General features: G+C 67.3%; 45 protein-coding genes and 1 pseudogene (2 of these 46 running past the window's edge). 13 read left to right on the forward strand and 33 right to left on the reverse strand.

From position 1 onward, the window contains the following. Positions 1-58 carry the 5' portion of a vitamin K epoxide reductase family protein gene (locus ACIQ7H_RS01430; RefSeq protein WP_395787626.1) on the reverse strand. The gene continues 815 nt to the left of window position 1, outside the view, so 58 of the gene's 873 nt are visible here — the first part of the coding sequence; it begins with the start codon at positions 56-58; its stop codon lies off the left edge, out of view. 219 nt (positions 59-277) lie between these two features. Here ACIQ7H_RS01430 and ACIQ7H_RS01435 point away from each other — a divergent pair, with 219 nt between their 5' ends. Beyond that, positions 278-2986, forward strand: coding sequence for a WD40/YVTN/BNR-like repeat-containing protein (locus ACIQ7H_RS01435; protein WP_395787628.1), 2709 nt, complete (start codon positions 278-280; stop codon positions 2984-2986). An 842-nt stretch (positions 2987-3828) separates the two neighbouring features. On the opposite strand, the gene ACIQ7H_RS01440 is transcribed toward ACIQ7H_RS01435, so the two are convergent. After that, a complete protein-coding gene (locus ACIQ7H_RS01440) occupies positions 3829-5805 on the reverse strand; it encodes a carbohydrate-binding protein (RefSeq protein ID WP_395787630.1) in 1977 nt (658 codons plus the stop codon). A 698-nt stretch (positions 5806-6503) separates the two neighbouring features. Further along, on the reverse strand, positions 6504-7541 hold the full coding sequence (gene pyrC, locus ACIQ7H_RS01445) for a dihydroorotase (RefSeq protein WP_395787632.1): 1038 nt from the start codon (positions 7539-7541) through the stop codon (positions 6504-6506). 209 nt (positions 7542-7750) lie between these two features. Here pyrC and ACIQ7H_RS01450 point away from each other — a divergent pair, with 209 nt between their 5' ends. Further along, the gene (locus tag ACIQ7H_RS01450; RefSeq protein ID WP_395787634.1) at positions 7751-9964 is read left to right on the forward strand and encodes a putative bifunctional diguanylate cyclase/phosphodiesterase; all 2214 of its coding nucleotides are present in this window, start codon (positions 7751-7753) and stop codon (positions 9962-9964) included. A gap of 82 nt (positions 9965-10046) precedes the next feature. Here ACIQ7H_RS01450 and ACIQ7H_RS01455 read toward each other — a convergent pair whose 3' ends face one another. Next, a complete protein-coding gene (locus tag ACIQ7H_RS01455) occupies positions 10047-11927 on the reverse strand; it encodes a hypothetical protein (RefSeq protein WP_395787636.1) in 1881 nt (626 codons plus the stop codon). 427 nt (positions 11928-12354) lie between these two features. On the opposite strand from ACIQ7H_RS01455, the gene ACIQ7H_RS01460 reads away from it, so the two are divergent. Then, complete coding sequence (locus ACIQ7H_RS01460) at positions 12355-15090, forward strand: protein kinase (protein WP_395787638.1); 2736 nt, start codon at positions 12355-12357, stop codon at positions 15088-15090. A gap of 120 nt (positions 15091-15210) precedes the next feature. Further along, positions 15211-15498: a hypothetical protein gene (locus tag ACIQ7H_RS01465; RefSeq protein WP_395787640.1), complete on the forward strand. Its 288-nt coding sequence runs from the start codon at positions 15211-15213 to the stop codon at positions 15496-15498. 103 nt (positions 15499-15601) lie between these two features. On the opposite strand, the gene ACIQ7H_RS01470 is transcribed toward ACIQ7H_RS01465, so the two are convergent. From ACIQ7H_RS01470 to rmuC, 6 genes are all read right to left on the reverse strand, one after another. After that, a complete protein-coding gene (locus ACIQ7H_RS01470) occupies positions 15602-17014 on the reverse strand; it encodes a choice-of-anchor D domain-containing protein (RefSeq protein WP_395787642.1) in 1413 nt (470 codons plus the stop codon). 456 nt (positions 17015-17470) lie between these two features. Beyond that, the gene (locus ACIQ7H_RS01475) at positions 17471-18922 is read right to left on the reverse strand and encodes a hypothetical protein (RefSeq protein ID WP_395787644.1); all 1452 of its coding nucleotides are present in this window, start codon (positions 18920-18922) and stop codon (positions 17471-17473) included. Further along, positions 18919-20256, reverse strand: coding sequence for a KGGVGR-motif variant AAA ATPase (locus ACIQ7H_RS01480; protein ID WP_395787646.1), 1338 nt, complete (start codon positions 20254-20256; stop codon positions 18919-18921). Before ACIQ7H_RS01480 ends, ACIQ7H_RS01475 begins: the two co-directional genes overlap by 4 nt. Next, positions 20253-20678 (reverse strand): hypothetical protein, encoded by a 426-nt coding sequence (locus ACIQ7H_RS01485; RefSeq protein WP_395787648.1) that lies wholly within the window; start codon positions 20676-20678, stop codon positions 20253-20255. The genes ACIQ7H_RS01480 and ACIQ7H_RS01485 overlap by 4 nt, the downstream gene beginning before the upstream one ends. A 341-nt stretch (positions 20679-21019) precedes the next feature. Continuing rightward, positions 21020-21688, reverse strand: a complete 669-nt coding sequence (locus ACIQ7H_RS01490) for an MBL fold metallo-hydrolase (protein WP_395787650.1) — start codon at positions 21686-21688, stop codon at positions 21020-21022. A gap of 3 nt (positions 21689-21691) precedes the next feature. Next, the gene (gene rmuC / locus ACIQ7H_RS01495) at positions 21692-23182 is read right to left on the reverse strand and encodes a DNA recombination protein RmuC (protein WP_395787652.1); all 1491 of its coding nucleotides are present in this window, start codon (positions 23180-23182) and stop codon (positions 21692-21694) included. 146 nt (positions 23183-23328) lie between these two features. Between rmuC and ACIQ7H_RS01500 the strand changes: the two genes are divergently transcribed. Then, positions 23329-23628, forward strand: coding sequence for a DUF6916 family protein (locus tag ACIQ7H_RS01500; RefSeq protein ID WP_395787654.1), 300 nt, complete (start codon positions 23329-23331; stop codon positions 23626-23628). Positions 23629-23776: 148 nt separating this feature from the next. On the opposite strand, the gene ACIQ7H_RS01505 is transcribed toward ACIQ7H_RS01500, so the two are convergent. Beyond that, complete coding sequence (locus ACIQ7H_RS01505; RefSeq protein ID WP_395787656.1) at positions 23777-23905, reverse strand: hypothetical protein; 129 nt, start codon at positions 23903-23905, stop codon at positions 23777-23779. 99 nt (positions 23906-24004) lie between these two features. Here ACIQ7H_RS01505 and ACIQ7H_RS01510 point away from each other — a divergent pair, with 99 nt between their 5' ends. Next, positions 24005-25822 (forward strand): monovalent cation:proton antiporter-2 (CPA2) family protein, encoded by a 1818-nt coding sequence (locus ACIQ7H_RS01510; protein ID WP_395787658.1) that lies wholly within the window; start codon positions 24005-24007, stop codon positions 25820-25822. 103 nt (positions 25823-25925) lie between these two features. Continuing rightward, positions 25926-26945 (forward strand): DUF4344 domain-containing metallopeptidase, encoded by a 1020-nt coding sequence (locus ACIQ7H_RS01515; protein ID WP_395787660.1) that lies wholly within the window; start codon positions 25926-25928, stop codon positions 26943-26945. Positions 26946-27276: 331 nt separating this feature from the next. On the opposite strand, the gene ACIQ7H_RS01520 is transcribed toward ACIQ7H_RS01515, so the two are convergent. The 8 genes and pseudogenes from ACIQ7H_RS01520 to ACIQ7H_RS01555 form a co-directional block, all read right to left on the reverse strand. After that, a complete protein-coding gene (locus ACIQ7H_RS01520) occupies positions 27277-30729 on the reverse strand; it encodes an ankyrin repeat domain-containing protein (RefSeq protein ID WP_395787662.1) in 3453 nt (1150 codons plus the stop codon). Beyond that, complete coding sequence (locus tag ACIQ7H_RS01525; protein WP_395787664.1) at positions 30719-30988, reverse strand: YcgL domain-containing protein; 270 nt, start codon at positions 30986-30988, stop codon at positions 30719-30721. Before ACIQ7H_RS01525 ends, ACIQ7H_RS01520 begins: the two co-directional genes overlap by 11 nt. A 165-nt stretch (positions 30989-31153) precedes the next feature. Further along, positions 31154-34405, reverse strand: coding sequence for a PDZ domain-containing protein (locus ACIQ7H_RS01530; protein WP_395787666.1), 3252 nt, complete (start codon positions 34403-34405; stop codon positions 31154-31156). A gap of 935 nt (positions 34406-35340) precedes the next feature. Further along, the gene (locus ACIQ7H_RS01535; RefSeq protein ID WP_395787667.1) at positions 35341-35580 is read right to left on the reverse strand and encodes a hypothetical protein; all 240 of its coding nucleotides are present in this window, start codon (positions 35578-35580) and stop codon (positions 35341-35343) included. Next, the gene (locus ACIQ7H_RS01540; protein ID WP_395787669.1) at positions 35558-35728 is read right to left on the reverse strand and encodes a hypothetical protein; all 171 of its coding nucleotides are present in this window, start codon (positions 35726-35728) and stop codon (positions 35558-35560) included. Before ACIQ7H_RS01540 ends, ACIQ7H_RS01535 begins: the two co-directional genes overlap by 23 nt. Further along, complete coding sequence (locus ACIQ7H_RS01545) at positions 35725-36432, reverse strand: ABC transporter ATP-binding protein (protein ID WP_395787775.1); 708 nt, start codon at positions 36430-36432, stop codon at positions 35725-35727. The genes ACIQ7H_RS01540 and ACIQ7H_RS01545 overlap by 4 nt, the downstream gene beginning before the upstream one ends. 14 nt (positions 36433-36446) lie before the next feature. After that, entirely contained in the window at positions 36447-36554 is a 108-nt protein-coding gene (locus tag ACIQ7H_RS01550) for a hypothetical protein (RefSeq protein ID WP_395787777.1), read from the reverse strand. Between the two features lie 564 nt (positions 36555-37118). Continuing rightward, positions 37119-42110 (reverse strand): annotated as a pseudogene (locus tag ACIQ7H_RS01555) (beta strand repeat-containing protein); the annotation flags it as partial. A 477-nt stretch (positions 42111-42587) separates the two neighbouring features. On the opposite strand from ACIQ7H_RS01555, the gene ACIQ7H_RS01560 reads away from it, so the two are divergent. The 4 genes from ACIQ7H_RS01560 (at position 42588) to ACIQ7H_RS01575 (ending at position 45005) form a co-directional block, all read left to right on the forward strand. Continuing rightward, positions 42588-43133 carry a phage tail protein gene (locus ACIQ7H_RS01560; RefSeq protein WP_395787671.1) on the forward strand — a complete coding sequence of 182 codons (546 nt, stop codon included), beginning with the start codon at positions 42588-42590 and terminating at the stop codon, positions 43131-43133. A gap of 79 nt (positions 43134-43212) precedes the next feature. After that, the gene (locus ACIQ7H_RS01565) at positions 43213-43749 is read left to right on the forward strand and encodes a phage tail protein (protein WP_395787673.1); all 537 of its coding nucleotides are present in this window, start codon (positions 43213-43215) and stop codon (positions 43747-43749) included. Between the two features lie 106 nt (positions 43750-43855). Continuing rightward, the gene (locus tag ACIQ7H_RS01570; protein ID WP_395787675.1) at positions 43856-44395 is read left to right on the forward strand and encodes a phage tail protein; all 540 of its coding nucleotides are present in this window, start codon (positions 43856-43858) and stop codon (positions 44393-44395) included. A 13-nt stretch (positions 44396-44408) separates the two neighbouring features. Then, on the forward strand, positions 44409-45005 hold the full coding sequence (locus tag ACIQ7H_RS01575) for a GNAT family N-acetyltransferase (protein ID WP_395787677.1): 597 nt from the start codon (positions 44409-44411) through the stop codon (positions 45003-45005). 1 nt (position 45006) lies between these two features. Here ACIQ7H_RS01575 and ACIQ7H_RS01580 read toward each other — a convergent pair whose 3' ends face one another. The 9 genes from ACIQ7H_RS01580 to ACIQ7H_RS01620 all read right to left on the reverse strand — a co-directional run bounded on the left by ACIQ7H_RS01580 (position 45007) and on the right by ACIQ7H_RS01620 (position 51040). Beyond that, complete coding sequence (locus ACIQ7H_RS01580) at positions 45007-45312, reverse strand: DUF6916 family protein (protein WP_395787679.1); 306 nt, start codon at positions 45310-45312, stop codon at positions 45007-45009. A 63-nt stretch (positions 45313-45375) separates the two neighbouring features. Further along, entirely contained in the window at positions 45376-45996 is a 621-nt protein-coding gene (locus ACIQ7H_RS01585; protein ID WP_395787681.1) for a hypothetical protein, read from the reverse strand. 528 nt (positions 45997-46524) lie between these two features. Continuing rightward, positions 46525-47124, reverse strand: coding sequence for a pyridoxamine 5'-phosphate oxidase family protein (locus ACIQ7H_RS01590; RefSeq protein ID WP_395787683.1), 600 nt, complete (start codon positions 47122-47124; stop codon positions 46525-46527). Position 47125: 1 nt separating this feature from the next. Beyond that, on the reverse strand, positions 47126-48013 hold the full coding sequence (locus ACIQ7H_RS01595; protein ID WP_395787686.1) for a VacJ family lipoprotein: 888 nt from the start codon (positions 48011-48013) through the stop codon (positions 47126-47128). Then, the gene (locus ACIQ7H_RS01600) at positions 48010-48327 is read right to left on the reverse strand and encodes a lipid asymmetry maintenance protein MlaB (protein ID WP_395787688.1); all 318 of its coding nucleotides are present in this window, start codon (positions 48325-48327) and stop codon (positions 48010-48012) included. The genes ACIQ7H_RS01595 and ACIQ7H_RS01600 overlap by 4 nt, the downstream gene beginning before the upstream one ends. Further along, on the reverse strand, positions 48314-48937 hold the full coding sequence (locus ACIQ7H_RS01605) for a phospholipid-binding protein MlaC (RefSeq protein WP_395787690.1): 624 nt from the start codon (positions 48935-48937) through the stop codon (positions 48314-48316). Before ACIQ7H_RS01605 ends, ACIQ7H_RS01600 begins: the two co-directional genes overlap by 14 nt. 10 nt (positions 48938-48947) lie before the next feature. Further along, on the reverse strand, positions 48948-49445 hold the full coding sequence (gene mlaD, locus ACIQ7H_RS01610) for an outer membrane lipid asymmetry maintenance protein MlaD (protein ID WP_395787692.1): 498 nt from the start codon (positions 49443-49445) through the stop codon (positions 48948-48950). A gap of 7 nt (positions 49446-49452) precedes the next feature. Then, positions 49453-50193: an MlaE family lipid ABC transporter permease subunit gene (locus ACIQ7H_RS01615; protein WP_395787694.1), complete on the reverse strand. Its 741-nt coding sequence runs from the start codon at positions 50191-50193 to the stop codon at positions 49453-49455. Further along, the gene (locus tag ACIQ7H_RS01620) at positions 50186-51040 is read right to left on the reverse strand and encodes an ABC transporter ATP-binding protein (protein WP_395787696.1); all 855 of its coding nucleotides are present in this window, start codon (positions 51038-51040) and stop codon (positions 50186-50188) included. The genes ACIQ7H_RS01615 and ACIQ7H_RS01620 overlap by 8 nt, the downstream gene beginning before the upstream one ends. Positions 51041-51323: 283 nt before the next feature. Between ACIQ7H_RS01620 and ACIQ7H_RS01625 the strand changes: the two genes are divergently transcribed. Further along, complete coding sequence (locus ACIQ7H_RS01625; protein WP_395787698.1) at positions 51324-52208, forward strand: rhomboid family intramembrane serine protease; 885 nt, start codon at positions 51324-51326, stop codon at positions 52206-52208. Here the strand turns inward: ACIQ7H_RS01625 and ACIQ7H_RS01630 are convergent. The 4 genes from ACIQ7H_RS01630 to ACIQ7H_RS01645 all read right to left on the reverse strand — a co-directional run bounded on the left by ACIQ7H_RS01630 (position 52185) and on the right by ACIQ7H_RS01645 (position 55149). After that, positions 52185-52976, reverse strand: coding sequence for a polysaccharide deacetylase family protein (locus ACIQ7H_RS01630; protein ID WP_395787700.1), 792 nt, complete (start codon positions 52974-52976; stop codon positions 52185-52187). The two genes, ACIQ7H_RS01625 and ACIQ7H_RS01630, sit on opposite strands and share 24 nt — an antisense overlap. A gap of 1 nt (position 52977) precedes the next feature. Then, complete coding sequence (locus ACIQ7H_RS01635; protein WP_395787702.1) at positions 52978-53901, reverse strand: hypothetical protein; 924 nt, start codon at positions 53899-53901, stop codon at positions 52978-52980. A 4-nt stretch (positions 53902-53905) separates the two neighbouring features. Beyond that, positions 53906-54454 (reverse strand): class I SAM-dependent methyltransferase, encoded by a 549-nt coding sequence (locus ACIQ7H_RS01640; protein WP_395787704.1) that lies wholly within the window; start codon positions 54452-54454, stop codon positions 53906-53908. 65 nt (positions 54455-54519) lie between these two features. Further along, positions 54520-55149 carry a DUF2238 domain-containing protein gene (locus tag ACIQ7H_RS01645; RefSeq protein WP_395787706.1) on the reverse strand — a complete coding sequence of 210 codons (630 nt, stop codon included), beginning with the start codon at positions 55147-55149 and terminating at the stop codon, positions 54520-54522. 102 nt (positions 55150-55251) lie between these two features. On the opposite strand from ACIQ7H_RS01645, the gene ACIQ7H_RS01650 reads away from it, so the two are divergent. After that, positions 55252-55794 (forward strand): deoxyribodipyrimidine photo-lyase, encoded by a 543-nt coding sequence (locus ACIQ7H_RS01650; RefSeq protein WP_395787708.1) that lies wholly within the window; start codon positions 55252-55254, stop codon positions 55792-55794. Positions 55795-56001: 207 nt separating this feature from the next. On the opposite strand, the gene ACIQ7H_RS01655 is transcribed toward ACIQ7H_RS01650, so the two are convergent. Then, positions 56002-57671: the 3' portion of a VWA domain-containing protein gene (locus ACIQ7H_RS01655; RefSeq protein WP_395787710.1), read on the reverse strand. It continues 43 nt past the right edge of the window; the window shows 1670 of its 1713 coding nt (coding positions 44-1713); the start codon falls outside the window, past its right edge — the gene reads right to left on this strand; it ends in the stop codon at positions 56002-56004.

The raw sequence follows: 57671 nt of genomic DNA on the forward strand, positions 1-57671 counted from the left end.
CAACCGGTTTCGCGGCGGCGGGGCGTGCGGGGTGTGGGTGGCGTTGCTTGCGCGTCATCGGGGTGCGGCCCTGTGGTTCATGAAGACCGTCATTTGAGGGTCTGCGGACGCGCGGCGCAAGCCGTGTCTGTGCGGGCCCGGCGGCCCTGTCTTCCGGGTGGTGTCAACAGGTGGGCGATACCGGTACGCTCCACCCCGCTGCACGGGGGTGCACTACACGGCTGCCGCGGCCCGCGGGCGCGGTCGGCAGGGCGATCTTGTTTCGGGGGTTATCGACATGCGTACCAAAATCATCGCGGCCGCGATCGGCTGCAGCGTGCTCACGGCAACGGTCTGGTGGCTGGATCAGCCTGAGCCTCGGCTCAACATGAAGCCGCTCAGCGGCGACTACTGGGCCCATCGGGTCGCCTATCCGACCATGCACTTCAGCCCAAGCTGGTTCGTCGATGCCAAGGCAGAAGATGCGCGGGTGCAGTCGGGCGTGCCGGCCGGCGAGCAATCGGCCTACCTGGCGCGTCGCGCGGCGTCGCCGATCCCGCTCGACACCGGCGCCTGGACCTTTCTCGGCCCGCAGCCGAAAGTGTTCAACAACTGGAATCAGGTCAGCGGCCGGGTCAATGTGATCGCGGTTGATCCCAGCGGGCCGGATGCCGGCGGCATGCACACGGTGTTCTCGGCGGCCGACGGTGGCGGGGTGTGGAAGAGCACCAACTGCTGCGGCGCCGGCACCACCTGGACCAATGTCACCGACCAGCCCGACATCAACAGCATCGCCATCGGTGATCTGCACATCGATCCCAATGACAGCAACATCGTTTACGCCGGCACCGGCGATCTTCGCTATGGCTCGTTCTCTTTCGGCACCGCCGGCCTGCTGAAGAGCACCGACAAGGGCGAGACCTGGCAGGTGCTGGGCGAGGACGTGTTCACGCCGTTCTACCCGCCCTCGGCCGGGCTCGGGTTCCCGCAGTACCAGGCCATCGGCAAGGTCGTCACCGACCCGAACAACTCCAGCACCGTGGTGGTGGGCACCAAGACCGGGCTGTACTTCAGCTACAACGGCGGTACAGCCTGGACTGGCCCCTGCGTCAGCAACCCGCACAGCAGCCAGCGCCAGGACATCACCGGCCTCGAGGCCGTGCCGCGCACCGGCGGTGGCACCTGGCTGTATGCGGCAGTGGGTACGCGCGGCAATCCGACGCCGGTGCAGCCCGACCTCGCCAATCTCGGCGCCAATGGCGTGTATCGCGCGGTGATGCCGGCCAGTGGCTGCCCGGCGCCCGGCGACTGGACCCTGTTGGCCAATGGCTGGCCCGCAGGCACGGGCGACGGCAACCCGAGTGGCAAGGTGCTGGGCCGCATCGAACTTGCGGTGGCGCCGAGCAATCCGCAGGTGATCTACGCGATGGGCTCGCATGCCACCGCCAGCAATGTGCTCGGCGTCTGGCGCAGCAATGACGGTGGCGACAGCTGGGCCCAGACCGCGGTGACCGCCGATGTACAGGCCGGTGGGTGCTCCTTTGCAGCCGGGGGAGGCAGTCAGATGTGGTACGACGCCAACCTGACGGTTGATCCCAACAGCACCGAGAACGTGATGCTCAGCGGTGTGGATCTGTACCGCAGCACCAACGGTGGCGACACCTTCCAGAACATCACCTGCGGCTACGGCAACGGCAATGTACATGTCGACCACCATGCCACCGCCTACCTGCCGACCGCGTCAGGCTACGACAGCAATGCCCTGCTCGTCGGCACCGATGGCGGGGTGTATGTCACCGGCAATGCGCTGTTCGGGACGGGCGGCAGCAACAGCGACAACCGTCCAACCTATATATCGCTGAACGAGACCATCGGCTCGATCGAGTTCTATTCGGGCGACATCAGCGGCAACTTCGCGACCAGCCCGCAGCCCGGCGCCAGCGGCGGTGCACAGGACAACGGCAGTTCATTCGCGCGCTGGACCGGCCCAGTTGGGCAGCCGGCGGTATGGACGGTTCGCAACGCCGGCGACGGCATCTACACCCGCATCGAGCCGGTCAACGAGCAGCGCTGGTACTGGTCCAGCCAGAACGGAAACATCTTTGTGTCGCCGAACGGGCCGAACTCCGGCACCCAGCCGGCGACGCCGCAAACCAGCCCGGCCTGGGGCGGCGATGTGCTGAGCTTCGTGATGCCCTTCGAGATCTACCGCTACGGCGCCCTGGATGCGGCCGGCAGCGGCTGCACAACGGCGACCGGCTGCACCTATTTGATCGCCGGCACCAACCGCGTGTGGGAAACCCTGCAGGGCGGCATCCCGCGGACCAGCTGGTATCCGAACAGCCCGGTACTGACCAAGAACACCCTGGGCAACCGCAGCTTCATCAACCAGCTGGCGCATGCGGTGAAGACGCCGACTGCGGCGATCGCAGGCACCAATGACGGCAACGTCTGGTACGGCCACGGGCTGAATGTGGGCACCGCCGACAGCGCGAGCTGGGTCAACGTCACCGCCGCCAATGCGGTGCTGCCGAACCGCCCGGTGATGGATGTCACCCTGGACGTGCCGGACGCGGCCAACCCCGGTGCCGCTGCCATCGGCTATGCGGCGCTTGGCGGCTTCGATCAGAACACGCCCAATCAACCCGGCCACATCTATCAGCTGGTCTGCGAGAACCATTGCGCCACGGCGACCTGGCGCAACATCAGCGGCAACCTGCCCAACATCCCCGCCAACTCGGTGGCCTTCAACCCGAAGATTCCGAAGCAGGTGTTTGCCGGCACCGACTGGGGCCTGTACTACACCGATGACGCGTTCGCCGCCGAGGTGATCTGGCAGCGTTTCGACAAGGGCCTGCCCAAGGTGATGGTGTGGGACATGGCGATCGACCGCGGCTTCAGCACCCTGGCGGTGTTCACCCGCGGCCGCGGCGCCTGGGCCTGGCCGCTGCCCGCTGCCCCATCCACCGAGCTGTTCAAAGACGGCTTTGAGCAGCCGGTGTTCTGAGCACTGACCCAGCCTGCGACCGTGCCGGGTGCGCACTGCGCCTGGCGCGGTCGCGGCCTGGACGGTCACGGAAGTTTGTCCGCAAGCAGGCAGAAGTGCCGGTGCATGCCTCGGCATCACCTCAGTGACCGGGCGCAAGCGCAGCGTGCTTGAGTGGTGCCCGCCGTCAGCGTGGAATTGCCACCACTTCAGCCCGCTCGCACCTGGACGAAGCTACTGGCGCGGGTGCGGTGTTCAATCCGCTCGCGGTTCACGCGGGCCGGCCCACGGGCTGATCGGTCGCGGCCATGCGCTTGGTACGCGCGCTGCCTGCAGCGCTTGAGCGCGCCGCCGGTACCTGACTGAACGTACCGGGTTCTTTGGTGGATAGTTCGCCGAAAGCACGTGGCCGAAGCGACCTGCTGAGGCCACTCATGCGGCTGCCAGGCGGTGGGCTGTCACACCTTGAAAGCAGCAGCCAGCGATCTGGCCCGGTGCGGCAGCGCGGGCGCAGGGTGTTGCTGGGTCTGCGAGAGCGATCGGCCACTTCACGCAGGCGCACTCGACGCTCAGTTCTTGGCGCGAGGGTGTTTGGCGGGACGCATCCTGCACGGTGCGTATGCGAGATGACCTGCGCAGCGCACAGGCGCGGACGTGATTCGTGTGCCCGGGTCCAGGCACCGGCTCGCGGGGTGTTCGAGTCGAGCCGGCCGGCTGGGTGCGCGGGCGGGTCGCGAGTGGTCAAGCGCCCTGTGCGCGGCGAGTTCCGTCAGCTGCGCAGGCGAGGCCGCTGGCAGGCAGACGTCCAAGCCCCGTAGCGCAGTCATCGGCCTTCCCTGGCCGATGACACGCAGGTGACTCAGTTAGCGATAGACGCGGATGTAGTCCACGTGCAGGCGCTGCGGGAAGACACTGTTGGCGTTCGGGCTGCCCGGCCAGCCGCCGCCGACCGCGACGTTCAGCAGCAGGAAGAACGGCTGGTCAAAGGTCCACGGTCCGCGTGCCAGCACTTGCGCGCGGGTGACGCTGTGGAACTGCTGGCCGTCGACGAACCAGCGGATTCCGTTGGCATCCCACTCCACCGCAAACACCCGGTAGCGCGCGCTGACAATCTCGCCTGCGTTATAGGTACCGATGATCGGATTGCCACCCGAGTAGCCAGGGCCGTGGATCGCGCCGTGCGTCAGGGTGGGCTCGAAACCGACGTGCTCCATGATGTCGATCTCGCCGCTTTGTGGCCAACCAACCTGGGTCAGGTTGTTGCCCAGCATCCAGAACGCAGGCCAGATGCCCTGGGTGCTCGGCAATCTGAGTCGTGCTTCGACCCGCCCGTACTGGAACGAGCGCTTGCCGCGCGTGATCATGCGCGCCGAGGTGTAGGTGCAGCGGCCGTACCAGCAGCCGTAGTTGTTGGGATTCTCGCGACGCGCCTCGATCACCAGCACATTGCTGTTGACCGCAGAGTCGAACTGGATCGAGGCGTTCTGGCCGATGGTGTAGTACTGCAGCTCGTTGTTGCCACCGCCGTCGCCGTTGGTCTCGAAGGTCCAGTTGCTGGAGTCGATGGTGTTGAACTCATCCGCCCAGACCAGCTCGCGGGCCGGCGCGTCGGACACCCGCGTGATCCGGAACCAGTTGAAGTTCCAGCCGCCTTGCGCCGCGAATACGCCCAGGCTGTAAGTGCCGGAATTCAGGTCCACCGTCTGCGACACCGTAGTCCAGTTCTGCCAGCCGCCGGTCGCGGGGATGGCGACTTCGCCAAGGGTGATGTTGCCGGCATTGAGGTCCAGCGACAGCCGCGAGCCGCTGGGGCTGGCCACGCGGTAGTCGACCCGATAGCGGCCTGTTGCCGGAATGGTGATGCCCGCATAGGCCATCCAGTCGCCCGCATCGATCCAGCCGACGTTTCGCCCGCCGTTGGTGTCGCTTGAGTCCTGCAGGCCTACGCCGGACATGCTTGCGTACGCCTCGGCTTCACGGAACAGGCTGAAGGCGGCGGACGAGCTGCTGGACGAGCTCGAAGAACTGCTGGATGAGCTCGAAGAGCTGCTGGATGAACTGGACGAGCTGCTGGAAGAGCTGCTTGAAGAACTGCCCGACAGGCTTCCGAGGGTGTAGTTCTGCCAGGGCGTGGTCTGGCCAACACCGCTGCTGTTGATGATGGTGTAGCTGATGCTGACCGGGGTGCTGGCGTTCAGGCCGCCGATGTCGAACGACCACTGGCCGCCGCTGTTGTTCATCCGATGGTTCTGCTGGGCACCATTGTTGATGCGGTAGTGGATGTCCACCACGCTGCCCTGCGACACCGTGGCGCGCATCGTGCTGCTGTTCAGCGCTGTCACACACCCTTGATTGCAGCCACCCACCGGGGTCGACTGTGGCCCGAACACACTCGCTTCCCAGATCGAGTAACCCCAGCTGTTGCCGGCGCTGCGCTGGATCGCATTGATCCTGACCCAGCGATAGCTGCCGCTGAGCGCCAGAGTGTCAGTGCGCGCGCCGAAGCTGCCGCCGGTGCGCTCCGCCATCTGCGTCCACACGCTGTTGTCGTTGGAGCCAAGCACGGTGTAGTGCGCGGCGTTGGCGGCCTCCCAATCGATCACGATCTGCGAGAGCGCCTGCTGCCTGCCGAGGTCGAGCGTCAGGCTGCTGGGGGAAACCCCATAGTTGGATTCCCAGCGCGAGGCCGGATTGCTGTCGATAGCGTTTGCGGCCGGTTGCAGATTGGTGCTGCCGCTCGCAGCAGCAGGCGTGATCTTGACGGTCTGGGCGTGCACGCCGGCGCTCAACAGGAGCGCCAGCACACCAAGGGCGCAGATGCCCGGGCAAAAGGTTCTCATCGTGTGTTTCCTTTGAGCGGTGGCAGTGCCGGCGAGCCTCATGACACCCCACGAAAGCCCGGCTGACAGCGATGTCAAAAGTCGACCGAAGTTTGGCGCAACGATGCGAGTGCTCAGCATTGACTGGATCACGGATAGTTTGGAAAGCGACCCGAACAGCGGGAACGAGTGGGGTGTCGAGGTCGCAACCGCAAGAGACGCAGCGCCGGGGCGGTATGGGCGCTTGTGGCCCCCACAACTTCACACCACCTTCGGCTTCGACTGCTGCGCCAACGGTGGCACATTACCTATGTGACGTTTTGTGTCAACGGCCTGATGCGCGAAATGTGCGCTCGGGCTAGGTTCGGTTGAGGCAGAACAAGGCCACGTCTCGTTACGCGCTGATCCGCGGCAACTCGGCCGGGCCGACCTGCCCTTCCCTGCCAGCCCCAGTCCCAGTCCCGCGCCGCCACGCTACTACCTTAACGTGTGCGACGCATCCACGGCGCATGCATCGCTTCTTGCGCGAGCAATCCGCGGTCAAGCCGGCTGAGTCGCCTGACGGTCTTCAGGTGCCCGCCTGAATGCTTCGGACGGATCGCCTCACACCCTGTCGGGAACCCGGCCCGCTGCGCTGGTTATGGCGAATGTCAATCCGGGAGCGCGAACTGCGCCTGGGACGGCGGGCCGCCGTCAATCTCTGCCGCGGGTGTGTCGGGCTAACTGGCGGCGTCGACCAACCGCCAACGCATCGATTCGCCCGCGCGCATCGGCACAACCGTGTGTTCGCCGAGCGGGTACTCGGTCGGCACCTGCCAGGGCTCGCGGCGCAGGGTGATGCGGTCAGGGTTGCGCGGCAGGCCGTAGAAGTCCGGGCCGAAGTGGCTGGCGAAATCTTCCAGGCGGTCGAGCGCGCCGGCGTCTTCGAAGGCTTCGGCGTAAAGCTCGATCGCCGCATGCGCGGTGTACAGGCCGGCGCAGCCGCAGCTGGTTTCCTTGGTGTGGCGGGCGTGCGGGGCACTGTCGGTGCCGAGGAAGAACTTCGGATTGCCGGAGATCGCGGCCTCGACCAGGGCCTGGCGATGGCTTTCGCGCTTGAGCACCGGCAGGCAATAGGCATGCGGGCGAATGCCGCCGGCGAAGAGCGCGTTGCGGTTGAGCAGCAGATGGTGCGCGGTAAGGGTGGCGGCGACGCCCGCGCGGGCCTCGCGCACGAACTCGATGCCCTGGCGGGTGGTGACGTGTTCCAGCACCACCTTGAGCTGCGGAAATTCATCCACTACGCGCTGCAGGTGGCGCTCGATGAACACCGCTTCGCGGTCGAAGATGTCGATCTCGTTGTCGGTGACCTCGCCATGCATCAGCAGCGGCAGCCCGGTCGCTTGCAGCGCCGCGAATGCCGGCGCGCAGCGCGCGATATCGGTGACGCCCGAATCGCTGTTGGTGGTGGCACCGGCCGGGTAGTACTTCACCGCCTTCACGAAGCCGCTCGCCGCGGCGGCGTAGATGTCGTCCGGCGAGGTGTTGTCGGTCAGGTACAGGGTCATCAGCGGTTCGAAGTTCAACCCGGCCGGCAGGGCCGCCAGAATGCGTTCGCGGTAGGCGGCGGCATCGCCCACGCTGCGCACCGGCGGCCGCAGGTTCGGCATCACGATGGCGCGCGCGAACTGCTGCGCGGTGTGGGGCAGCACGGCAGCCAAGGCCTCACCGTCGCGCAGATGCAGGTGCCAGTCGTCGGGTCGGGTGATCTGGAGCATGGTGCAACCTCGGCACAGTCGGTGGGTATCGGGCGGACGGCAAAGCGCGCGGATGGTAGCAGCCGCTGCCGGTGAACCGGCGGCGCGGGACTTGCAAACCGTTGCCGACGCGCGCCGAATCGGTGTACATCGCCTAGCGTCCCGACACCGATCCATTCGCTCGGCGGGACACTCGCAGTGCTCAATCCCAAGGGGACTCAAGCCAAGCCATGAATCCGCTGCGCAAGCTCCTGCCGGCAGCGCTGATTGCTCTTGGTCTCTATCTGGCCGGCGCGTGGCTGAGCAAAGAGTTCATGCGCAGCGCCGACGACGTCGCCTTGATCTGGCTGTCGGCCGGGGTGGGCTTTGCGATCGCGATCATTGCTGGCCGCTGGGGCTTGGTCGTGGTCGCGCTGTCGGCACTGCTTGTTCATCTGCTGATCGCGCCGGTGCAGCCGCTGTTCCTGCTGTACTCGGTGGCCGCCAACACGCTGGGTGCAGCGGCAGCGATGCTGGCCTTCAGGCTGATGGGCGGCAGTGCCCTCAGTCGGCTGACCGTGCGCACCGGTTTCGTGATCCTGATCGGCGGCATCGCGCTCGCCGGCACCAGCGCGGCCGTCGGTACGCTTGGCCTGGTGCACGTCACGATGGTGCCGGCCTCGAACTGGCCGAGCGTATTCATGGCCTGGGCGCTGGGCAATCTGTTCGGCGTGATCGCCCTCACCGCCACCCTGCTGCTGATCAGCACGGCGCTGCGGCGGCGCCTGGGGCTGCAGGATGCAGCCACGGTGCCGGAGCCGCGTCGGCACCCGGCCGAGTATCTGGCATGGGTGCTGTCGAGCCTGGGCGTGCTGGGCCTGGTGATGCTGGCCGGCGCCGCCAGCGGATCGCAGGCGCTGGGCTTGGCCGGCTTGCCGATGGCCATGCTGCTGTGGAGCGCGATCCGGTTTCCGGCCCTGCTGACCTTCATCGCCACCACCGTGATGGCCCTGGTGGTGACGATGCTGACCGGGCTTGGCATCGCCGGTTTCAGGATCCCCAGCGGCGCGATCGAAAGCGCGGTATTGGTGGCCTTCCTGTGCATCAGCATGGTGGTGCCGCAGGTGCTGGCCGGCGCCATTCACGAGAACCGAGTGGCGGCGCTGCGCCTGTTGCGCCGCGCCCTGCGCGACCCGCTGACCGGCCTGCCCAACCGAGCCGCCTTCGATGAGGACCTGCGCCGCACTTTGGCCAATCCCGCAGGACGGCCGCTGCTGGTGGCCTACCTCGATCTCGACCAGTTCAAGATCATCAACGACGCCCTGAGCCACGCCGCCGGCGACGCACTGCTGCGCGAGCTGGCCGGGCTGATGCGTGCCCTGCTGCCGGCGGATGCCGAGTTGTATCGGCTCGGTGGCGACGAATTCGCGGTGCTGCAGCCCTGCGTGCAGGACGCTGAAGCGAGCAGCCTGCTCGACTCGCTGTGCGAGCGCGTGGCCGACTTCCGTTTCGCCTGGGAGGCTGGCCTGATCTCGACCCAGGTCAGCATCGGCTATGCCTTGAGCGAGCGGCCCGCTGCCGACTACGGCGAACTGCTGGCCCAGGTCGATGCCGCCTGCTTCACCGCCAAGGAGCTTGGTGGCAATCGCGTGCAGCACGCCGCGCCCGGTGAACAGGCGGTGCGCGAGCGCACCTCGGCGATGCACTGGGTGCTGCGCATCAACGAGGCGCTGGAGCACGATCGCTTCGAACTGTTCTGCCAGGAAATCACCCCGCTCGATGGCGAGCAGGACGGGCGCCATCTGGAGATCCTGCTGCGCAAGCGCGAAGCCAGTACCGGCGCGCTGCTGCCACCGGCCGAGTTCAGCGCCGCCGCCGAGCGCTTCGGGCTCTCCGCGCGGCTCGACACCTGGGTGGTCGACCGCACCCTGAGCTGGCTGGAGGACCATCCGCAGGCCGCGGCCAGCGTGCGGCTGTGCTCGATCAATCTGTCGACCGCCTCGCTGGTGGACGCGAGCTTCGCCCGCTTCCTGCGCCAGCGCCTGGCCCGCAGCAGCTTCCCGCTGACCCGCCTGTGCTTCGAGATCACCGAAACCGGCGCGGTGCGCGACCTGGCCCGCGCGGTCGAGTTCATCAGCGGATTGCGCGCGTTGGGCTGCCGCTTCGCGCTGGACGACTTCGGCACCGGGTTCTGCTCGTTCTCCTACCTGCCCAAGCTCGATGTCGACCTGCTCAAGATCGACGGCAGCTTCGTGCGCGACGCCGGCACCTCGCCGCTGGCCTTGGCGATCGTGCAGGCGATCGTACGCATCGCCCAGGTCACCGGCCGCAAGACCGTGGCCGAATGGGTCGAAACCCCCGCCCTGGTCGAGCGCATGCGCGAACTCGGCGTGGAGTACGTGCAGGGCTACGCCTTCAGCCGGCCGCAGCCGATTGCGGAGTTTTTTGCTGTGGGCAGGGAATAGGGAATCGGGAATCGGTGGCACCGGCCGAGCTGGCTGGATTGTGTTGATCGGCCATTGATCGCGCGGTCGTCCTGGCAATCGCTCACTCGAAGCCGTTGGCGAACAGCGCGTCCCCGGCCGGCGCGAACACCGCGGCGACCTCGGTGTCGCCATCGATGCGCAGGCGGCAGGTCGTGCCCGTGCAAGCGCCGGCCCAGCGATCAAAGCGGAAGCCGGGTGCGGCGGTCGCGGTGAGGGTGACCTCGGTGTCACCGGCGAACGGCGCCACGCACGTCGGCGAACACGCAATGCCGGCCGGGCTGCTGCTGACCGAGCCGGTGCCGCCGCTACGCAGCACCGTGAGATTCCCCGGCGCCCCGCGCAGGCGGATGCGCGTCACGAACCAGTCGTAGTCGGCAGGATCGGCGATGCCTGCGCCGCGGAAATCTCCGACCACGATCAGATGCTGGGCGCCCTGATTGTCTGATTCCAGTACCGCGCCATCGAAGGCCCAGGCGCGCGGCGCCGGGCCGCCGTTCGCTCCGCCGCTGGGCACGCGGTACTGCTGTGAGCCCTCGAAGCCGAAGGCCAGATTCGGAGGAAAGGCGAGGTTGTCCGGAGGCCCGCCACTCATCGCGACAAAGAAGCTGTCCTGCTCGCCTGTGCATTGATTGGACTCGGTGCACAGGCGCAGAGCACCGAGCAACACGTGTTTGCCATCCCAGCGCAACCCCTTCTGCACGTTCACGCTGCGTGTGGAGAGGATGCCGTTGAGGAACAGCCAGCGTGGAGACAGAAACTGCGTGCCGTTGTCGAAAGCGATGATCGGCTGGTGCTGATTGCCGCCGGCGAAGAAGGCCTGTTCCGCGGAGCCATAAAGAAACAGGTTCGGCAGCGACGGCTCCCAGCGCATCGAAGCAAAGCGGGTCTGACGCGAATCGGGCGACCAGTAGCCGGTCGGCGTGACCCACGCCGTGCCCGCGTTGGCGAAGCTGCCGTTGAACAGCGCTTGGTAGCTGCCGTAGGACGGGCCGTAGGCGGAAGTCGGCGACGGCCGATCGCGCAGGCTGCCGGCGAGGCGCAGGTCGGCGCTGGTGAGGTAAGTCGCGGCGGCAGGCAGGAATTCCGCGGCCGGGACGCCGGCCGAGTTGATCGCCGGCAGCTGGATGCCGCCGCTGTTGCCGCAGCCCAGCGCATAGTTCGATTCCGGTACTCGTCGATAGACGCTGGCGCCGGCGTCCCAAGCCATGCGCGCCATCACCACCATCGGCGCGCGCGTGGTCGGCGCGCCGATGGAAGAGAAGGTCTGCTGGCCCACGATCGTCAGCTCGCCATTGGGTGCGATCGCGAGGCTGCGCGCGTTGAGCTCGGTGCGGTAGATCGCGGGGTCACAGAACACGCTGCCCGGAGCGCCCGGGGCGTACAGGTTCACGCCCTCCCAGTTCACCGGCGTCAGCACCCCGCCCCCGGGCGGGCCGATAAGCGCCTGGCCCTGAGTGCGTGGCGCACCGTCGCGGGTGAAGACCTCGACGAAAAAGTCCTCGCTGGCGCCGTGGAAGAACACATTGTCGAGGTTGCGGACACCGTAGCCGATGACCACGTCGCCGTTGGGCGCGAAACCGAGCCCGGCGAGGTCGGCGATGTCGCCCTGGGTGCTGATCACACGGCCGTTGTTGCCGAAGCTCATCACCGGCGCGCCGTTGGCGTCGAGCTTGACGATGGCGATGCGGTCGCCCGCGAGCCCGGCGACGTAGAGGTAGCGGAAGGACAGCAGGATGCCGCCGACGTTGACGAACTCGCTGCGCACCGCAAGGAAGCGTGCGGAGTCGAAGGGCGACTCGCCGGGGCGGTCGAAGGCCAGACGCGTCCATCCGTCGACGCCGAAGGAAGGATCGACGTCACCCGGGGCCAAGGGCGCGGCGGCGCCGACGCGCGACAGGGTGAGCAGGAAAACCGCAGCAAGCAGTTGAAGCCAGGAAAGCATGGGCAGATCTCCGGCGCCCGCAGCGGCGCCCCTTTGGACCTACGCCATCGCGGGCCGAACCTGACACGACTGCAGCAGTGCCGAACGCGGGCGTCCGCTCAACCGCTCCCAGGCTGGGCCTGGACCCTCAAGCACTGCTCATGGCTCTACCCGCGCGCTTGCATCACCTCGATCCGCTCGGGTCTGTGATCTCCCCCCTGCGCTGGCTGTCAGGCGGCGCGCCCGAACAGCGTAAGTCCGCGCATGCGCATCCCGACCCGCCTCTGCTGCCTTCGCTCGACGTTCGCAGCACGCCGCGCCGCGCCGCGCGGGTGGCGGAGCGGGCTCGGCTATTCTTGCGAGCGTGCGACGACGACCGCGCCGTGCATCGCGACCGGGCGAGGGCGCACACCCGCTTGCAGCCACGCCAGCCGATGAGCCCAGCCCCGTGAGCGAAACGCCGTTCCAGCGCATGAAGCGCGACTTCAATGCCCTGCTCGATCTGCAGCCGGAGGCGCGCGCGCTGCGCGTGCGTGCCATCGAGCAGGAGGACCCTGCGCTGGCTGCCGAGCTTCAGCGCCTGCTGGCGGCCCTGGACGAGCGCGACCTCGCGCCTGCGGCGGACGCACTGCTCGGTCATCGGCTCGGCCCGTTCGAGCTCACCCGCCGGCTGGGCGCGGGCGGGATGGGCGTGGTCTATCTCGGTGAACGCAGCGACGGCGAAGTCGCCCAGCAGGTGGCGATCAAGCTGCCGGGCCGGCTGGCCTTCGCCGATCCGCAGCCGCAGCGCATCCAGCGCGAGCGCGACTTCCTTGCGCGGCTTTCGCATCCGCACATCGCGCGCCTGGTCGATGCCGGCAGCAGTGCCGCGCTGGGCGCCTGGTTCGCGATGGAGTATGTCGATGGCGAGCCGCTGACCCACTTCGCCGATCGCGCGCGGCTTGCTTTGGGCGCGCGGCTGGACCTGTGGCTGCAGGTGGCCGAGGCGGTTGCCTACGCGCATCGCTACGGCATCGTCCATCGCGATCTGAAGCCCGGCAACGTGCTGGTCGATGGCGCAGGCCAGGCCAAGCTGCTGGATTTCGGCATCGCCAAGCTGATCGACCCCGAGGCCAGCGCCAGCGATACCGCCGCGCTGTTCACCGCACGCTACGCCTCGCCCGAGCAGGTCGCCGGCGAACCCGCGACCACCGCCACCGATGTGCACGGGCTGGGTCTGCTGCTGTACGAACTGCTGTGCGGACGCCCGGCCTTCGAGGCCAACAGCGATCTAGCTCTGCGACAGGCGATTGTCACCGCCGAGCCGCCGACCCTGCGCGCCAGCCTGGGGGCGGGCCCAGCGAACGCGGCCGCAGCGATCGCCGCCGCCCGCGATGTGCCGCTGGGAACGCTGCGGCGGATGCTGGGCGGTGACCTGCAGGCCATCGTCAGCAAGGCATTGCACAAGCGCCCGGCCGATCGTTACGGCACAGCGACGGAGTTCGCGGCCGATGTGCGCGCCTGGCTGGCCGGGCTGCCGGTATCCGCGATGCTGCCGACGCGCGGCTATCGCCTGCGCCGTTTCATTGGGCGCCACCGCGCGGCCAGCGCCGGCGCGCTGCTGGCGCTGTTCGGCCTCATCTGTGGGCTCGGCCTCGCCTTGCACCAGCGCGCGCAATTTCTCGAGGCGCGCGATCAGGCGCTGGCCGAGAACGCGCTGCTGATCCGGCTGCTGGAAGGTGCGGATCCCTACCATCTGCGCGGCTCGGAGCTGCGCGTGGCCGAGTTGCTGGAGGATGCGGCGAAGGAGACCCTGGCGCGCACCGATCTCGAACCGATGGCGCGCGCGCGCCTGCTGGAGACCATCGGCAGCACCCTGCTGAACCAGTCGCGCTTCAGCGCCGCCGAGCCGGCACTGGCCGCGGCCGAAGCCGCGTACGCCACGCACGCGCCGGAACGCACACGGGAACGGATGCAGCTGACCATTCGCCGCGCGGCGGCGCGCTTCGAGCTGGGCGAACGCGCGGATGCATCGGCCGCGATCGAGGCGCTGTGGCCCGAGCTTGAGCAGGCCGAAGCTGCGCTGCAGATCGAAGCCTTGGAGTGGCGTGCGCACATGCGCCGCGCACAGGAACAGCTGGAGCCCGCGCTGGCGGACATTGATGCGGCGCTCGCCCTGTGCGGCGCTCGCTGCGGTGGCGAGACCGATGCCCGCGTCAGCCTGGTGACCAAGCGGATCGATCTGCTGTCACGGCTGCAGCGCCACGAGGCCGCGATCGCTGAAGCCGACACCGCGTGGCAGTCGGCGTCGGCGCTGCCGCCGGAGCGCTCGGATGTGCGCCTGCTGGTCGGCGGCAGCCGCGCCGCTGCGCTTTCGCAGGCCGGCCGGGCCGCGCAGGCCGAGGCCGGGCTCAGCGAACTGCTGCCACTGGCCGAAGCCCTGCACGGCGGCCGCGGCAATCGTCTGGCGGGTTTGTATTCAACCCTTGAACAACTGCAGCGCGGACAGGGCCTGCATCGCGCCGCCGCGGCCAGCGCGCTGCGCGTGGTCAAACTCTACGAACTCACCCTGCCCGACTCGGTGTACCTCGCCTATGCGCTGAAAACGCTGGGCCTGAACCTGCGCCTGGTCGGCGACCACACCGCGGCGATCGAAACCCTGGACCGTGCCGAGCGCATGTTCCGCGCGGTCGAAGGCGAGGACAGCGCCGAGGCGCGCTGGTGCGGCATCAACCGGCTCGCAGTCGAAGCGACGCGCTCCGGCGCGGCCGCGGATCTGGCGCGCCTGAGCATGGCCGCCGAGGCCTATCTCGACAGCGGCCACAGCACCTTCGAGCGCGTCGTGCGCCTGCTCGTCGCCGAGACCGCCGCGGATCTCAACGACGTGCCACAGGCGCGCGTGCATCTCGCCGCGGCACGCGCGCTCGCCGACAACTCGCCCGGCATGCTCACGCGCATGCAGGCGCTCGGCCTGCAGCTCGACTGGAGCGAGGGCCGCACACCGAACGCGGAGGACCGCGCCTTCATCGCCGCACTGGCCGAGCGCAATGACGTCGGGCTGATCCCCGCGCGCCTGTTGCGTGCACTGGCCCGGCACGCACCTTCCGCCCAGGCCTGCGCGGATGCCCGCGCCGCCTGGGCACGGATCGATCCCAGCGTGAACGCCTGGCAGGTTGAGCAGAAGGCGCTGGCGGGCTGTCCTTGAGGGCGAGCGTTTGGGCGTGAGCAATCCCGGGCTCCGCGGCGTCGCGATGCCGCCCTGGGTCGGCGCGTCGTCGTCAGAGGCGCCTACGAACACGCGGGCTTTAGCTTCGGCAATCGCGCGTTGGTCCGCCTACGTGCAGACGGCAGCTTCGACACCGGCTTCGGCAAGCTCAACCTCCGCCTGCTCGGTCGCATGGGCTACGGCCACACCCTGTTCGGCAGCGACCGCGACAACCGTCTGGACCGCAAGGCCCTGTCCGCCGATGGCGAACGCGTGGTGTCCGTCGGCTATGTCTACGCCAGCAACGATGGCAGCTACGACGGCGGCGTTATGCGGGTCCGGCGGCACGCGCAGGATCTGCCCAGGGATGGGTTTGAGTGCGCTGCTGCGGCTGAGGCGCTTCGTTAGTCCACAGACACCAGGCTTTGCACATCTGAACCTCCTGGCTGGGGAAACCTTGCCAGAAAGTTCTAGGAACCTGTGTCCGCCGTTGCGGGGAGCGTACGGGGCTTCATTCGAAACCGTCGGCGAACACGCGGTCATCGCCGAAGGCGCTGAGGCGGATGTTGTAAACCGGCTGCACGCCGTCGGCGTTGGTGAACGAGATCGAAGTCTGCGTCTCGCGGAAGCCGATGGAACTGCTCGATGCGTTGAAGCCGAAGGTGAACTCGCAGGTCGCGCCGGGGGCGAGCGCGCTGGGGCAGTTGTTGGTCGCGCTGAACGGACTGACCAGATTTCCACCGACAAAGCCGACCAGGTCCAAGCCCGTGGTGTTGGTCACGCTGACCCGCGTCGTCTGGCTTGTGCCGATTTGCACATCGCCGAAGTCCAGCTCGCGTGCCGCGACCTGGCCCACGGTGCCGACGCCGCGGCCGGTGAACGCATAGGCAACATTTTGCGAGGCGCCGGGACGCGAGAAGCCCATCGAGGTCGAACCGTTGTAAGTCCGCAGCTCGCGCGCCAGGAATCGATAGATGATCGAGCAGGTCGCACCCACGGCGGCCGTGGACGAGGTGCAGCCCGATCCGCCACCGATCTGGCCGCCGAACGCACCGCCGTCACTGCCTTGTTCGCTGAACCCGCCACCCGAGTAGTTGATCTGCACCGCACTGAGGTTGGTGAACACGAACGGTACGGTCAGGCGCGAGCCCAGCCGCACCGGCCCGAAGTCGATGCCCACCGGGCGCACGCTTACGACCCCTACCGTATTCACGCCGTTCCCGCTGAACGACAGCGGGACGTTCTGGCTGAACGGCGGCGAGCCGGTGGTCACGCCGAGGCTGGTGCTGCCGGTCACGCCGCCGGTCGCATTGGGCGTGAACGAATAGTTGAACTGGCACGTACCGCCGGCCACGAGGCTGCCGCCGCAGGTGCCTCCGTTGCCGGTGAATCCCGCTCCGGGGTTGATGCCGCCGCCGGAGAACAGGACTGCCTCGCTGGTCGGGTTGGTCACGGTCACCGGCACGGTCACGGTCTCACCGACCAGGGTGTCGCCGAAGTCGACACTGCGCGGCGTGATGTCGACCATCGATTCGACACCAATGCCGACGAAGTTCAGCGGCACGGACTGGCTGGGCGAGCCGGGGGCCGACAAGGTCAGTGCCGTCGAACCGCTGACTTCGAGCCCGGTCGCACTGCGCGGCCGGAACGTGTACCGGAACTCGCAGGTCCCACCGGGTGCGAGCGAGCCTGAGCAGGTGCCACCACCGGCGAGGAATCCGGTGTTGGTGTTGAACCCGCCGCCCGCGAAACTGATGGTGCTGGTGGTCAGGTTGCGCACGGTCACCGGCACGGTCACCCGGGCACCCATGCGCACCTCGCCGAAGTCGATGAACACCGGCCCGACGTTTGCCAGTCGGGTCTGGGCGGCCGCGAGGGATGGCATCGCCAACAGCAGAGCAAACAGGCAGGTCATCAGGCGCATGGACGGTCTTCCGGTAGGGAATACGAATAGAACGCTTCTGAGAGGCAAAACCGGACGCGTCGCCCGACAACCCCGCACGAAACGGGTCACGCGAAAGGGTCACGAGAGGGCTCAGGTCTAGACCCTAGACCAAGCCATCGTCACCCCACCGATCTCCTTGCAAGCCGAACGCGGCAAGCATAACGCCTCCGACCACACGGATCTCCAGCGAGCGCGGACGACCGCCGGCCGAGGCGCGCGGACAAGGCAGAGAGCGTGCACTGGATGGAGGTCCAAGACATGGACCTGACCCCTTTGGCCCACCCTCGGCGGCACCCCGATGCCACTTTGCTAGACCTGACCCCGGGCTCGCTGGACCCCGGGCTCGCTGCGGGCTCGCTGGGGTGCTACCAAGATTGACCTGACTCCCACGTGCGGTAGCCTCGCTGCTCACTGACATTGCCGACGGGCGTGTGGTCAATGCAGGCGTTTGGGAACTGCAACACCACCCTTGCGCAAAATGCCAGCCTCCACCCGAAAGATGTCGGGGACGTTGATCTTCCCGTTGCTGCGTTCCTCAATGACGGCCACGTGCTTCATGGCGTCAAGCAATGTCCCCAATTCGTCGCTGTCCGAGAGCGACGCCAGCATCTTGCTTACGCCCTCCGCCGCGACGGCCCTGATCTTCGGGATGACATTGCCTTCGTTCCACGCTTCGAAAAGTTGTTCTCGCGTCATTGGCACGAACCTCCCTCGCAGCGCCTCGAGCGAAGGCTGGATCCACGCGTAGTCCTCGTAGAGCTCATGCAGCCTGCCGCGAGACGCCAAACGCACGCCATCAATAAGGCCGAGGTGGTCGACGGCGCGGCCTGACGGTGCAGGAAGGTGCTCTGCCGCGTTGTGCCATGCGGAAATGAAGCTGCGCGGGGAACAGGTGTTCGCGGCGTCACTGAGATGCAACGGAACCCAAGAATGCACACGACCGCGCTTCTGGCTTCCGCCCATGAACTCGCCAGCGAAGGCGTGCACAAGGGAGGCCTGCACGGAGGGCTGGGCGCGACTGTCTCTGCCATCGAGTGGGAGCGCAGCTTCGGCGCCGAGTCCAGTTGCCAACGCCCGCAGCGCCTCGCCGCCTAGCGAGTCGCGAAGAATCTCAAACAGCAGCAAGCCGTAGAGCTCCGTGGGATGCCATACCAGACTCACGTGATCGTTGCGGATCTTGGAACTGTCCGGGAAGCGGAACAGCGTCTGGTCCGAGTATTGGTCCACGCGCATAAACAGCTTGGCGCGTATCGATCGGAAGGACTGCAGGCCGAGCGCCAGCCGCAAAAGGGCGCCGGTCAGTGCATGGATGTCATCCGGCGTACGTCCCAGGCGTTCTAGCGCGTCGAACACGACCAGCAGCGACCGCCCCTCGGTCGAAAGCTTGTCATCTAGGCGGGTCAACGTCGCAGAGTAGAGCGACGCATCCGTCTCTACGTGATGGATGACTTCACTCAAGTCGGAGGGGCCGCCCTCGCCGAGCTCCGCTTTCGCAATCCTTACCAGTACCGCTCGCCATATCTGGTCGGCGTTGGCCGCGCGCGCGCGCGCCTCAGCGACCTCATCCCTGGTGGGGGTGAACTGGTTCTGGCGATCGGAGCCATTGAAGCCGATACGGACATTTGCCTTTGCAAGAGCCACATGTCCGTACACGCCAGCCAGCCGCGTGCGGAGCTCGTCGTTGGTCAGGGCATGGGTCCAGAAGCTCTTTCCCATGCCGCGGTTGCCCACAACCAGTTGCCGCCGTATATCCAGAACGCCGCGATGGCCGGCAGGGAAGAAGGCTCTAGCCTCGTCAATCCGCTCATTGGGTTCGACTCGGGGCGACAGGTCGAGCCGGGCCATGGCGCTTCGGATGGAAGTGAAACCTTCGAATGTTGTGGTCACGGTATGGCGTCGGTGGTCGGGATGCCTAGGATGCTGCAAACGTCGTTCAGGAAAGGCCTGAACGTCTGCTCATAGAACGCAGCCGTCAGCTGGTCCTCAACGTGGAGCGGATCAAACTCCGCGAAGACCGGGCTGAAGGGAATCACTAGGGGCCAATGTGGACCCGAGCTGTCGTTGCGCAGGAAGACCAAGGCATCGGGGTCGGCAGGGGCGTCGCTCTCTGCATCGTAGAGATAGTTGGAGTACAGATCATGGAACTCGTCGAGGAAACGGGCTTGTACCTGTGGACTTAGGCTGGCTTTGGCGTGCACCGGACGCAGCTGCGCGCGCCAATCGGCGCTGAAGCCACGCCTCTTGTCGCGTTGAGCAAGCGAGTGAAGTGCCGCGAACAGCGCGCGGTAGCCCTCAAACGTCTGCTGCTGCGCCGTACCGAACAGCAGCACAGTTGCACCCAGACCTAGCATCGCTGGAGCTGCCAGCTCTGCCAAGCCGGCACGACTGTCGATGAGCACGACATCGTAAGCCTCATGGGCAGTCATTCGGTCGAGCATAGTCGCGATCTGCCGCTCCAACGGGACTGTGCCCGAGGCGTCTACGTCCTCGATCATGGCGCGCGCAAGCTTGGCCATGATGTTCTCTGGAAACTGGGCCGAAACCGCTCCCAGGGCCGGCAGGACATCCACACGCCCGCCGCCTCCGCGGGTGAGCTGGCTGGTCCCAACAAAATCGCTAAGTCCGCCTTCGGGCACGCCACCTATGCCGTTTTCCACCAGGAAATCCACGACGCCGTAGCGCGGCCTTCGTTCTTCCTCCAGCAGGAGTTCACCCAACCCGGGCGCTTCGAGATCGAGGTCGACGACGAGCACGTTTTTGCCCCGAGCGGCGAGATCGGCGGCAGTGACGGTCAGCGCTGTTGAGCGGCCAACTCCGCCCTTGAGGCTAGCGAACACCAGGCGCGGAGGGATTGACACTTCGGGGTTGGGAGTTGCCAGCCAGCCGACGCCAACAATGCGCCGGTCCAGAAGCCGACAGTCGATGCCCCCCACCTCAAGGGAAAGTGGCTCCTCGGAGGATAGGACGGCAGCGGCCCCGGGCTCGTCTTCAAAAACCACCGGCCGACCTTGTCGGGCGTAGCACCCGAGTGCGTCCGTAATTGCAGCAGTCAGGACGTCGCGCTCCGTGGCGTCCGCGGGCGAACGACCTATGAACACACTGAGACGCCCGCTGGCATCTCGCAAGATGACGCATTTGTTGGTCAGCTCTCGGCCGCCGTGCTCAGTCAGCAACCGAACCATGCGCGGCAGGCTGTCGTCGAAGAATATTGTGGTGCTCATCCGGAGTCCATGTCTTTGATGAGGCCAGCCGCATCGGCCCGCCAAGCATCGACACGCGCCGCAGGGATCTGGATGGTGGGGGCGTAGCGCATGCCGATATCCCACTCCTGGAACAGGCGCGGACACTCCGCGATGCGTCTGAGTTCGCCGGCGCGTCGACCCTGCACTTGATCAAGAAGCCGCTGCTTCAAGGAAGGGAAGTGAGCGAAGAACGGATCGGTGCGATGTGCGTCGTCCGGCAAGGGGAGCATTCCGGAGTCGATCATGATGGCCTTCAGCGCCAGTTCGCCACAAAGGCCGAACAGATGTCCGGCAACCGCCTTGCAGCCAGGCTGTGCGCCGGCGCCGGTTGCATCCGCCAGCTCGTTCGCGGCGCGGAAATGTCGCCGTGCCGCCACCTTCATATCTCTACCGTACCCCATGCTTTGGCACCTGTGCTTGCGCTCTGCGTGATCCTAACCCGGATACTTTTAGTGGCCGAGTGCATCATGTCCCAAGTGCACGCGAATATCTCAATCGAGAACCATGATCTGCTTAGCCCATTGAGCGTCGACGAGCCCAAGCTGGTGCTGGAGAAGTCAGTTCGTCTCCCGAGCTGGGCGTGCGTGGACACAGGGTTGAAGCGTTGAGCTGGTGATTGATCGGTCGGGCCTACAGACACATGGTTTTCAAGATATGGCGCTGGCGCTTGGCTCGTGGTGCGAGCCAGTACCGAGACCTGAGAATGAGTGCTGAACACCGAGTTGCACTTCTATTCCACGTCTTACAGTCTGGGCTTCCCCACCGCCGCATCCGACACATGTGGGTTGCTCATCCGCTCACGCCCCAGCGTCGACACAGGTCCATGACCAGGCACGAACTGCACCTGATCGCCGAGGGCGAACAGGCGTTCGCGGATTGAACGGATCAGGTCGGCGTGGTTGCCGCGTGGGAAGTCGGTGCGGCCGATGCTGCCGGCGAAGATCACGTCGCCGACGAAGGCGAGGCCGACTTCGCGCAGGAAGAACACCACGTGGCCGGGGGTGTGGCCGGGGCAGTGCAGTACGTCGAGTTCAAGCGCGCCGACCTGCACGCGATCGCCGTGGGCCAACCAGCGCTCAGGCGTGAACACCTGCGCGGGTGGAAATCCATACTCGGCGGCGCGGGTGGGCAGCTGCTGGATCCAGAAATCGTCGTCCGGGTGCGGGCCTTCCACCGGCACGCCCAGGCGCTGCTGCAGCTCAGCGACGCCGGAGCAGTGGTCGAGATGACCGTGCGTCACCAGAACTTTCTCCAGCGTGGCGCCATGGCGGGCGACAGCGGCGAGCAGACGGTCGACTTCGCCGCCGGGGTCGACCAGGGCGGCCTTGTTGGTGCGCTTGCAGACGATCAGCGAGCAGTTCTGCTGGAACGGGGTGACCGGCAGCACTTCGACGGCGACGGGCGGGTTCAATATTCAGTCCTCCGGCGCCGAGGCGTCGAGTTCGGGTGAGGCTTCGAGCTGCAGCACGTCGACGCCCTCGAAGGATTCGACCTTGCGCAGGCTGCGTTCGATCGCGCGGGTGCGCACGCCGGCGGCGCCGATGCTCTTGCTGACGGTGTCGATCTGCTTCTGGGTGCGGTCGAGCACGTCGGCAAACTTGCCGAACTCGCTCTTGACCGCGCCGAGGATCTGCCAGACCTCGCTGCTGCGCTGCTCGATCGCCAGGGTGCGGAAGCCCATCTGCAGGCTGTTGAGCAGGGCGGCCAGGGTGGTCGGCCCGGCCAGGGTGATGCGGTAGTCGCGCTGCAGGGCCTCGAACAGGCCGGGCCGGCGAATCACTTCGGCGTACAGGCCCTCGGTGGGCAGGAACAGCAGGCCGAAATCGGTGGTGTGAGGCGGGCCGATGTATTTCTCGTGGATGCGCTTGGCTTCTTCGCGGATACGTCGCTCCAGCGCCAGCGCGGCCAGTGCGGCGGCCTCGGGGTCGGCGCGGTCCTGGGCATCGAGCAGGCGTTCGAAATCCTCGCGCGGAAACTTGGCGTCGATCGGCAGCCACACCGGCTGGCCGAGCTGGCTGCCGGGCAGGCGGATCGCGTATTCGACGCGCTCGTTGCTGCCCGGCAGGGTGGCGACATTGGTGGCGTACTGCTCGGCGGTGAGGATCTGTTCGAGCAGGGCGCCCAGCTGCACTTCGCCGAAGGTGCCGCGGGTTTTGACGTTGCCGAGCACGCGCTTGAGATCACCCACGCCCTGCGCCAGCGCCTGCATTTCGCCGAGGCCGCGATGGACCTGGTCGAGCCGCTCGGACACCAGTTTGAAGCTCTCGCCGAGGCGCGCCTCCAGCGTGGTCTTGAGCTTCTCGTCGACGGTTTCGCGCATGCGCTCAAGCTGGGCGGCGTTGTCGGTCTGCAGCTCTTTCAGCTTGGCCTCCAGGGTGGCGCGGACCTCGTGCATGCGCTCGGCGTTGTGCTGGGTCAGCGTGAGCAGGCGTGCATCCAGCGATTCGCCGAACTGCTTCAGCGCGCCGACCGATTCTTCGCGGCTTTTGCGGGCGTCGTCCGAGAGCGTCTGCCGCAGCGTTTCGATGCGTTGGTCGGAGCGCAGCGCCGCCGCATCAAGCCCCCGCCCGAAACCATCGAGCCGCTCAGTCTGGGCGCGGCTGCCCTCGGTGAGCGCCGCGCGCAGCTGGGCCTCAAATCGCGCCTGCTGCTGTGCGGCTTCGCTGCGTGCTTCGCGCAGTTCCTCGCGCAGGGTGCGCTCGGTGCGCTCGGCGCTGGCCGCCAGCAGCGCCAGGCGCTCGATCAGTGCGGGGTCGGTCTGGGTCCGCGCGCTTCGGCGCAGCAGCAGTACCAGCAGCACGAGCGCGATCACCAGCAGCAGCGCGTGGCCGGCCAACACCAGCGGCAGCCAAGGCAGCGCGGCGGGTGTCGGCAGGGTGGTGAGAGTGGCAAGAGCCGGGAGCATGCGGACGCTGCGTATTGGAAGGCCGGACAGTCTAGCGAGACCGCCGTCGCGACATCGTGCCGCGTGAGCGTTTGCGCGCTCCGCGGGGCGCCACTCGCGGGCGCTGAGTGTGGCTTTGCAGCGGCGGGCTTGAGTACAGTCCGCGCATGAGCACACCTCTTGATCAAATCCCCGCTGAAGACTTCACCGCCCTGATCGGCCAGGCCCTGGCGGCCGAGGCCGCGGATCGCGGCTTCGCGCTGAGCGTCGAATCCACTGAAGTGAGCCCGCATCCAACCGGTCGCGCCCTGCCCGGCTTTGCGGTGCGGCTGCGCGGCCCCGCCGGGCTGGAACTCGGGCAAGGCGTGTATGCGATTGAACATCCGCAGCATGGCCGACTGGAGGTGTTCATGACGCCGATCCGCCGCGATGCGTCCGGCATGTTGCTGGAAGCGGTGTTCAACTAGTGGCGTGATTCGTACTTGGCGGACAGCGGCTACGGGTGGCGTTGCGTGGCTGGCAAGGCGCGACGATGGGCCCTGGGCAGTAGTGCTACTGCGAGGCGCAGCAAGGCCGCCAGCCGCGCAAACACGGCGCAGATGCCCTGCTTGATCCTCAGCTACGCGGCGCAAACACGCCCTGCAGGGCGATGCAGAAATGCAACGCCCGGTAGGCCTGCATGTTGTTCTGCGGCTGGTCGCCGCCCGCGGGCGCGAGCGCCCGTCGCTTGATTGAGCAGAGCACGAAAGGACCTGAGGTTCAGTCATCGCGACGCCAGCGGGCCGCTCGGCAACGGCCGAGGCTCGGCATACTGTCTGACCCCAAGCCCGACCTGGAGCCCGCATGCACGGCGATGGATTTCTTGCCGACGCCCTGATCTTCCTGATTGCCGCCGTGATCGCGGTGCCGCTGTTCCGCCGCCTTGGCCTGGGCGCGGTGCTCGGCTATCTGGCGGCGGGCGTGGTGATCGGCCCGCACGTGCTCGGCTTCATCGATGACGCCGGCAGCGTGCTGGCTGCGTCGGAGTTCGGCGTGGTGATGCTGCTCTTCATCATCGGCCTCGAACTCTCGCCAGCCCGGCTGTGGGTGATGCGCCGCCAGGTGTTCGGTGTCGGCAGCCTGCAGGTGCTGATCTCGGCCGCATTGATTGGCGGCGTCATCGCCCTGTGGGGACTGGGCTGGAAGGCGTCCCTCGTCGTCGGCATGGGGCTGGCGCTGTCCTCGACCGCCGTTGGCCTGCAGCTGCTGGCCGAGCGCAAGGCTTTGAATTCCGACTACGGCCGCACCGGGTTTGCGATCCTGCTGTTCCAGGATGCCTTCGCGATCCCGCTGCTGGCGCTGATTCCTCTGCTCGGCGTGGCCAAGGCAGCCGAGCAGTCGGCGCCCGATCTGAGCATGGTGCTGAAGGCGGTCGCGGTGATCCTGGCGATCATTATCGGCGGCCGATTCCTGCTGCGGCCTCTGTTCAAGGTGGTGGCGCGGGCGAAGGCGGTCGAGGTGTTCACCGCCTCCGCCCTGATGGTGGTGGCGGGCTCGGCCTTTCTGGTCCAGCAGGCCGGGCTGTCGATGGCGCTGGGCGCGTTCCTGGCCGGCGTGCTGCTGGCGGAGTCAGAGTTCCGGCACGAGCTTGAATCCCACATCGAGCCCTTCAAGGGCCTGCTGCTCGGGCTGTTCTTCATGGCGGTGGGAATGAGCATCGATCTCGGCGTGATCGCGGCCAAACCGCTGCTGGTCGCGGCCGGCACCGCAGGCTTGCTCGCCATCAAGCTGATCGTGCTGTGGGCGGTCGGACGCACCGCGGCGGGCTTGCGCGGCGGTGCGCCGCTGCAGCTGGCGGCGGTGCTGGCAATGGGCGGCGAGTTCGCCTTCGTGGTGTTTTCCGAAGCCGGCCGGGCCGGCCTGCTGCTACCGGCGGATTCCAGCCTGCTGGTGGTCATCGTCGGCATGTCGATGGCAGCGACGCCCTTGCTGCTGCTGGTGGTCGACCGCTGGTGCCGCCACCATCAGGCCGAGCATGCGGCCAAGCCCAAGTACGACGCCATCGAAGACCACGATCCGCAGGTGATCATCGCCGGCTTCGGCCGCATGGGCCAGATCGTCGGCCGCCTGCTGCATGCACAGCACATCCCGTTCACCGCGCTGGAGAACAGCTCCGAGCAGGTCGAGCTGTCGCGGCGCTTTGGCAGCACCCTGTATTTCGGCGACCCGAGCCGGCCCGAACTGCTGCGCGCGGCGCGCGCCGACCGCGCCAGCGTGCTGGTGCTGACCACCGACGACCCGGACGCCAATATCCGCACCGCGCGGATGATCAAGCGCCAGTATCCGCACCTGAAGGTGTTCGCCCGCGCGCGCAATCGCCAGCACGTGTTCCGGCTGATGGACCTCAATGTCGACGGCATCACCCGCGAGACCTTTCCCGCCGCACTGGAAATGACCCGCTCGGTGCTGCTGGCGCTGGGCCAGGAACCGGCCGTGGTCGAAGCGCGGATCCGCACCTTCCGCAATCACGACGAAAACCTGCTGCTGGAACAGCACCTGGTGTACGACGACGAGGCCGCGCTGGTGCAAAGCTCGCACGAGGCCTTCATCGATCTGGAACGCCTGTTCGAGGCGGACGCGGCCTCCGAGGCCGAAGTCGACAAGCGCGCCACGAAGGATTGATTCGCAGCGGCACAGCATCTGCAGCAACGGCTGCCTCATCGCCGCACCGGCCTGCATCGGCGGTACACCCTTTCACGCGTTGCAACTTGTCCGGACACCCCGCATGCGCCTGATGCAAGTCTTCGCCCTGCTGCTGATGCTGCAGGTTTCTCCGCTGACGCTGGCGCAGTCCGGCAGCGGCCGCTTCGTGGTCGGCCCCTCGACGGTAGAGTCCAGCGAGATGCGCGCCGAAGCGCGACGCATGCAGGCCACCGGCACCCTGCAGGCGGTGGCGGATGCGCTGAACTCGATCCTGATCCTGCCGCGCGAGGTCAGCCTGCGCTACGCCGAATGCGGCGAAGCCAACGCCTACTACGACAGCAGCAGCCACGAGATCCTGATGTGCCTGGAGCTGATGGCCGGCATGGCGGAAACCCTGGACGGCCAGTTCGAGGAAGAGTCAACCGAGCAGGACGCACTTGGCGGCGCCTACATCGCGGTGGTGCTGCACGAGGTCGGCCATGCGCTGGTGCATGTGCTGGAGATTCCGATCACCGGCCGCGAGGAAGACGCCGTGGACCAGCTGTCGGCCTGGATGCTGATCAAGGCCGGTGACGCCGAAGCCGTGCTCGGCGCGGCGGCGTCGTACTACACCGAGCTGGAAGATCTGGAACATGCCGACTACGCCGGCCTGCATTCACTCGACGCGCAGCGCTATTTCAATCTGGTGTGCTGGGCCTACGGCAGCGACCCGGACAACAGCCAGGAGCTGATCGACAGCTGGGAGCTGCCGGAGGACCGCGCCGAGGGCTGTGCCGAGGAGTACGACCTGCTCGATCGAAGCTGGACGCGTCTGCTCGGCGCCCATCTGCGCAGCGAGGACGTGTCGGCGCTGGCGATCCCACGCGCCACCGCTGGGCCGGACGGTGGTCGTGGAGAAGTGGTGTTCGAGCCCGATTCATTCGACAGCGCACCGACGGACGAGGACTCACCGCGGGTGGTCGGCCGCGGCGCGGTCAACAGCGTCGACGCCGAGTTCACCGACACGCCATATGAGCCTGCGGACGAAGTCGAAGGGGAGTCGGGCACGGTCGGTCGAATCGAGAAGGTCGAGAAGCTGCAGAAGATCGAGCGCTTGGACTGAGAGCGGATGGCAGATGACTCCAGCCTGCTGCGTCCGCCGCTGTTGGGACGCGCCTTTGGCTTGTCCCAACCCACAGAGCCGATGCGCTTTGGAGAGCCGATTCGCTTGGTAGGTTGGGCCAAGCGCAGCGCGGCCCAAGGTCGCGCGGCCGAATCTCGACGCGACCTGCGACCCCGCGCTGCTGGGACGCGCCTTTGGCTTGTCCCAACCCACAGAGCCGATGCGCTTTGGAGAGCCGATTCGCTTGGTAGGTTGGGCCAAGCGCAGCGCGGCCCAACGTGAGGCGATCGGGTTTTTCACAGACTTCGAGGCAGCGCTCGATCCTGCCGGCTCAGTCGACCCGCGAGCGCAGAAAGCGCGCCATCGACGGTGCTGGGCGCGGGCCTTCGAGTTCGCTGGCGATGTCGATGTAACCGCGGGTCAGCGCCACCTCGCGCGGGCTGCGCGCCAGGCTGTCGCGTCGCTGCGGATCCGCCCCCGCACTCAGCAGCCGCTGCACCGCCGGCAGCAGGCCGTGTTGGGCGGCCCAGTGCAGGGCGGAGAAACCGCGCTGGTCCTGGTTGTCGAGCGCGGCACCGATCTCCAGCAGGCGTTCGAGCTGGGGCATCAGGGCGTCGATCTGCAGTGGCGTGCCTGTCGCTTCGGCCGCGCCCAGAAGCAGCAGAAGTGGGGTCTCGCCCATGCCATTGGCCTGCGACAGCTCGGCCGCTGACGGGCTCAGCGCCGACCACAGGGCCATCGCCCGGGCCGGCTCGCTGGCGCGAAAACCGTAACGGGCAGCGTGATGCAGGACTGTATTTCCATCGGCATCGACACCGCCGCGCTCGGCCGCCGTGCCGAGCAGCAGGCGCACCGCATCGACCTTGCCCAACGCCGCCGCCAGCATCAGTGGGCGCAGCGCCCCCGGCAGGCTTTGTTCCACATGTGCGCCGCCGGCCACCAGCAGTTCGACCACCTGGGCATGCCCCTGGCTGATCGCGGCAGTCAGCGCGGTCATGCCGCTGTCGGCGGCGACCGCCGGGTCCAAGCCGGCTTTCAGCAGCACCGCCACCACCTCGACATGGCCGGCGCCGGCCGCGCGCAGCAGGGCGCTGCAACCGCGCGCGTCGCGGGCACGCCGGCCGAGGCCCAGCTCAAGCAGGCAATCCGCCGCCACCGCATCGCCGGCGACGCTGGCGGCGATCAGATCGCTATCGCGCAGCGCCCGGCCCGGGTGCGGCCAGCGCGCCCAATCCAGCCAGCGCAGCAGGGCGCTGTCGCCGAGACTGAGCGCGCCGCCGAGCGCGGTCTGGCCGTCCGGGCTGCGCCGATCCGGGCGCGCACCGGCGCGGACCAGGCGGCGCAGCGCGGCGAGATCGGCGCGTTCGGTGGCGATCTGCAGTGCACCCAGGCCGGCGCCGCTGGCTGAATTGGGGTCGGCGCCGAGTTCCAGCAGGCGCGTGATCAGCCGCGGCCAGCCCAACTGCAGAGCCAGCAGCAGCGGCGAATCGCCCGCATGGTGGCCGAAGGCGTCGGCGCCGGATTCAAGCAGGCGCAGCGCACGAAGCTCATCCGGCCCGGCTGGCAGACGCGAGTCCAGGCAGGCTTGCAGATAGCGCGCCAGCGAGCCGCCACCGACCATCGGCGTGCCCAGGTCGAGCAGGGCTTCCAGCGCCTGCGGCGCGATCGCGGCACGCTCCACCGCGCTGCTGAGCAGGGCTTCGCGGCTGTGCTCGCCGCTCGCCGGCAGGGCCGCGGCCAGGCGTGACAGCGCGGCGCGCGGCTGGCTGGCGGCGAGTTCGTCGAACAGCTCGTGCAGCAGGCCGGGCGAAGGCTGCAGCGCGCGCAGCAGCGCCGGCAGCAGGTCCGCGCGCCCGCGCCGCAACGCCCGCTGCAGACGCTCGCGCGCGCAGGTTTCGGCGGTCGCCGCCGGGTTGTCTTCAGCCGAACCCGCGGCCTCGGCCGAGTGTGGGCTGTCGTCGACCGCCGCCGGCAGCGGGTGGTCGGGGTCGATCCGCGCCACCAGGTCCCAGCGCTGTGCCAAGCGCGCCTGTTCCAGCGGGGTCTGGCCGCTGGCGCAGCGCAGCTCGACGCTGGCGCCGAGCTGCAGCAGGCGGGTGACGGTGTCGGCATCGGCCTTGGCCGAACCGCAGGCGATGCTGAGCGCGCTGCGGCCGTGCGCGTCGGTGGCGTCGACCTGCGGCGACTTGCGGCGCAACGCATCGATGGCGCCGATCGCGCCAGCGCGGGCGGCCTCCATCAGCGCGGTCACGCCCTGCTGGTCGGCGCGGTTGACGTCGGCACCGGACTTGACCAGCGCGGTCACGATCGCCGCATTGCCGGCCAGGCAAGCGTCCATCAGCGCGCTGCGGCCGAGTCGCCCGCTCGCATCGACCTTGGCCTTGTGGCGCAGCAGCAGCTCGACCCCGACCGGGTCATCGTCGCCGGCCGCGGCGGCCAGCAGGGCCGGCTGACCGCCTTCGGGCTCGCAGCGGGCGCCGCGTTCGAGCAGGAACCGCGCCAGCCGCCAGCTGCCCGCAGCGCAGGCTTCGGCCAAAGGGCTGCGGCCGCTGCGGTCCAGCGCGTTGATTTCGGCGCCGGCATCGAGCAGCTGCGCGGCCACTTCGGGGTCGGCGCTGCGCGCCGCGTAGTGCAGCGGACAGCGGCCGTCGGCATCGACACAGCGTGGGTCGGCGCCATTCGCCAGCAGCATCGCGACCGCATCCGGCCGGCCGTGGTAGCTGTCGCGGGTGGCGGCTAGCAGGGGGGTCAGCCCGGCGCGGACCTGATTCAGATCGGCGCCACGCAGAATCAGCGCGCGCAGCAGGCGCAGATCCGACAGCAGGGTGGCCAGTACCGCCAGCCCGCGCTGATCGCGGCCGGGCGGGGGTTCGGGTTCGGCCGGCGCCGCCTCGAAGCCCTGCAGCAGGGCCAGGGCGCGTTCGCTGTCGCCACCCCGGGCCGCGGCGAACAGTGCATCGATCGGCGTGGCCTGAATCAATCCGGCAAGTTCAGCGAGTTCGGCCGGCAGCTCCGAGGGCAGCACCAACGTCTCGGCCAGCGCACTGCTGCTGGCGCCGGGTTCACTGAACCGCGGTGTCGATGCCTGGGCGGCCTCGACAGCGGTCGTCTGCACCAGCCTGGCCAGCCCCAGCGCGGCCAAGGGTGCAATCAGCAGCAGATGCAGCGCGAGCGCCCATGTCCAAGGGCCGGCCTGCCCCACATCGATGGCATCCAGCGCCAGCAGGGGCGGCAGCAGCAGCACCAGCACCAGCAGCCCGCCGGCACTGCCTTGGCCCAGGCTGACCTGGCTGCGATTGAACAGGCGCTGGCTGTGCAGACGCGCGCGCGCCAGATGCTGGCCGAGGCTGCGCCGGGTCGGCGGCTCGGGCACGAACAGCAGCACCGGGTCGGTGAACACCCGACTGGCCAGCAGCCCGGCCACCGCCACGCCGCCACAGAACAGCAGCACCGGACCCAGAGCGCCTGACGCGCGCAGCGCAGCGAACGGCCACTGCAGCAGGGGCAGCCCGATGACCAAGGCGATCAGCAGCAGCAGGCCGGCGCCGATCAGGCCACGCAGCAGGGCCGACCCGGTTCTCGGCACCCGCAGCTGGGCGCTGGCCAAGACCGCACCGGCCAACTGCAGACCGAGCCCAGCGGCCAGCAGCGGCAGCGCCGCGGCCGTCGGCAGCTCGAAGGTCGGCCCCAGCGCGAACGCAGCGATCAGCAGCGGAGTCGACAGCAGCACCGCCAGCGGCAGCGCCGGCGGTCGCGCGGCGCCGGCAGCGATATCACCGGCCATGCGCAGGCATGCTGTCCGGCAGGTCGATCAGGCGCGGCGGCAGCTGCACGTGGAAGCCGTTCTCGGCCAGATTGGCGCGCACCACCGCAGCATCCTCACGGGCCAGGGTGCGGCCCGGCGTCAGTTCGACGCTGAGCGCGAAAGTGAACGGCGCCAGGCTCGCGCGCAGCGATTCCGGCAGCAGCTCGAAGCCGCCCTCGTCGCGCAGGTAGACGTAGGCATCGGGGCGCTTCTCGCTGCGGTAAACGTAGCAACGCATGCAGATGTGCAGCCATGTCGGGGGATGGCCGCAAGAATACCGCGTGTGACGGAGTTGGGAGTTTGGCTGGCGGGCGGGGATTCGAGAATCGGGATTCGGGATTGGAGCGCGGCGAGCTCGATGCTTGTCGCCAGTGCTCTGAATCCCGAATCCCTCCGGCCTGCCCTACAGCCGCGGGAACCCGCTCGGTGCTGGCGGCGCCACCGGCTGCTGCGGTGGCTTGGCCTGCAGCGCCTGCAGCAGCTCGGCGACCGCGCGTTCCAGGCTGGGGTCGCGGCCGGCGGCGATCAGCTCCGGGCGGTCGATGACCTGGATGTCCGGCGCCACGCCTTCGTCCTCCACCGCCCATTGGCCGTTGGTGTCCATGAAGCGGAAGGTCGCGGCCAGAATGGCACCGCCGTCGGCCAGACGCGGGTTGCCGCTGATGCCGATCAAGCCGCCCCAGGTGCGGGTGCCGATGATCGGGCCCAGGCCCATCTTGCGGAAGTAGTAGGGCAGCGCGTCGCCGCCCGAGCTCGACAGCCCGTTGGTCAGCATCGCTTTCGGCCCGGCATGGTGCAGGAACGGGGTCGGGTTGGGCTCCAGCCCGCGGCGCTTCCAGTAGTTCAGCGGCTGACGCATCAGCAGCTCGATCATGCGGTCCGGAATGAAGCCACCGCCGTTGTAGCGATCGTCCAGAATCAGCGCATCCATGTGGCCGTAGGCCAGCATGCCGCGGTTGAGCTCGCGGTTGCCCTCCACCGCGGTGTTGGGCAGATGGATATAGCCGACCCGGCCGTCCGACAGCTCGGCGGCCAGACGTCGGCGGCCGTCGACCCAGGCCTTGTAGCGCAGGCCCTGCTCGCTGGTGATCGTCTGCACCCGCACTTCGCGCGCGCCGGCTTCTTCCGGGCGATTGTTCACCCGCAGGCTGACCGTGCGCTCGCCCTTGCCTTCCAGCAGCTGATAGAAGTTGGCGACTTCGCGCGTGCTGACATTGTCGATGGCGAGGATGTAGTCGCCTTCGCTGACATTGGCATGCGCCTCGGTCAGCGGGCTGCGCAGGGCCGGGTTCCAGTTCTCGCCGGCGAACACCTTGCCGACCTGGAAATAGCCGCTGTCGTGGCGGCTGAACTCCGCGCCCAGCAGGCCGCCGGCACGACGCTCGACCTGCGGCTCATCGCCGCGCTCCACATACACATGGCCGGCATTCACCTCGCCCGCCAACTCGGTCAGCAGGTAGTCGAGATCGGCGCGGCTGGCGACGTGCGGCAGGAGCGCCGCGTAACGATCGCGGATCGCGAGCCAATCCTGGCCGTGCATGCCGGGGTCGTAGAACCAGTCGCGCAGGATTCGCCAGGCATCGGCGTACTGCTGCGCCCATTCGCGCTTCGGATCGACCCGCAGCTGCAGCCCATCGAGCTTGAGCACGCCGGCATCGAAATCGACCTCGGGCTTGGCCTCGGTGATCGCAAAGCGCTCACTGCGGCGCAGCAACAGATGGCCGCCGCCGCCGGCGAGGCGGTAGCCGGTAATCTGGTTCGCGACCGTTTTCGGCTGCTCGTCATCGAGGCCCAGGTAGCGCAGTTCACCCGGGCCCTGGCCGTTGTTGGCAACGAAGAACACGCCCTTGGCGTTGGCCGACAGGCCTTGATAGTTGCCGGCCGGCGCCTTCAGCGCGACCACCCGCTGGTTGAAGCCGGGCACATCGATGCGCAGGCGCTTGGGCGCCGTCGCTGCGGCGGCGGGCTTGGCTTCGGCGGCGGCCGTGACGCTGACCTCGTCACTCTTCGGCGCATACAGCACCGGGCCATCGGCGGCCAGCGGCGCCGCATAGATGCGGGTCGCGTTCTGATACAGGTAGTTGAACTCGAAGGCCGAAAAACCGAGGTTGAAATCGCGGTTCGACAGGAAGTACAGATAGCGCCCCTCGGGGTCGAAGGTCGGCGCGAACTCGCTGGTTTCGTCCGGCGTGAGCTGCTGGGTCGCGGCGCTGTCGACGCTGTACAGCCAGATCGAGCCATTGCGGCTGCCGCCGGTTTTCACATAGGCCACGAAGCGGCTGTCCGGCGACCAGCTGTACTGGGTGATGTCCTCCTGCACCGAGTTGTCGAGCTCGGCGGTGACGCCGCTCTCGGCATTCACCAGCCGCAGCCGCTGGCGCTTGTCGGCGTACACGAAGTGGCGGCTGTCCGGCGACCACAGCGGCTGGAACCGCCAGATATCGCCATCGGTGCTCACCCGCCGCGCCGCGCTGCTGCCGTCCTGCGCCTGCACGTACAGCTCGTACTCGCCCGATGCATCGGAAAGGTAGGCCACTGAACGGCCGTCCGGCGACCAGCTGACGCTGTGCTCGCGGGCGTCCGGCGTCCGCGACAGATTGCGCGTCTCGCCGTGCTTGGCCGGCACGCTGAAGACCTCGCCGCGGGCGCCGAACAGGGCGCGCTTGCCGTCGGGTGACAGGTCAAAGCTCTCGATGTTTTTTGAGGCATCGACAAACCGCGGCAGGGTCTGCGGCAGATCGCCGCGCACGGTGATCGGAATCTGCCGGGTCTGCCCACTGGCGGGGATGAACTGCCACAGCGCGCCGCCATTCTCGAACACGATGCTGTCCGGGCCGGCGCTCGGCCAGAGCACGTCGAACCCGCTGAACTCGGTCAGCTGATGCGGCTCGCCACCAGTCACCGGCATACCGAACAGATTGAGCGTGTAGTTGCGGTCCGAAACGAAGTACACCTGGTCGCCCACCCACATCGGCTGATGGTCGGTGGCCGGGTGGTCGGTCAGCTGCTGTGAGGTGTTGTTGACCAGGTCGTAGGTCCACACGTCCTGCGCGCGGCCGCCGCGGTAGCGCTTCCAGCTGCGGAAATCGCGATCGATCGGCGTGTACACGAACTGCGTTCCATCCGGGCTGAGCATGCCGCCGCCGGTTTCAGGGATCGCCAGCGGCTGCTCCATGCCGCCGTCGACCGGAACGAGATACGGGCGCCCGCTGCGCTCGTCGTAGGGCACGCGATTCATGCGCACCAGCACGTGCTGACCATCCGGGGTCCAGTCCAGCACCCGGTTGTCCGTACCGCCGCGCGGCGGCATCGGGCCGACATCGTTGTACCAGGTCAGCTGCCGCGGCTCACCGCCGCCGGCCGGCATCACGTACACCTGGCGGGTGCCGTTGTACTCGGCCGCGAACGCGATCTGCGAGCCGTCCGGCGAGAACTTCGGGTACAGCTCCGAGCCCGCATGCGAAGTCATCCGCTGCGCCACGCCGCCGGCGGTCGAGGCGATGTAGATGTCACCGGCATAGACGAAGGTCACCCGCTCGCCGTGGACATCCGGAAAGCGCAGCAGCTTGGTCTCCGCACTGGCCGAAGCCGCAGCGCCGAGACCGGCAACAACAAGACTCGCGCGCAGCGCGCGGCTGAGAAGGCTGGGGGCCATGGAACATCCTCACCGATGGGGTGCGGCGAGTATGGCGGTGGGTGGAGCGTGAAGAGCGGGCCGTTGGTTGGGGGCCTCGAATGAAGACATGGTGCAGAGTCGAAAGAAAGGTGCGTGACCCGGATGGATGTGCGATCCGGGCCACGCCCTCGTTCTACAAGTAACCGACGACAAATCCCAGAGCGAGTACCAGCTTTGCAGCAGCTGATATCACCTGAGCGACATCGACAGTCACCTTCACCGCGATCTGCCTTTTCATGGAATGCCTCCATGCAATTGCAGTCACAGCAGCGCTGCGCGACCACGTTCATTCCTTGGCCGTGCTTTGGAGAGTACTGCTCAGAAGCGGGCTTCCCCTCGCGCGAACTCGGGACCGGCGACTTCGCATTGACCTCCTGACGGAGCGCGTGCCCGCGCTCCGGGGAGGTGTCCCGAGCGGCGCCGGCCATTCGCGTGGCGGACGATTCGTGTTCAGGGCCTCCCGGAGTCGAGTGTATTCACAATCGATAATTTGCTGCACTACCGTTTGACGGAGGCGGAGTCTCCAAGTCCCGCGTGGTCGGCTTCTGCGGGCAGGAAGCCCGCGCTCTACCCGGGGCCCCTGGGCAGCGGCGGGAGGCGGTCGGTCCGCCCGAAGGGTCGCCGGCAGGGATGCCGGCGAGGTTCGTGACAGTGCAGGGACGCACTGTCCACGAACCCCGACCACCTCACGCGAACCCGAAGTGCAGGATGCACGTAGGGCGCGGACGAGGGGTGGCCTTCTCTTTGGTTACTTTCTCTTGGCCACTCAAGAGAAAGTGACTCGGCCGGCCCGCAGGGCCGACCGAAAGCTCTTGCTCTTGATCTTGCTTTCCGCTTCGGTCACACGAAGAGCGGTGCGGTGCTGATGTCGCCCAACAGCTGCGGTGGGTCAAGACCCACCCTATGGGCCCGCCTCAGGCCATCCTCACCCATCGAATCAAAGTCGCAAAATTCGGCGGCTTGCCATGCATCAGCAAACCAACCCGGAACACCTTGCCGGCGACCCGCATCGCCGCCATCGTCGACAGCACGCCGATCACCAGCGCCAGCCCGATCTGCCAGACCGGCGGCGGGGTGTTGTAGCTGATCCGCATCACCATCACGAAGGGGCTGACCGCCGGGGTCCGGCAGTCACGCCTTCTCGGCTTCGACATCAGCATCAGCCGCCAGCGCGTGAACTGCAGGCGACTTGAAATTGCTCAGCAGCGGAACGGCCAGCATGGCGACCAGACCGATGATGAAACCCTTGGTCATGGCCGTGGCCACGAACTCGCGCCAGGCGATCTGCAGGATCTTGCTCATGCCAGGTGTTCCCGGTTGATATCGGTGCCGACGATGTCGATGAAGATGTCCTCAAGACTCGGACGCACGATCTCAAGCTTGGCGGGCGGCCACTCGCGGGCCAGCGCCGCCAGCGTGGCCGGCAGATCGGTGCGCTCGGCCAGGGCGATGCGATAGCCGCGTCCCTGCGGTTCGATGCTCAGCACGCCGGGCAAGGCACGCACGCTTGCCGGCACTTCGCTTGCGGGTTTCAAGGGCTCCAACTGGATGGCATTCCGCTGATGCCCGGCGCTGATGCCGCTGAGGGTGTCATCCAGCACCTTGCGACCCTGGTGAATCATCACGATGTGCTCGCACATGGCTTCGGCCTGTGGCATCACATGTGTCTCGAACAGCACGGTGCAGCCGCGCGCATGCTCGGCTTCAATCAGAGCTTTCAGCAGCCGCATTTCGACCGGGTCGAGTCCGTTGAAGTGCTCATCCAGAATCAGCAGCTCGGGCGTGTGGATGACGGCGGCGATGAACTGCACCTTTTGCTGCATGCCCTTCGACAGCTCTTCGCGGGGCTTCTTGGCCACTTCGGCCAGGCCGACCCGTTCCAGCCACTGCAGGCCGCGACGCTTGGCATCCGCGCGGGTCAAGCCCTTTAGCACGCCCATGTGCAGCAGGAAGTCGACCATCTTCATCTTGCGGTAGACGCCACGCTTTTCCGGCAGATAGCCGATGCGGTCTTAGGCCCTCAGCGCCGAACCAGACCCAGCACCCGCACCTCGCCGCGATCGGGAAACAGAATCGACAGCAGCATTCGCAGCGAGGTGTTCTTGCCTGCGCCGTTGGGCCCGAAGATGCCCTACAGCGCGCCGCTGGGAACGCGGAGCTGGAGGTCCGTGACGGCCTGCTTGCCGCCGAAGGACTTGTGCAGGCCGATGAGTTCGATCGCGAGCGTCACGCAGGGCTCCGGTACGTGGAGGGGTGAGCGCGCGGGAGCATTCGGGAGATCAGGATGTGACTCCCTTCCATCCCGGCATTGGCGCCACCGACCCAAAAACGAGCTGTTGATTCGGCCAGCTGAAGTTTGAAGCGCAAGGCTTTCACGAAACGCGCGTCAACCCGCGCGCTGTGCCGAAAGCGTTCAATCGTCATCGTGCCGGATCAATAGGTGGCGCCTGCAAAGCCGCGCGCCGATGTTGTCGACGCATGACACGAGGCGCTACCTGCTCCATGAAGAGGGCCCGGCGACGCTTCGCGACCGCCGGACCCTCTTGTTTCACTGCCGCGCCTAGACCGCGGTGCGGGAACCGCGCATCGATGCCCAGCCGATCGCCAGCACGGCGAGCAGCAGCAGAATCAGGCCGGCGGGTGTTTGCGTGGGAACGGTGGTCGGGGTGGGTATGGTGCCGAGCGTGTAGGCGCGGGTGCCGGTGAAGCCCGATGCATCAGTGACGGTCAGGGTGAAGTTGAAGACTCCGGAGGCGCTTGCAACGCCGCTGAGCAGACCTGAGGGGCTCAAGCTCAGACCAGGCGGCAGAATGCCGGTGGTGACCGCGTAGGTGTAGGGCCCAGTACCGCCGCTGGCGTTCAGCTGCAGATTGATGGCCGAACCCACCGCCAATCCGGGCGGGAGCGAGGTCAGGATGCTGATGGTCGGCGTTGCGATCTGCAGCGTGTAGGCGTTGCTGACCGTCGCTGCCGTGCCGCCGGTGCTGTCGGTCGCCTGCACGCTGAAGCTGAAGCTGCCGCTCACGGTCGGCGTGCCGCTGAGCACGCCTGCGGTGCTGAGGCTCAGTCCCGCCGGCAGTGTTCCCGCACTGACCGCGTAGGTGTAGGGCGCGACGCCACCACTGGCCGTGAAGGTGGCGCTGTAGGGGCTGGCGCCTGCGCCATTGGGCAGGCTGGCCGGCAGCAGGCTCAGGGTCGGCACGCCGATCACCACCGTATAGACGCGGTTGCCGGTCTGGGTGTTGGCATCGCTGGCAGTCACAGTGAAGCCGAAGCTGCCGCTGGCGGTCGGTGTGCCCGAGAGCACGCCGCCACTGCTGAGGCTCAAGCCCGTCGGCAAGCTGCCGGCGCTGACACTGAAGCTGTACGGGGCGACGCCGCCGCTGGCGCTGAGGGTCTGCGAGTACGCCGCTGCAGCGGTACCACCGGGCAGGGTCGCCGGTGCCACCACCACGGTCGGCGCGCCTACTTCGACGGTGTAGTTGCGGGCGATCGAGAACGGCGCGCCGGTACCGGTCAGACCGGTGTCGGTGGCGGTGACCGTGATCGGGAAGCTGCCAGGTGCGGTCGGCGTGCCGCTCACGGTGTTGCCGCTGAAGCTCAGGCCGGCTGGCAGTGCGCCGGTGAGCGCGTAGGTGTACGGGCCCGGGCTGCCGCCAGCGGTAAACGCCTGGCTGTACGCCGCGCCGTAAGCGACAGTGAGCGGACCGGCTGCCGGGGTGAGCGTGAGCGTCGGCGCGCCCACCGTCAGGGTGTAGGCGCGGCTACCGGTCTGGCTGTTGGCATCGGTCGCGGTGACGGTGAAGTTGAAGCTGCCCACGGCCGTCGGCGTGCCGGTCAAGGCGCCGCCGGTGGCCAAGCTCAGCCCTGCCGGCAGGGCGCCTGCAGTCACAGTGAGCGCGTAGGGGGCCACACCGCCACTGGCCGTGAGGGTCTGGCTGTAGGCCACGGCCGCCGTCGGACCCGGCAGCGACGCCGGGTTCACCGCGATCGTCGGCGCAGCCACTTCGATCAGATACGTTTCCACGACGAAGAACGGCGCGCCCGCGCCGGTGGCGCTATCGGACAGCCTGATGTCGAAGATGTAGCTGCCCGGCGTCATCGGCGTCCCAGAGAGCGTGCTCCCGGTGAGGCTCAGCCCTGGCGGCAGGGCACCGGCGGTCACCTGGAAACTGTACGGAGCGATGCCAGCGTTGCCGGAGTAGTTCAGCGAGAACGGGGCACCGTAAGTCGCGTTGATCGGATTCACTGACGTCGGCGAGGGCAAAAGCGTCAGCAACGGACCTGCGACGGTCAGCGTGAACGACTGGCTGATCGTGAACGGCCCGCTCCCGGTGCTGCTATCGACGGCCGAGGCATTCAGCGCAAAGCTGCCCGCCTGGGTCGGTGTGCCCGAGAACGTCACGCTGTTCGCAGTGCTGCCGGTGATCGACAGCCCGGCCGGCAGGTTGGTGACCTGGTAGCCGCTCCAGGGCTGGGCTCCGCCATTCCAGGTGAAGGTCTGCGTGTAGGGGGCCGCCACCGTTGCAGCGAAACCGCCGCTCGGAGTGATGGTGACCACCGGGTTGCTGACTGTGACGGTGACCGTGGCAGGCGCCGAGGTGCCGGCGCTGTTGGTGGCGGTGTAGGTGAAGGTGGCGCTACCGGCAAAACCTGCGGTCGGCTGGTAGGTGATGGTGGTACCGGTGGCGATGGCGGTTCCGCTGCTGGCCGGCGTCACGATGGCGACCGAGGTCGGCGTGCCGCCGGTGATGTTCAGCGGTGCATTGGTCGCGGCGGCGTTGTAGGCCACGGTCAGCGTCGAATTGTTCGCCACCGGCGGGTTGTCGATCACCCCGATGGTGTAGCTCCGGGTCGCGGTGTAGGGACCGGTGCCGGTGCTGCTGTCCGTGGCGGTGATGCTGAAGTTGAACGTGCCCAGAGCGCTCGGCGTGCCGGTGATGGCGCCGGTCGCGGCGTTGAGGTTCAGGCCGCCGGGCAGTGCGCCTGCAGTGACCGCATAGGCGTAGGGCGAGGTGCCGCCCGATGCCGGGAGGATCGACGTCGTGTACGTCGCACCCAGGGTAGCGCCCGGCAGCGGGGTCGCCGGCAAGACGATCGTCGGCGGCGCGATCACCACGGTGTAGGCCTGGTTGCCAACAAAGGGCCCGGGGAACGGGCTGGTATCGGTCGCGCTGATGGTGAAGTTGAACGTGCCGCCTGCCGTCGGCGTACCGCTAAGCACGCCACCGGCGGACAGGGTGAGCCCCGCCGGTAGGGCACCCGCACTGACCGAGAACGCGTACGGAGCGACGCCGCCGCCCGCGGTCAGGGTCTGGCTGTAAGCCGCCGCGACGCCGCCATTCGGCAATGTGGCCGGATCAACGGTCACCGGCACATCGTCATTGGTGATTGTGCCAAGGCCCTGGTTGTCGCTGATCGTCGCGTTGGTCGCACCGCTCAAGTTGACGAAGAAGGTCTCGTTCGCCTCGGGCACGGTTTCACCGATCACCGGTACGGTGATCGTCCGGGTGGTCGCGCCAGCGGTGAAGGTCAGCGTGCCGCTGGTACTGGTGTAGTCCGCCGGCTGGGTCGCAGTGCCATCGACAGTGGCGTAGTTGACCTGCACCGTCTGTCCGCTGGCTGCACTCAGGGTCACCGTGAACACCGCATTGACGGTACCACTGTTGCCCTCGGTCACGGAAACGTCATTGATCGACAGGCTCGGCAGCGGATCGTCGTTGACGATAGTGCCCACGCCCTGGCCATCGACAACGACCGCGTTGACCACGTTGGTGACGTTGACGAAAAAGGTCTCGCTCGGCTCGTTCAACGTGTCGCCGTTGACCAGCACCGTGAAGGTGTAGGTGCTGGAGCCGGTGGGAATGGTCTGGCTGGTCAGGCTGTTGGCGACGTAGTCGACACCCGCCGTGGCGATGCCATTGGCGGTGGCGATGTCGAAGGTGACGCCGCCCGGGCCGGCCGGCGCACTCAGGCTCACCGTGAAGGTGAAGTTGGTGATGCCGGCATTGCCTTCGTTCGCGGTGACGTCGTTGATCACCAGGTTCGGCAGATCGTCGTTGAGGATGGTGCCAGTAGCGCTGTTCGGCACGCCGACCGTGTAACCGGTGCCCGCGGCAAGCGTGAGGATGACTGTGTCGTCCGCTTCGATGGTGGCGTCGGCGGTCGGATTGACTGTGATCGTGCCGGTGGTGGCGCCGGCCGCGATGACCAGCGGCGAGGTGATCGTCGCGTAGTCGGTGCCGTTGGTCGCGGTGCCGGCGATTGTGTAGTTCACCGACGTCGCCGCGGACGGATTCGCCTGGTTCAGGGTGATGGTATAGACAAGATTCGGTGCGCCGTCCTCCGCCACTGCGGCGGGCGAGACGCTGATCGTCGCGCTCGGCACGTCGTCATTGAGGATGGTGCCGGTCGCGCTGGCGGGTGCACCGACGGTGTAGCCGGTGCCTGCAGCAACCGTCAGGATCACGGTTTCGTCCGCCTCGACCGTGCCGTCGACGTTCGGATTGATGGTGATGGTCGCAGTGGTCGCAGATGCAGGGATGACGACCGTGGCGACACCGCCGGCGTAGTCGGTGCCGGAGGTCGCGGTGCCGCCGGTGGTGATGTTGACCGTGGTCGGCGAACTCAAGTTGAGGCTGCGGGTGACCGTGTACGTCAGATTGGTGGCGCCGTCCTCGCTGACCGAGGCCGGCGAGACAGCGATCGACACCGAGGGCGGCGGGCTGACGGTCAGGGTGAAGGGTTCGACCTCGAAGTAGCTGCCCGGGCCGGTGCTGGCGTCAGTCACGCGCAGGGTCACGGGATAGTTGCCGGGCGCGGCAGCAGTGGTGCCACTGACCACGCCGGCGCTGGAAACGGTGATACCGGCCGGGAAGGTGCCGGTTTCAAGCAGATAGGTGTGCGGCGCGACGCCGCCGGCGGTGCTGAGCGCCAGCGAGAAAGGCGCACTCTGGATGGCGGTGGCGCTGGCCGGGACGAGCGCGAGGCTCGGGTTCTGCACGGTGCCGGTATAGCCCCTGTCGACAAACTGGGCCGTCGGCGAGGTCGAATCGGTCGAACGGACACTGAAGCTGTAGGCGCCGCGCTGGGTCGGCGTGCCGCTGAGGACGCCACCGCTGGTCAGGGTCAGCCCAATGGGCAGAACGCCGCTCTGCAACGCGTACGTGTAGGGCGCGAGTCCGCCGGACGACGTCAGTGTCTGCGAAAACGGTGTGCCAGCGGTCAGCGTCGGCAGCGCGGCCGGCAGCACGGTGATCGGCGAGGCCGACGGGTTGATGGTGATCGTGAACCGGATGTCGCCGTTGCCGGCCAAGGAACCATCGCTGAGTTCAAAGACATCGGTCGAACCGATACCTGTGGAACCGTTGTGGCTGTAGTCCAGAAACCATTGGCTACCACCAGACTCGAGCCGGGTCGTGGCCGTGCCATGGTTTTCGAAGTCCCCAGCGCCGAAGCTGCCGCCGTCAATCGGGCCGATTCCGCCGTTGCCGGCCTGTTGACAGGCACTGATATTGATGGTGACCGACCCCCCGGAGGTGACGGTTGCCGTCTGGGCCGGGCATAGCACCGAGGTGTGCTGGGCGCTCGCAGCTCCGGACGCCAGCAGCGCGAACACTGCAAGCAGCAGCGCTGTTAAGGACAAACGCGCGTTCCGCGCGGCGTAACCGAGAACGAGTGACATGCGTCTGACTCCCCTGAATGATCGACCCGGATAACCCATTGGCTCTCTGCAGAGCATTCGGTAGCGGGCAGTGCGCCCTGGCTGTTGAAGCCTTCGCGCTTTGCACGGCATCGCTGCCCCTGCAGACGGCCCCCCGTCATTGAAACAGATGCGCCTCGCTTGGGAAAGCTCGGCGATGCATTCCACGTGCAACGACGGAAAGAGACGCCCTGAACCTGCCGAAGGCGGCACGCAAGACGCGCGGGCGTGTGCAGGCACCCAGCCGTCGACTCACCTCGCAGCCTGCGGATGATCTCCTGACAGGCGGCGAGTAGATCCTTGACCACGTTTGTTTCGGCTGCAGTAGGGTCGATTGGCGAGGGTGAAGCGCGCGGCGCGCGTGCGAATCTGGGTCTTGTGGGACCAGCGAATGCGGTTCAGAGTACGCCGGCGCGGCGCACAAGCCGTCTGCGCCCACCATCCAAGGGGAGGAGAGCGATGAGCGAGTTCTTCATCGGTCAGATCATGATGACCGGCTTCAATTTCGCACCAAGATTCTGGGCCCTGTGCAACGGACAGCTGTTGCCAATCAATCAGAACCAGGCGCTGTTTTCGTTGTTGGGAACGCAGTACGGGGGTAACGGCACAACCAACTTCGCCCTGCCTGATCTGCGCAGCCGTACACCGATTGGCTACGCATCATCGGTAGACCCGGGCTGGCAGCCGCCGGCGGTCCAGATCGGTCAGGCGTCCGGGGTCGAGAATGTCACCCTGCTATCGACCAACCTGCCTGCACACACGCACTCGGCGAATGCTTCAACGGCCAACGGCGACAACCGCAACGCGGCCGGACGTCTTTTCGCTACCAGTACCAGCACGGCGACCGCGCCGAATCTGTACGCCGCGAGCACCGGGCCCGTGTTGCCTCAGAATCCGCAGAGTGTCGTGCCGGCGGGTGGCAACCAGCCCCATCCGAACCTGCAGCCCTACAGCGTGATCAATTTCTGCGTCGCGCTCAGCGGCATTTTTCCGTCGCGCAATTGAGCGCACGCAGGTTCTGGCCAACGGCCGTCAGCGTCCACATCAATGCACGACCGACCACTGACTTCTGGAGCACAACTCAATGAGCACCCCCTACATCGGTGAGATCCGCATGTTCGGTTTCGGCACTCGCGGGGCACCGAACGGATGGCAGGCATGCGACGGCAGCCTGCTGGCCATCTCGGAGTACGACGCACTGTTCGCCCTGATCGGCACCACTTACGGCGGCGACGGTCAGACCACCTTCGCCGTGCCCGATTTGCGGGGCCGCCTGCCAATTCACCAAGGCACCGGACCCGGCCTGAGCACCTATGTCATCGGCCAGAGGGCTGGGACGGAAACCGTCACCGTGCTTCCGACCCAGATGCCGGCTCATACGCACATTTTGGCCGTGACCTCGGGCGCTGCCAGTGCCCTCACTCCGACCCCGTCCTCGCTCCCGGGTACGGTCAGCGGCGATACGTTCTACGCCTCGGACATTACCGGCGCGACCGCGCTGCCCATGTCGGCTCAATCGACGTCGGCCGCCGGTGGCAGTCAGCCGCATGAGAACTGCATGCCCACGCTGACGGTGCAGTACGCCATCGCCACCCAAGGCATTTTCCCGTCGCAATCCTGATTGTCGCGCCCGTTCGCACGCTGAATCCACAGCGCCATCCCGGCGCAGCCGCAGCGCGACCGCATCCGCACGTCCGCGCAGCACACCTCACTGGAGGACCCATCTCGTGACGCAACCCTTTATCGGCGAAATCCAGATGTTCGGCTTCAACTTCAACCCGCGTGGCTGGGCGTTCGCGAACGGCGCCACGCTGCCGATCTCTCAGAACACCGCCCTGTTCTCGCTGATCGGCGTCATCTACGGCGGCAATGGCCAAACCACCTTCCAGCTGCCGAATTTTGCCGGACGCGCCGGTTGTCAGCAGGGATCAGGACCGGGCCTTTCGCCGCGCAGCCTGGGCCAGACCTTCGGTGTGAACACGGTTACGCTCACCGGCAACCAGATCCCATCTCACAACCACGGCATCAACGCGTTTCTGCCGGCGGATACCGCGAACCGCTCGAGCTCGCCGGTGGCGAACGGCGGGCTGTCGCAGCCCAGCAGCACCGCGAACAGGCCCTTCGTGTCCAGCGCGCCGAACACCACCTTCGCCCCGAACATGCTCCAACCCAGCGCAGGCGGTGGGCAGCCGCACCAGAACCAGCAGCCGTATCTCGGCGTGAATTTCTGCATTGCACTGCAGGGCATTTACCCGTCGTTCCCTTGATCGGCGCACCGGCGTGACGAAACGGACCGTGGCCCTATCGCAGACCGACGTTTCATTTCCGGCTGAACGCACCGATTGCGATGGGCTGATCAAGCCCGCGCCGCTCAGCGAGCGCGGGTTTTCGCTGCGCACTGCGCGAGACGCAGATCTGCCGTGGCTGCGTGATCTCTACGCCAGCACCCGCGCCGAGGAAATGGCACCGGTGCCGTGGCCCGAGGCGACCAAGCGCGCCTTTCTGGATCAGCAGTTCAAACTGCAGCACCACCATTTCGTCGGCCATTTCCCGCACGCCGATTTCTGGCTGATCGTAGGTGCACGCGGTCCAATCGGTCGGCTGTATCGCGACCGTGCCTTACTGGGCGACAGCCGCCCCGCTGATGACCTCATCGTTGACATCTGCCTTCTGCCGGAATGGCGCGGTCTCGGCATGGGCAGCCTGCTACTGGAAGCCGCACAGGCCTCTGCCGCCGTGCGCCAACGCGGGCTCAGGCTGCATGTGCAAGTGCACAACCCGCGCGCAATGGCGCTCTACCGGCGGCTCGGGTTCGCGCGCGTCGATGCTGCTGATGCCACCGGCTCGCATATCGAAATGCGCTGGACAGCCGGCTGACTCAGTTGAAGATGGCCTGATAGATGAAACCGTCGCGGCTCTGCGCGATCGGCACCATGAAGATGCCGACCTCGCCGAGCCGCGGATGCCGCATTCGGTAGATCTGCTGCGGGAACAGCACCGGCGCCGTATTCAGAAACAGCAGTGAGAACGGCTCGCGGCTGGCCTCGCGCGAAGAGTTCTGCGCCTGCCGGGTTTCGACCAGCTGGGTTTCCACCAACTGGAAGTTGATCGACCCCTCGTTGAGCTCAGCCACAAAAGTCTCATTGAGGCAGCCGGCAAACTGCGCGTGGGTCAGAAGCTGCATGCGGGTCTCCTGGTCAGTCGGCGGCCCGCCGCCGCATCGGGCGGGCCGACGCTTCGCCCGCGCTCAGCCGAGGGCTTCGACGCGAAACGCGAGGTAGTCGAAATCGCGTGCGGGCAGATTCGCCAGCGGTGCCTTGCTATCACCGCTGTGGCGCAGCGCCTGCGGCGGCAGCCGTGAACCATCGCGACGCGGCCCCAGCAGCACGTAATGGCCGGGCGCGAGCAGGGGCAGATCGAAGCGCGTCAGCGCACAGATCTCGCGCTGTGATTCGGTGTTGCCCGCCAGCCGATACTCGATCTCGAACCGGCGCAGGCTGTCGCGGCCAGCGGTGAAGCGGGTTGAATCGGTGCGCGATTCAACCGCGCCGGCGTGGAAGCTCCAAGCCGTGAAGGCCGCGCTTCCGCCGTCCTGCAGGTCGAACATCGCGTGCAGGGCGAGGTCATCGAGCACCGCGCCTCCGTCGGCCGCATGAAAGCTGTCGATGCTCACGTGCACCCTCGCGCTGTCGCAGTGCGCGCAGTCGGCAAGCCCCTGTGGCAGGAATCGAGCGCCGGCGTCGGCGCTGGGCGCGCTCAGCAGCAGCAGGCGGGGTGAATCAGCGCTCAGCGCAGTGGCGCCCGCACGCGCCGAGCCGCAGGCACCAGCCGCCAAACCGGCAGCTGCCAGAAATTCACGTCGTTGCACAGATTTTCCCCTTGCTGCAGATCCGAACGGTAGGCAACCGCGGAAGCACGCGGCGCGCGGCAAGAATACACGTCCGACCGGCAATGTCTGCGTGTCGGTCTTCTCGCCTCGGGCCTCGCCAGCATCTTTCACACAGGCGCCCGATTGGGCTCTGAATCTCTGACTGCATCCGGGTTCTTGAAGGATGTCGCTGCGCACACTCCGTGCGGCTGCATCTTCGTGCTTTGCGGCCCTCGGACCGGTCTCGCTGCGCTTGGTCTGCGCCCTGCCCTGCCCAGTTGCTGCAGCTGCTGGTCGTGCTCCTGCGCGGGGCCATCCACGCTGATTCCGGCGCGATCGTCAGCGACCGCTGCGAAGCATCCGGGCTAGCAGCCTGTCGGACTTTGGTTGGCCGGGCTGCAAATCCGCCTGCGCGGTCCACTTTTCCGCCGATTCTTGACCAAGAGAGCCCACTCGGCCTGCGAATCGTCGAAAAACTGTCCTCGCGCAGTCGAATTTTCGCCTCGACCCCCAAAGCCCGACAGGCTGCTAGGGCTGCAGCCAGCACCCGGCCCAGCCGTTGCTGCGCTCGAAACAGGCGCGACGATGACCCCGGTGGCCGAGATGCAGCCAGTCGATGCGGTCGAGCCGTACCTCGACCCGTGCAAATCGAGGCCGGATCAGCTCGGATTCCGCCGCGCTCGGCAGGCGCTGTTGAAGCTCAGCGGGCAAGCCGCTGCCGGGCTGTTCAAGCGGCGTACCGGGCGGCTGCAGGGCGTGATAGCCGCGACGACCGAAGTCGGTGGTGTGCTGCCAAGCGGCGTCGACCGCCGCACCTTCAGTGTGCAGCTGCGCGCGCCCACTGCAGCGCACTTGCAGGGCGTCGCCAAAAAAGCACCAGCTGACCCGCGGTTCAGCGGCGATTTCGGCGCACTTCGGCGCTCGCGTATCGGTATGGAAAGCCAGCAGGCCGTGCTCGGCATCGGCGCTGCGCAGCACCACGTAGCGCGCCTGTGGGCCATCGACGTTGATGCTCGCCAGGACCCCCTGGTGGAAGGGCGAATCGCGACGGGCCGCGCCCTCGATCAGAGCGGCCCAGGCTTGATGCAGGGCCGCCGGCAGGCTGTCGATCGCGGCCGAGTCGCTCATCTCAGCGACGGAAGTTGTCGATGTCGACGTCGGGGATCTCGTACTCGTACTCGGGCAGCAGGTAGTCCGGCAGGTCATCGCTGCAGTCGACGATCTGGCAGTGACGGCGCTGCATGTAGGCGTCGCGGATCAGCAGGTATTCGTCTTCCGCTTCAGCGAGCATGCCGTCGAACTGCAGCGCACTGGCGCGGGCATCGACGCCGTAGACGAAGGTCACGCCCGCGCCGTACTCGTCGGCCAGCCAGCTGATCGGACTGACCCGCGTATTGACCAGACGCGCGCCGACATCGCGCACGGTGCCGGGGCCGAACAGCGGCATCACCAGATAGCGCGAGCGCTCCCAACCGTAGCGACCCAGGGTCTGGCCAAGATCGGCGTCGCGGTAGGGGATGCTGGCGGCAGTGGCCGGGTCGAAGAATCCGGCCATTCCGAGCGTGGTGTTCAAGGTGAAACGACCGAGCGCGGTGCCGGCCTGGCCCGGACGGCCCTGCAGCAGCAGATTGACCGCCGTCAGCGGCTGCCCGAGGTTGCTGAAGAAATTGCGCACGCCGGTGCGAACCGGCGCCGGGGTGATGCGCTGATAGCCCTTGGCGACGGGCTTCAGCGCGATCCGGTCGATGAACATGTTGAAGCGATGCATGCGCCGGTTGAAGCGCTCCCAGGGGTCACCGTGGCGGCCGGCACCCTCACTGTTGCGGACGTCGCCCTGCGTAGTCGCATCCACCGGCAGGTCCATGCTGGGCCCCCAGCTCAGCATGGCGGTCGGCGCCGTGCCGGGCACCTGCGCGGACGGGCTTGGCTGGGTTTGCGCGTTCGAGCTCCACGACAGCAGCAGCGCCAGGCCAAGGCTCGGCAGCAGCATTCGAAATGCGAGGGGATTCGTTTTCATTGCTTCGTTCCAGTAGGGTCTGCGTCCAGGTCCACGCGATGGGCCGCGCAGATGGCGCGAAAGCGCGCCGACACCGGCGCCAGCGTCAGCGCCTGGCCGCGCGCGGCGGCCTGCTTCTGCAGCAATCGCAGCGCGGCGACGCCGGCACTGTCGATCTCATCCACCGCCGCCAGATCGATCCGGCGGATGCCGTCCATCAAGCTTGAACCGCGTCCGTGCAGCTCACCGGCCTCGGCCAGGCCCAGACGGCCGGACAGGCGCAACACCTCGCCGTCGCGCTCGGTCTTCAGTGCGCTGGCCTCAGCCTTCGACATCGATCTCGCCGCGGTTGAGGCCTTCGATCACCTGATCGAGATTCTGCCGTCGCAGACGCTCATCGAACTGGGTGCGGAAGGTCTGCACGTAGGAGACACCCTCGACGATCACGTCGAACACCAGCCAGTTGTCGCCGACGGGGCGGAACAGATAGTCGATCTTGACCGGCGCACCGCCGCGGCGATGGACTTCGCTGCCGACGCGGACGATCTGGCCGCCGCGCAGTTCGGACTCGCCGTTGACGCGGATCTCGATGGTGGGATCAGCTTCCAGCAGGGCCGCGCCGTACTTCTTCAGCAGGCTCTTGACCAGCGCATCGGCGAACGCGCTGACCTTGGCCGGGTCGGCACCGCGGCTGTGCCGACCGAGCACCAGACGCGCTGAGTATTCGCGGTCGAACAGGGCGTTGAGCTCGGTTTCGACGAACTGCTCCAGCTTGCCGCGGTCGGCGCTGAAGGCTTCACGCTGCTCGACCAGCTGGGTCAGCACGTTGCGGGTGCGCTCTTCGACGATCGCCGCCGGGCGCGCGCTGGCGGCGGTGGCGGCGCTGGCGGCGGTGATCAGCAGCAGGGCAAGGCTGCTGGTGCGAAACAGATTCATCAGACGCATGGGACTCTCCTTATTCCGTGGCGCTGGGGGCGCTGTCGGACTTTTCGTCCGCACCGCCGTTACCGAACATGAACTGGCCGATCAGCTGTTCGAGCACGACCGCCGGCTGAGTGAGCAGGATCTCGTCGCCCTCCTTGAGCGACTCGGCGAAGCCGCCGGGGGCGAGGCCGACGTAGCGATCCCCCAGCAGTCCGCTGGTGTAGATCGCCGCGGCGGTATCCGACGGCAGCTCTCCGGCGCTGGCGCTGATGCGCAGCGTGGCGATGGCGTCGAAAGTCACGGGATCGAGCACCACGCTGGCGACTTCGCCGACCTTGACGCCGGCGATCCGCACCGGCGCGCGGGGTTTGAGTTCGCCTGCGTTGGTGAAGCGGGCGATCACGTTGTAGCTGTCGCCGGACAGGCCGTCCTTCGAATTGGTGGACGCGAACGCCAGCACGAAGGCACAGGCGAAGCCCATCAGGATGAAGAAGCCGACGCTCCATTCGGTTTTGCTTGAGGTGGCCATGGCGATCTCAGTAGAGGGTGGCGCTGAGGATGAAATCGAGGAACAGCACCATCAGCGAACCCATCACCACCGAACGCGTGGTCGCGATGGAGGTGCCTTCGATGGTGGGCGGCGCGTGGTAGCCGGAGTAGGTTGCGATCAGCGTGGTGACGATGCCGAAGAAGATCGACTTGACGATGGCCTGGCCGAAATCATCGACCAGGTCGATGCTCTGTTGCAGCGAGCTCCAGTAGAAGCCGCTGTCCAGGCCCAGCACCAGCACGCCTTGAATGTAGCCGCCAAGAATAGCGAAGGCGCAGAACACCATGGTCAGCACCGGCAGGCTGATTACGCCGGCCAGAAACCGCGGCGCCACCACCTTGCGCACCGGATCGATCGCCATCATCGACAGCGCGGTGATCTGGTCGGTGGCGCGCATCAGCCCCAGCTCCGCTGCCATCGCCGAGCCGGCGCGGCCGCAGAACAGGATCGCCGCCAGCACCGGCCCGAGTTCGCGATACAGAGTCAGTCCGAGCAGGGTGCCGAGTGAGCTGCCCGCGCCGAAGGTGCTCAAGGTGCGATAGCCCTGCAGGGCCAGCACCAGGCCGACGAACGCGCCGCCGACCGCGACGATCGACACCGAGCGCGAGCCGATCGAATACACCTGCGCTGCGGTATCGCGCATGAAGCCGTGGCCGGGCCGGATAGCACCCAGAATCCGCAGCAGGAACAGGCCCATGCGACCGAGGCCAGTGAACAGCTCAGACACGGCTTACCTCCGCACGCGCGCCACGGTGGTAGTCGAAGCCGATCGGGCCGTCCGGCGCGCCGTCCAGAAACTGGCGCAGCAGCGGGTCGGCGGTGGCATTGAGCTCGGCCGGCGCGCCGGCGAAGGCGATGCCGGAATGCGCCACCACGATGACGTGATCCGCCATCGCCAGGCTTTCAGCCACGTGATGCGTGATGACCAAGCTGGTCAGGCCCAGGCTGTCATTGAGATTGCGGATCAGCGACAGGATCACCCCGCAGGCGATCGGATCAAGCCCGGTCAGCGGCTCGTCGTACAGCATCAGCGGCGGATCCAGCACCAGCGCGCGCGCCAAAGCCACGCGGCGGGCCATGCCGCCGGACAGCTCCTGCGGGCTCAAGTCACCCGCCTCGGCCAGGCCGACTGCGTTCAATTTCATCTCGACCAGCTCGCGCAGCAGGGCTTCCGGCAGGCGGGTGTGCTCACGCAGCGGCAGGGCGACATTCTCGAAGGTGGAGAGATCGGTCAGCAGGCCATTGCCCTGCAGCAGCACACCCATGCGCCGACGCAGCCGGAACAGTTCAGCGGTGCTGCGGGTCGGGTGCTCATGATCCAGCACGCGGACGCGGCCGGCGCTGGGTTCAAGCTCGCCGGTGACAGCATGCAGCAGGGTCGATTTGCCGGCGCCGCTGGGGCCGATCACCGCCGTCACCTTGCCGGCGGGCACCACGACACTCGCCTCACGCAGGATGACCCGCGGGCCGCGGGCCAGGGTGACGCGGTCGAATTCAATGGCGTTGGCGCTGCTGATGGGTGTCGCTCCGTCGCGGGTGTCTGCTGCGCGTGAAGCGCGGCAGCGGCTGGGCATTCGAGAATGCGGCGCATCTTAGCGGCTGCTGCGCAGCCGAAAGGGTAGGGCTGGCTTAGTGCGGCGCGTTCTGGACTGTAGATCCGTCGCCGGACCAAGCGCCTGCCGGCGGGGCGAAAACGACACAAAAAGTCAATAAATCATTAGCTTGCGTGTCGACGATCGTCTCTACTCGCGATCCGTCTCGGATGAAGCCCGGCTGAAGCGCGCCACCCGGCCCGTACTCGGCGCCATCCTGCGCCGCCCTTGCGCCCAGCGTCCGCCGCCCCAACCCGGTTCAAGCATGGACTTACCTCTGCTCGAAACTCATCCCGACCCCGTCGCCCAGGCGGCCCACGACCGCCGTCGCTTCCGTCGTGCCCTGTTCATCAGCGGCGGCTTTATCGTCCTGCTGTGGTGGATCAAGGCCTTCGAACTGCTGTTCGATACGGATTTTGGCGTGGTCGGCAACCGACCGCGCGACCTGCTCGGCCTGATCGGCATCGTCACCGCGCCGCTGCTGCACGGCTCGGTCGCGCATCTGATGTCGAACACCTTGGCCCTGCTGGTGCTGGGCACGCTCGCGTTCGCCTCGTTCCCAAAAGCCACCCTGCGCAGCCTGCCCCTGATCTGGGTCGCGGCAGGCGCACTGGTGTGGCTGTTCGCGCGCGAATCCTTCCATATCGGCGCCAGCGGGCTCAGCCACGGCTTGATGTTCCTGCTGCTCACACTCGGGGTGCTGCGGCGTGACCGCGTCGCCATCGCGACCAGCTTCATCGCCTTCTTCCTCTACGGCGGCATGCTGCTGACGGTGCTGCCACGCGAGCCCGGGGTGAGCTGGGAATACCACCTGGCCGGTGCGCTCTTCGGCGTACTGGCAGGTGCGCTGGGGAGCCGCGCCGACCCGCTGCCCCCGCGCAAGCGCTACAGCTGGGAAATCGAGGAAGAACTGGAAGCCCAGCAGCGCGCGCTCGACGCCGCGACCTGGGAGCCGGCCTCGCCAACCGACGTGCAGCCGCTGTGGCAGGGCCCGGGCCAGGCCGCCCGCGATGCCGCCGCCGCCCCGATGCGCGGCGTTGTGGTGAGCTTTCCGCTGCGGATCGAAGCGGACGAACGGCGGGACCGCGGCGTAGGCGCGCGGGGGGAATCTGCGGAAGCGCCGGAGTCAGACGGACCGGAGCAACGCTGACAGGCTGGCGTCATCGCGCCAGTCACGGCCGCTGACGAATCGAGGCAGTGCCCAGCGATCGTCAGCAAGGCCAAGTGCGCGCGGCTCGGTGCTGAAGGCCGCCTCCAGGCCAATCTCCGGGCCGCGCTGTGGCAGCCACTGCCGGCGCAGGTAGTCACTCATGTCGCCAAACGGGTACGCGAAGTAGCGTGGGCGGCGCCCGACCACGCGTTCGATCTCGACGCTGGCGGCGCTGATCTCGGCCTCGGCTTCGGCCGCCGTTTCAATGTCCAGAAAGCTGCCGCGGCGGTTGTCGCGCTGGGCGCTGCACTGGACCAGCGGGTGGTTGTGATCCCAGCTGTGGTTCTCCAGATCCATCAGGCCGGAGTGCGCCGCAGCACGCCACCAGGCATCGCACATCAGATCCGGCCCATAGGCGTCGACCAGGCCGGCATCCAGGTCGACTCGCGCCTGCGCGGATGCGATCACGAAGCTTGACGCCTGCAGCTTGGGCAGACGCATGCGCGCGGCAACCAGCACCGACAGCATCGACGGCAGCCGGCCCAGCGTCGGATGCTGGATCGATTCGCCATCCATGCGCGTTCCGTCATCGAAGGTGATCGCCACGCCCTCAGCGCAGGCGGGGTCCAGCAGATCGGCCAGCGGCAGCACCGGCATACCGATCTCGGCCAGCAGGGCGAGGTCAGCCGCAAGCCCCAGCAGATCAGCGCCGCTGCGGTTCCACTGTTCGAGCCGGGTGGCGTGGTAAGTGAGGATCAGTCGGGGCACGTCAGGGGCTCACTGCGCCATCGCGCAACAAATCGGGAAAGAATGCGTGGGCGATCGACCAGAACCGCCAGCCGCTCGGATCGCGTCGGATCGAATCGCTGAGCATCTGCGCGAAGGCGCGCACCTGGTCCTCGATCGCGAGCCCCTGCACCTGGATGAACTCTATCCGGCGCTCACCGCTGTCCAAGTCGGTGTCCGTGTTGAACAGATACACCGGCGCGCCTGCCGCCTGCGCAATCTCGAACATGTTCTGCGCCAGCCGTGTCGGCAGGCCAGCCAGCTCGACTTCGATCGCATCGCGCCGGTTGGTGGGCATGTCGCACAAGCCGAAGCCACAGTCGCCACGATCCAGAATCTGCCGGATCGCCTCGGCGGCATTGCCGCGGTACACCAGCGGTCGCCCCGCGGCAAACGCGATCAGCTTGTGCCGCAGACGCACGTAGAGGTTGCCGAACAGCGAGGAGCGGCTGAGCAGTGGTCCAAGCTGGGGCGCCACGATGTTCGGGTACAGGCCGAGGGACTTCGCGTAAGGCAGAAACCAGTAGCCGCAGCCATGGTGGGTGCCGATGAACATGATCGGGCCGTGCGCTGGCAGCGGATCGCCTGAAACGCGCAGCCAGCGTCGCAGGTAGCGCTTTCCGCGCATCGGCACCAGGAAGCAATCCATGTGTTCGATCAGCAGGCGCCAGCGCAAACGGCGCGCGAACGCAGCGCGGTCCGGCGCGAAGCCGGCGCGATGCGCGCGCACCTCAGACTCGTGGATTTCCTCGACATACCAGCCGGGCCAACGCGACAGATAGCGCGTGATGCGCAGGGTCGCGCGCCACGGCAGCAGGGTCAGGGCCATGGGTAGCAAGAACAGCTCGATCGTCTCGCGGGCCCGCTTCAGCCAGGCCTTGGGGCTGAACAGATTGGGCGGGCGCATCGATTCAGCGCTTCACGCAATCGAGGTAGAGGCTGATCGCGTTGTCCGGGCTGCGCAGGTCAAGCCCGCGCAGCTCGACGTAGTCGCTTTCGTTGTAGCTGACCCGGCGCACCTCGAATCCAGCCGGCTCCAGCAGCGCACGCAGGGTTTCCTCGTCGTAGAAGCTGCGCTGGCCGGCAAAGGTCAGCGCCGCATGCATCAGCTCGCCAAGCGTACGTGTTTGCAGAGGGATGCCGACTTCACGTTCCCACAGCTCAAGCACGCGCGGATCGCGTCGTTGGTAGTGGTCCACCAGCACGGCGAGGTCAGGAGTCAGCAGTCGCAGCACGCCGCCAGTCTTCAGCACACGATGGCAGTCGATCAAATGATCCCTGGCCTGCGCGAACGTCAGCTGGCCGATGAAATCCTCCGACTGCAGGAAGTCGGCATAGGCATCGGAAAACGGCAGCGGCTGCGAAAGGTCAGCGACGACATCCGGCTGCCAATGCGCGTCGGCATCGACGTGCAGCCAGCCGGGAAATCGCACGCCGCCTGCGCCCAGGGAAATCTTCATGCGAACTCTCGATGCGCGCGGCGACGGCCGCAAGAAAGGCGCCAGAGTCTACTGGATGCGTGGGCTCACGCCGCCGGCAGCTGCCGCGCATGCCAGCGCGCCAGCAGCAACTGGGCGATGATCGCGCCGCACAGGGCCAGGAACATGTCCCACTGGGTGTCCCAGACATCGCCCTGGGTGGCGAGGAAGGCATCGGCCGCGCCGCCCCAGATCAGCGCGGCCCACCACTCGATCATTTCGAAGAATGCGGAGAACGCGAGGCAGGCCGAGGTGACGAGGTAGAACAACCAGGCGCCCGGCTGCAGCGGCGTGCGGCGCAGCAGCAGTTCTCGGCCGAGGATGGCCGGGATGAAGCCCTGGGCGAAGTGGCCGAGCCGGTCATAGTGGTTGCGCTGGAGATCGAAGGCGTCCTGCACCCACAGGCCGAGCGGTGTTTCGGCGTAAGTCCAGGCGCCGCCGTAGACCAGGATCACGCAGTGCAAGGCGATCAGCCAGTAGAGCAGCCGGGTCAGCGGGAAGCGCGCGCGGGTCAGCATCAGCAGCGGCAGCGCGAGGACGACCCAGACCACCTCCATCATCCAGGTCAGGCGGTCGGTCGGGTTCAGGCCCGACCAGATCAGAGCGCCGAGGATCAGACCGACGATCAAGGTGAACTCGCGTCCTGACGGAGTGCTGCGGGGTGTGCCAGCGAGCATGCGGGTGACCTTCGGAAATCAGCGCACACAGTGGCGAAGCGCCGCGCGCGCCGCAAGCCGCGCTTCACGCACGCCCGATGCGGCGCAGGCAAGACTGCGGCGATGTCGACGCCCACGACCCTGGTCTGGTTCAAACGCGATCTGCGCGTTCAGGACCACGCACCGCTGCACGCCGCCGCGGCGCGCGGCAGCGTGCTGCCGCTGTATGTGATCGAGCCCGAGGACGTGGCGCCGCGCCACTGGCAGGTGCTGCGACCGGCGCTGTTCGAGCTGCGCGCCGCACTGGCTGCGCTCGGCCAGGCTTTGATCGTGCGCGAGGGCGAGGTCTGCGCGGTGCTCGATGCCCTGCATCGGGCACAAGCCTTCGACGCAATGCACGCGCACGAGGAAACCGGCAATGCCTGGACCTATGCCCGCGATTGCGCGGTCGCGGCCTGGTGTCGGCGGCGCGGTGTGGCGTTACGCGAGTGGCGGCAGTTCGGCGTGATTCGTGGGCTCAAGCGTCGCGTGCGCTGGGCGAGCCAGTGGGAGCGGCTGATGCAGATGCCGCCGACTGCCGCGCCGCTGACAGGGAGAGTTGTTCTGAGCGCGGGTGCGCAGCCGGCGTTGATGCGGGCCGCGCCAGAGTGTTGGCAGCGGCCGTGACAACAGACACCGACGCGCCGGGCCTGGGCTGATCGCTTTTCGCGCACGCCGGGCACCCCCGCTACCGACGGGTGCGCGCCCTGTTGAATGCGCGCCCTGGCTCAGAAGCTCGGTGCCTGCCCTCTGTGCCCGAGTGCCAGAGGGCAGGCGGGCCAGCGTCGACGCACGGCACCATCGGAATCTGCAGCGCAACGAACCCCGCCCCACTCAACGCACGCGCAGCGCCTGCCGATACAGCACCTTGCCGTCACCGCTGACAAAGCGCAGCTCATAGTCGCCGGGCTCGGTGGGAGCAGCCAAGCTGTAGCTGGCATCGTTCTCGGTGACATAGGCGTAACGGCCGGACCAGCTGCCGTCGCTCGAGCCGACTTCGGCAAAGCCGACCCAGTTGCCGCTGCCCGCCGGACCGCGCGCTCGGAAGGCAAGCTCGCTGCCGGCTGCGGCTTCTGCAGGCGCGTCGATGCTGATTTCGGCGGCGATCACCTTCAGCGGCTGCGAGGCGGCGACGGCTTCGGACTCGTTCAGCACGTAACGAATTTCGTAGTCGCCGGGTTCGGCAGGTGCGCGCAGCGTGTAACTCGTCTGCCCGGCCACCGGACGCGTGTAGTCGTCGTAGCTGCTGGGGGCGCTGCCGGCTGTGGCGATGCCGATCCAGTGGCGATTGTCGACCGGGCCGGCGGCTTCGACCTCGACCCGCGCGCCGGCAGCCACTTCGGCCGGACCGCGCACATAGACCGTTGCCGCGTTGACTTTCACCGGGCGGCTGGCCAGCACGCGCTCGTTCTCATTCAGCACGTAGCGCAGCTCGTACTCGCCGGGCTCGGCGGGCGCGCGCAGCTCGAGTTCGCTGGTGGGCCCGGTCGGGCGCTTGTAGTCGAGATAGACGTTCGGCCCACTGCCCTTGGGCGCGAAGCCGATCCAGTGGCTCGGCGACTCCGGCCCGCTGGCGCGCACGGTGACCAGTGCACCGGCTTCGAGTTCGGCCGGCGCATCAAGGCTGGCGACGACTTCGGTGACCGCCAGCGGGCGCCGCGCCAGCACCGCGAACTCGCGCAGCGGGCTGATGTAGCGCAGCTCGTGCGGGCCGACCACAGCCGCGGTCTCGAGGGTAACGCCGCCCTCGGTGGCGTCCTTGACCCAGGCGAAGCGCAGCTCGCCGGCGCGGTCCGGCGCATTTGCAGCGAACAGGCCGATGTAGTCGCCGTCGTCGCCCGGGCCCTCGAACTGCACGCGCAGCTGGCTGGCCGCTGGTGCGCTGTCGGGGGCAGTCAGGCTGGCCGTGGCGGGCGGCAGCGCGGGTTCGGTGCTGACCGCCACCACCGCGCCGAGCGCTCCGGTCAGTTCAGCGGCATTGCGGGCGTTGAAGTAGCGGCCGCCGGTGTTCTCGGCCAGGCAGCGCAGCTGGGCCTGGTGCTGCGGGTTGGCGACATCGAAACCGATCACGTGCGCGGTGAAATCGACCCCGCTGGCTTCGAGTTCACGACCGACCTGGCAGGGATCGAGGTTGCAGGTTTCCTCGCCGTCGGAGACCAGGATGACCGTGGCCTTCTGTTCGCTGTGCTTGAGCGCGTCGGCGGCCTGGATAACCGCGGCCGACAGCGGCGTCATCCCGACCGGGTTCAGCCCACGCACGGTGCGCATGTAGCCGGCGGCATCCAGCGGGCCGGGCGCGATCAGGGTCTCGATGTCGGCGCAGTCGCCCTTGCGATTGTGCCCGTAGGCAACGAGGCCGAGCGCGGTGTCGGGCTTCCAGTCGCGCACCAGGCCATCGACGGTGTCGCGGGCGATCTCGATCTTGGTGACGCCGTCGATTTGCCCCCACATCGATCCGGAGGCATCCAGCACCAGCATCACCTGGTCATCGGCAAGTGCAGGCA

Source organism: Aquimonas sp. (assembly GCF_044377145.1).
Taxonomy (GTDB): Bacteria; Pseudomonadota; Gammaproteobacteria; order Xanthomonadales; family Xanthomonadaceae; genus Aquimonas.

Excerpts from the sequence above, each read along its gene's own strand:
- ACIQ7H_RS01435 (WP_395787628.1), top strand. The coding sequence starts at position 278 with ATGCGTACCAAAATCATCGCGGCCGCGATCGGCTGCAGCGTGCTCACG.
- ACIQ7H_RS01440 (WP_395787630.1), bottom strand. The coding sequence starts at position 5,805 with ATGAGAACCTTTTGCCCGGGCATCTGCGCCCTTGGTGTGCTGGCGCTC.
- pyrC (WP_395787632.1), bottom strand. The coding sequence starts at position 7,541 with ATGCTCCAGATCACCCGACCCGACGACTGGCACCTGCATCTGCGCGAC.
- ACIQ7H_RS01450 (WP_395787634.1), top strand. The coding sequence starts at position 7,751 with ATGAATCCGCTGCGCAAGCTCCTGCCGGCAGCGCTGATTGCTCTTGGT.
- ACIQ7H_RS01455 (WP_395787636.1), bottom strand. The coding sequence starts at position 11,927 with ATGCTTTCCTGGCTTCAACTGCTTGCTGCGGTTTTCCTGCTCACCCTG.
- ACIQ7H_RS01470 (WP_395787642.1), bottom strand. The coding sequence starts at position 17,014 with ATGCGCCTGATGACCTGCCTGTTTGCTCTGCTGTTGGCGATGCCATCC.
- ACIQ7H_RS01480 (WP_395787646.1), bottom strand. The coding sequence starts at position 20,256 with ATGAGCACCACAATATTCTTCGACGACAGCCTGCCGCGCATGGTTCGG.
- ACIQ7H_RS01485 (WP_395787648.1), bottom strand. The coding sequence starts at position 20,678 with ATGGGGTACGGTAGAGATATGAAGGTGGCGGCACGGCGACATTTCCGC.
- rmuC (WP_395787652.1), bottom strand. The coding sequence starts at position 23,182 with ATGCTCCCGGCTCTTGCCACTCTCACCACCCTGCCGACACCCGCCGCG.
- ACIQ7H_RS01500 (WP_395787654.1), top strand. The coding sequence starts at position 23,329 with ATGAGCACACCTCTTGATCAAATCCCCGCTGAAGACTTCACCGCCCTG.
- ACIQ7H_RS01510 (WP_395787658.1), top strand. The coding sequence starts at position 24,005 with ATGCACGGCGATGGATTTCTTGCCGACGCCCTGATCTTCCTGATTGCC.
- ACIQ7H_RS01515 (WP_395787660.1), top strand. The coding sequence starts at position 25,926 with ATGCGCCTGATGCAAGTCTTCGCCCTGCTGCTGATGCTGCAGGTTTCT.
- ACIQ7H_RS01520 (WP_395787662.1), bottom strand. The coding sequence starts at position 30,729 with ATGGCCGGTGATATCGCTGCCGGCGCCGCGCGACCGCCGGCGCTGCCG.
- ACIQ7H_RS01525 (WP_395787664.1), bottom strand. The coding sequence starts at position 30,988 with ATGCGTTGCTACGTTTACCGCAGCGAGAAGCGCCCCGATGCCTACGTC.
- ACIQ7H_RS01530 (WP_395787666.1), bottom strand. The coding sequence starts at position 34,405 with ATGGCCCCCAGCCTTCTCAGCCGCGCGCTGCGCGCGAGTCTTGTTGTT.
- ACIQ7H_RS01535 (WP_395787667.1), bottom strand. The coding sequence starts at position 35,580 with ATGTCGAAGCCGAGAAGGCGTGACTGCCGGACCCCGGCGGTCAGCCCC.
- ACIQ7H_RS01540 (WP_395787669.1), bottom strand. The coding sequence starts at position 35,728 with ATGAGCAAGATCCTGCAGATCGCCTGGCGCGAGTTCGTGGCCACGGCC.
- ACIQ7H_RS01560 (WP_395787671.1), top strand. The coding sequence starts at position 42,588 with ATGAGCGAGTTCTTCATCGGTCAGATCATGATGACCGGCTTCAATTTC.
- ACIQ7H_RS01565 (WP_395787673.1), top strand. The coding sequence starts at position 43,213 with ATGAGCACCCCCTACATCGGTGAGATCCGCATGTTCGGTTTCGGCACT.
- ACIQ7H_RS01580 (WP_395787679.1), bottom strand. The coding sequence starts at position 45,312 with ATGCAGCTTCTGACCCACGCGCAGTTTGCCGGCTGCCTCAATGAGACT.
- ACIQ7H_RS01590 (WP_395787683.1), bottom strand. The coding sequence starts at position 47,124 with ATGAGCGACTCGGCCGCGATCGACAGCCTGCCGGCGGCCCTGCATCAA.
- ACIQ7H_RS01595 (WP_395787686.1), bottom strand. The coding sequence starts at position 48,013 with ATGAAAACGAATCCCCTCGCATTTCGAATGCTGCTGCCGAGCCTTGGC.
- ACIQ7H_RS01600 (WP_395787688.1), bottom strand. The coding sequence starts at position 48,327 with ATGTCGAAGGCTGAGGCCAGCGCACTGAAGACCGAGCGCGACGGCGAG.
- ACIQ7H_RS01605 (WP_395787690.1), bottom strand. The coding sequence starts at position 48,937 with ATGCGTCTGATGAATCTGTTTCGCACCAGCAGCCTTGCCCTGCTGCTG.
- mlaD (WP_395787692.1), bottom strand. The coding sequence starts at position 49,445 with ATGGCCACCTCAAGCAAAACCGAATGGAGCGTCGGCTTCTTCATCCTG.
- ACIQ7H_RS01620 (WP_395787696.1), bottom strand. The coding sequence starts at position 51,040 with ATGCCCAGCCGCTGCCGCGCTTCACGCGCAGCAGACACCCGCGACGGA.
- ACIQ7H_RS01625 (WP_395787698.1), top strand. The coding sequence starts at position 51,324 with ATGGACTTACCTCTGCTCGAAACTCATCCCGACCCCGTCGCCCAGGCG.
- ACIQ7H_RS01635 (WP_395787702.1), bottom strand. The coding sequence starts at position 53,901 with ATGCGCCCGCCCAATCTGTTCAGCCCCAAGGCCTGGCTGAAGCGGGCC.
- ACIQ7H_RS01640 (WP_395787704.1), bottom strand. The coding sequence starts at position 54,454 with ATGAAGATTTCCCTGGGCGCAGGCGGCGTGCGATTTCCCGGCTGGCTG.
- ACIQ7H_RS01645 (WP_395787706.1), bottom strand. The coding sequence starts at position 55,149 with ATGCTCGCTGGCACACCCCGCAGCACTCCGTCAGGACGCGAGTTCACC.
- ACIQ7H_RS01650 (WP_395787708.1), top strand. The coding sequence starts at position 55,252 with ATGTCGACGCCCACGACCCTGGTCTGGTTCAAACGCGATCTGCGCGTT.